The following is a 56,275-nucleotide window of genomic DNA, read 5'->3' as shown; positions in this document are numbered from 1 at the left end:
TTCTGATCATTTACTTACTGTGATTGGTATTATTTCTTTAAGGAGAAACAGCAATGAAAAAGGAAACGTGTGCTTGGGCACTGAATCATCCTTTGGAAAAAGAGTACCACGATGAAGAATGGGGACGTCCTGTCTATGACGATCGCACTCTTTTCGAGTTCATTACATTGGAAGGCGCACAAGCGGGGTTGAGCTGGATTACGATTTTGAAAAAGAGGGAAGGCTATCGTTCTGCTTTTCTAAACTACGACATACAAAAACTTGCCGAGCTAGATGAATCGAATGTAGCAATGATTATTGAACACTATGACGTAGTGAGACATAAAGGAAAAATAGCATCGGTTTACACTAATGCACGCGCCGCAATGAAACTGCAGCAGGAATATGGTTCACTATCAAACGCACTTTGGCAGTTTGTAGAGGGTCAGCCACGGGTTAATGCGTGGACATCTATGGATCAAGTGCCCGCTTTCACAGTAGAATCGACAGCCATGAGCAAATTTCTAAAAAAGCATGGTTTTAAATTTGTAGGCGAAACGATTTGTTATGCATTTATGCAAGCGATGGGAATGGTTAACGATCATCTTATTGATTGCCCTCAATACCACGTAAGCCCATCAGCAGAGTAAGAATAAGTACGAGTGATGGGCCTATTGAATTTAGGTTGCTGATACTATTGGGTTGTCGTAATCACAGCTTGCTTGTAGCGCTCAAGGCCAGATTTTAGATCGTCAATTAAATCATCTACATTTTCAAGGCCTACATGAATACGAATCAAAGTCCCCTCGAAGTTAGGGTTTGCAACGGTTCGTAAACTGTTAAAGCTTCTAGGTTCGTTCGCTAAGATTAGGCTTTCAAATCCACCCCAAGAGTACCCCATGCTGAAATGACTCATTCCGTCGAGCAGTGCTGTGGTCGCCTTCGGGTGAGACTCTTTTAGAACAAAAGAGAACAGTCCGTTTCCACCAGTGAAATCTCTTTCAAAGAACTCATGGCCGGGACAGGAAGCCAGAGCCGGATGGCGGACGTGATCGACATCTGGGTGATTTTCTAACCATTTCGCGATAGTAAGACTATTTTCAGCGTGCTGTCGTAAACGAACATCCAGAGTGCGTATACCTCGTAGTGCCAAGTAGGCGTCGTCGGGTGACACGCATTGGCCCATCAAATAACTTTGCTCTCTAAGCTGAGGCCAGTGCTTTTCATTAGCGACTGCGGTACCTAGCATGACATCGGAATGCCCAACGATGTATTTAGTCGCCGCTTGTATGGAAATATCGACACCGTATTCAAATGGCGAGAAGTTAACACCCGCTGCCCATGTATTATCGAGCATGACGATGATATCGTGCTCGTGTGCAATGCGCGACAACGTTGGTATATCTTGAATTTCCATTGTTACAGAACCCGGGGACTCGGTGAACAATATCTTGGTATTGGGCTTGATAAGGTCGCGAATGCCTTCACCGACAAGGGGATTGTAGTAGGTGGTTTCAACGCCCATTTTTTTCATAATAGTATTACAAAAATCACGCGTCGGTTCGTAGCAAGTGTCGACCATCAAAATGTGATCGCCCGTTTCAACAAAAGACAAAATGGCGTTTGATATTGCGGCAGTTCCACAAGGATAAAGTGCGCACCCTGCACCGCCTTCCAGTTTTGTCATTGCATCTTGGAACGCAAAGTGTGTGTTTGTTCCTCGGCGTCCGTAGAAAAGCGTTTTATTCGCTCGGTTCAATGTTGCAGCATTTTTTTCAGCAACGGTATCAAATACGATGGTTGATGCACGTTGTACCGGAGGGTTAACCACACCATTGGTCCATTTCTTATCTCGCCCAGCGGTGATGAGCTGGGTTTGTTTCCCCTTTGACATATGAGTTCCTTGTCTACGAATTTTTATAACGTTATTTAAAGCATGGAGTGGCTATTGATTTCAACCCCTAGAGCGTTTTTAAAGAAGCGGATTGAATAAAAAGAACGCTCGTTCTAAGAATCGATGGTGAAGTGGGCGTTCTTTCCACTTTTCTTGGTCAACAGGGTAAGACTGCTCAATATATTGCTGTTGAAGCCACGACATTTCTTTAGTAAACGCTGAGTCTTGGACCGCTAAAGTCACTTCAAAATTAAGCCACAAGCTACGCATATCCATGTTGACGGTTCCGACAAGGCAGAAATGGTCATCAATAACGACCGATTTTGTGTGCAACAACCCCCCATGAAACTCATGAATGTTTACACCCGCGTCGAGCAGATCGCCATAAAAGGCGCGCGATGCCCACTTAACCATGATTGAATCATTTTTATGAGGGATGATGATATCAACGGAAACGCCTCGCTGAGCGGTCAGTTTTATGGTCTCAAGTAAATCGTTGCTTGGTACAAAGTACGGGGTCGTGATTTTGACCGAATGATTGGCCTGATGCATAGCAAGAGCGAGAACTTGCATGATTAAGTGCTCTGGCATGCCTGGGCCTGAAGGAACCACCTGAACGGGGTTTTGTTGTTCATTTGGCTTAAGCGTACATTCAGGCTGTTTGGGTAAGTGACGTTGGCCCGTTTCAACTTCCCAGTCCCAACTATGAATGGCGGATAAAACATTAACCGTCGGGCCAGTAATACGGATCATGATATCAATCCATTGACCAACAGCGGCGTTTTGTTTGAAAAAAGCCGGGTCGACAAGATTCATTGAACCTGTATAGGCAATCGTATCATCGATGACAATAATCTTGCGGTGCTGACGAAGATCAAGACGGCGTAAAAACATCCGCCATGGGCTGACCTCTAAAGCTTGAACCACTTGAATACCTGAATCTTTCATCATCTGGTACCAAGGGCTTTTGAAAAAACGTGGGCTTCCAGCAGAATCGAGCATCAGTTTAATTTTAACCCCTCTCTTAGTTGCTTGAATCAGGGCACTGGCAACCGAATCAGCCAACCCTCCTGGATGCCAGATATAAAACACCATACTGATGCTGTGTTGTGCTTTTTCTACATCTTCAATGATGGAATGAAGAATCTCGTCAGGTGAGTTTTGTAAAGACAAAGAATTGCCGACAAGCGCAGGTATGCTCATGCGGTTATTACACAGCTCGTCAATCTTGGAGATATGGCCATCGAGTGACTCTGGAAGGTGCGCTTGGCAGTGGTTCAATTGACGAAACCAATGCTGAAAGGGGGTAAACATCTCTTTGGCTCGTTCCGCACGTTTACGACCTAAATTGAGCTCACCGAAAAGAAAATAGCAGGCTACGCCGACAACAGGAACAATGTAAATGATCATAAGCCAAGCAAGCGAAACACTAACAGCTCGCCTTTTCAGTACAATTCGTAAGGTTACACCAGCCACTAAAAACCAGTAAATGCCAATACTTGCTAGCGTAAGAAAGTGATAAAACTTATCCATATACACACAACATTGAATGAGAGAAGTTTGATAGTAATGGGAATCTGAGAATATAGAAACGTGTAAATGCACTAATATGAAATCAGTAACAGTATAATATTGTTAAATTTTAGTAAAAAATAGAATTAGAAGGATCTTCTTGGCTAAAAATGCAACAGATAAACTGCAAATTGGGATTGTAGGCCGTAATTTATACTTTGTGGGGTTCCAATTTTAATCGCAAACTGGTTTACTTGCTAGGCATGAGCGTCACATAACCTTTGTGAGGTGTATTGTTTGGTTTACACTCTAACTTTACACTCTACCTTTTGGACGCCAAATAAGACAAACACAACTAAAGATTTGGAGATAACGTGGCGACTAATACAACCACAGCACCCCGTGATACCTGGGGGTCGAAACTTGGATTCGTAATGGCAGCAGCAGGTTCAGCTGTAGGCCTAGGTAATATTTGGAAATTTCCGTATACAGCAGGTGAAAGCGGCGGCGGTGCGTTCGTTTTAATTTACCTTCTATTTGTGATCTTTATCGGTTTTAGTGTCATGCTGACGGAATTTGCTGTTGGTCGTAAGACCGGTGTTTCAGCGGTAGGGGCTTTTAAATCGACAGACCGACGTTGGTCATTTGTTGGTGTGCTAGGTGTTGTTAGTGGCTTGTTAATTATGGGCTTTTACCCAGTCGTTGGTGGTTGGGCAATTGCTTATATCTACAAACTGGCAACCGGACTACTAAGTGCGCCTGAAGCGATTGGTGATAGTTTTGGTAACTTTATTTCTAACCCAATTGAGCCGTTGATGTGGATGGGTCTTTACCTACTTCTAAACATCGCTATCGTTGCTCGCGGTATTTCTGGTGGTATCGAAAAAGCAGGCAAAATTCTAATGCCTATGCTATTCATCATCCTAATTATTGTTTCTGTTAAAGGAATGATGCTACCGGGTGCAAGCGCGGGTCTTGAGTTCCTATTCAAACCAGACTTTTCAAAGGTAGACAGTAGCGTAGTGTTGGCTGCTCTAGGGCAAGCGTTTTTCTCTCTAAGCTTAGGTATGGGTTGTATGATCACATACGGTAGCTACCTGAAGAAGAAAGAGAACTTGGTTCAAACGACGGCTATGGTTACGGCTATGGATACCAGTGTTGCTATCCTTGCTGGTGTTGCAATGTTCCCAGCAATGTTTGCATTCGGAATGGCACCATCTGCTGGTCCTGGCTTAGTATTCGTTGTTGTTCCTCAGCTATTTGCTGAAATGGGCGCGATTGGCCTAATGTTTGCTCTGATGTTCTTTGTTGGTTTAAGTGTGGCCGCACTCACATCATCTGTTTCACTACTTGAAGTGGTTGTATCGTACTTAATTGATGAGAAAGGGCTAAAACGTACGACAGCGGTTGGCCTTGCTGCGTCAGTAATGGCTGTGTTGTGTGTGTTCTCTTCAATTTCTCTAGGTGGCTTAGGTCCTCAATTGTTTGGTACAGGTGCATTCGATGTATTTGACCTGCTAACAGACAAAATCTTCCTAGCGGTTGGCGGTATGCTGATATGTATCTTTGCGGGTTGGAGACTTAACCGTGAAGATCTTGAAAAAGAAATCACTAACGACGGTACGATCAAATTCCCTCTATTCGGTCTTTGGTACAACCTAGTGAAGTATGTGATTCCTTTTGCTGTAGCGATTGTTGCTATCGCAGGCATTAAGGCAGGCTTTGATAGTGGTAAAGGTGCAATCATGCTGATTGGCTTAGGCGTTATCATAGTATCTGGCTTCATCTCTAAGAAGTTGTAAGTTCTCCGTAGAGCCAGCGCTTTGTCGCTGGCTTTATTGAATTGAAAAGCGAGAAGCATTTATTTGTTTCTCGCTTTTTGTTTTTTAGCAGTGCATATGGGATAGACAGAGGTGGAACGTCAACTACCACTGGCATCCTACGTGATACTGGGTATACTCCAACTCGAAAATGGAGCTAGCCTGATGTTTGATATACTTTATACCCATACAGATTTTCTTGTTATCAACAAACACCCTAACGTGTCTGTCCACAAAGACGATGGTGATACCATGCTCCTTCAAGAAGTTGGACGCCAAAGTGGCGATGATCAGTTGTATTTAGTACACCGACTGGACAAGATGACATCTGGGATTCTGCTATTAGGGCGAAACAAAGAAAGCGCTAGCTCACTTTCCAGAGCCTTTGCTAATCGAGAAGTCGCGAAGTTTTATCTCGCAATTAGCAGTAAAAAACCCAAGAAGAAACAGGGTCTTATTATTGGGGATATGGAACGTTCTCGTCGATCAAGCTGGAAATTAACTAAGTCTCAAAACAACCCAGCAATTACACAGTTTATGTCGCTGCCTGGTGAGCCTGGTGAGCGCTTATTCTTATGCAAACCCCATACAGGAAAAACGCATCAGATACGTGTTGCTCTTAATTCTGTTGGCTCTAGTATTGTTGGTGATTCGATTTACAATACCAGCAGTCAAGCCGATCGTGGCTACCTCCATGCTTTTGCTCTTAACTTCACATATAAGGCGTTAGAGTTTCAGTTTGTTTGCGATCCCAGAGAGTATTCCACGTTAGGTGAGAAGTGGCATGAGCCGTTGGTGAGTGAAGGCATTTCAACATGGCTAAAGCCCGACTTGTTGGCTTGGCCAAAGCTTAAAAATGGCCCTAAACCAAAATAAGACAAAAAATAACGTAACTAATAATCAAATATTGATAGAGAAGAATATGCAGGTTTCCCAACTACCGATCTTTTTTGCACATATCGAATCTGAACTCGCACAAGCGCCGAATGAATTGCGTCGCCTTTTTCATGGCAGAGGACACAACTGGCAAGGACTTGAGCAGATGACCTGTGACTGGCTGCAGGGTCAGATGATCGTTAGTTTGTTTAAGTCAGTGGATGATGCGTTCCTAATGAGCCTAAAAAATGGTTTGCTAGCGTTTACCCAAACGTCTCCTTGGCTAGAGAAGTCTGGTTCTTGCATCGTTGTTCAACATCGATATACCGACGGTGCGCCCTCTGAAGTTTTAGTTGGCGAGTTAGAGTCTAGGCCTGTCGTGACAGAAAGTGAATTAAAGTATCAGCTGGACATCGGCCGAAACCAGAACTTTGGTTTGTTCTTAGACATGCGCTTAGGTCGTGAATGGGTAAAAGAACGGTCTGAGAAGAAAAATGTGCTTAATCTATTCGCTTACACCTGTGGTTTTTCCGTTGCGGCAATAGAAGGTGGCGCGACCAAAGTTGTGAACGTCGATATGTCGAAATCATCACTGAGCAAGGGTCGTGAAAATCACCGATTGAATGAGCATGACGCGCGGTCAGTCAACTACCTTGGCTATGACATCTTTAAGTCTTGGGGAAAGATCAAGAAGATGGGGCAGTATGATTTAATCATCATTGACCCGCCTTCGTTTCAAAAAGGTAGCTTCGCCTTGACTAAGGATTACAAGAAAATCTTACGCCGACTGCCTGATCTTTTAACGGAAGGTGGTGAAGTTCTTGCGTGCGTTAATTCGCCTGTCGTGAACAGTGAATTCCTTGTCGATAGCATGAAAGAAGAAGCGCCAAGCCTTTCATTCCAGTATCGATTGGACAATCCTCCAGAGTTTATTGATACAGATCCTGAAGCGTGCCTAAAAGCGCTCGTGTTCAGTTAAATCGTGGCTTTGGTAACACATATGATGCATAAAAAAGTAGCGCTCTTTAGCGCTACTTTTTTATTTGGTTTCATTCAGAGTATGGAACCCCGAGTAGATACGGTTTGCGGTCGTAAACCAACACGCAGCTGAATAAATATAAGCGATGAGAGCGAAGTGCATTGGGAACAAACAGAAGGCAATGAAACACGCGATGGTTTCTGTCCCTTCAGTCAACCCGCTCATGTAATACAGCGATTTATGCTTATACACTGGGTTTTCAATTCCTCGCTTGCCTGCCATCACCGCAAAGGCTAAGAAACTTGTTCCCGTCCCGATGAACGAAAAAATCAAAAAAGCACCGGCAATCGCGTTTTGATCAGGGTTGGCTAAGATGAACCCAAATGGGATAAGCGAGTAGAAAATGAAATCTAAACTGATGTCGAGAAACCCGCCTGCATCGCTTATCCCCTGAATGCGTGCGAGTGCGCCATCAAGCCCATCACAAACGCGGTTAGTAACAATCAGAAACAAAGCCAGGTGATATTGCTCTAGAGCCAAAACGGGCAGAGCTAGACAACCAATGACAAATCCGAATAAAGTTGTCTGATTGGCAGTAATGCCGACGCGATTCAGTCCTTTTGCTGCGGTTGCTAACGGCCATCGAATCATTTTGATACTAAGACTATCAAGCATGATGCGTCTCCCAAGGCCAGCTATACACCTTACTGTTTGGTGGCACGTCTTCCTTGTCGTGCGTAACCATCAATGTTGGTATGTTGGCGTTGCTAAGCTCATTAATGACCCAGTCTCTAAATTGACCTCGTAATTCTTTATCTAGCTTACTGAATGGTTCATCGAGCAACGCGAGCTTTGGTTTAGCCAGTAACATGCGAGTTAGGCTTATGCGAGCGCGCTGGCCGCCAGATATTTGATCAGGGAAGGCGTTGGCCAGTTGAGTCAGTGAAATGGCTTCAAGGGCTTCTAGTGCCTGCTTCTTTCGGACTGCGCCTTTTAAGTGATTAGGTAAAGCAAAAGCCAGGTTTTCCCAAACACATAGGTGCGGAAACAACAAATCATCTTGAAATAGAATACCCACGTCACGTCTATGTGCCTCAAGCTGAGATAGATCTTTCCCGTTGAGTGTGACTTGACCGTCATAATCAAATTCATTTGAAAGATGACCCGCAACAAGATCTAACAGGGTCGATTTTCCACAACCACTAGGGCCCATGAGAGTGAGGATCTCACCATTATCGATAGTCATAGTGATAGACGAAAATAGAGGTTCGCCATTTTTTTTAATGATGGAAAGGTTTTTGAGACAAAGACTCATTCGGTAATAGACCTTTATTAGAAAGTTTACGAGAGCGAACGCTAAATCGACTTAATAGAATTGCTGTAGAGAAAAAGAGCAAGGGCAACAGCATTTGCCATAGCGCATAAATTGCAGTGACTCGTCGATCAAAGCCACTCGAAAGAGCAACCGCTTCAGTGGTAATCGTGGTAATTCGACCTGCGCCTAACATTAATGTGGGTAGATATTGAGCCAAACTGACACTGGCACCAATCGCCCAAGCAAAAATCAGGCTGGGAAAGAGAAGAGGCATTTTTATCTTCCACCAAACACTAATAGGGTGTTTTCCAAGGCTTAAAGCCGATTTCGTTAAGTTACTATTATAGCTTCGCCAAGCGCCATCGAGAGACAAATAGACAAAAGGAAAGGCGAAAAACACATGAGACCAAAGAGTCCAAAGGAAGTAACTGCTTTGATTGATATATAAGGTTATGATCTGGATTCCAAATAAAATAGACAGCTGTGGAATCAACATTGGAATGGCGATGAGGTAATCAGACAGTGCCCAACGATGTTTCAGGCGATACTCGTGAGCAATCACGGCAAGGACTAGAGCCATTGAAGCGCAGGCAAGTGCGAGCGTCAGACTTTGTAGAATATTGTCTAAAAGACCAAACCATTCATATTGCCAATAACGAGTCGTAAAGTTGCTAGGCAGTAAATCCGGGAATCGCCATCGCTGAGCGAAGCTCCACACGACCGTCAAAGGAATGATTAATGTCGATAAGGCGAATACCGTGACTAGTGCAGGTTTTCCACCTAACGATTTGCCATACCGACCAGAGAACTGCCAACCTCGAAGCCTCTGAATGAATACCCATTCAAATAAGCGAGCAAACCCCATTAATAAGGACGCTAAGAGAAACAGAACCATGGCGCCCGCGGCTGCACGAGGAAGCAACGTTAAGTCTGGGTCACTAAACCATTGCCAAACCAGTACGGCAAAGGTAGGTGGGTTAGTCGGGCCAATGATCAGAGCAATATCAACAACCGATAAACTGTAAGCAAGCACCGCCAGTAAGGGAAAGCGCATTTTCCTAATCCACTGGGGGAAAATGCACTTCCACCATGTTTGAGACCGGTTATACCCCAACGAAGCGGTCACTTTTTCTAGTTGGGCAACATTCATTTGCTTGAGTATCGACATGCTCATTAGTAATAAGAAAGGAATTTCTTTTAGAGCAAGCATAACCACAAGACCAATGGCATAAGGGTCGTTCACTAACAAAGGAAGATCATTGACCGTTTGCTGATTCACGTCATAGCCAACAGAATTGAACAGCACTCGAGAAATAAGACCTGTTGGAGCGAAAAGAAAAGCAAAGCCAATCGCAAAAGCAACGTGGGGAAGAGCGAGTAGCGGTGATAGTGCTAACTCAATCTTATTCCACAACCGCTTTCCCCAACAAGATAATAAGATTGCAAAAGAAAGCAATGCAGCAAGATAACTACTGGCCAGTGCTGAAAACAAAGAGAGCCCGATGGACTGCCAGACACCTTGCCATTCAAACGCCCACCGAAACCCAAGAAAAGAGAGGGTGTGCATGTTTATCGGCGGTATATAGCTTAAAGACGAAGCGATCACACCGACTACCCCAGGGATAGTCGGAATAAAACAGATCAGGATAATGAAAGGGTACAGCGCTCTCAACATCTAGAATCAGTTTCCGTAGCGTTCAAGCCAAGCTTTTTCAAGAGCTGCTTGCCAACTAGGGTGAGGTTCAGAGACGGACTTAAACTGCTGCGTGTTTTTGGCACTACCTGTTAGGTACTGGCTGCTCAATACGGATGGATCCCCCCATACCGACAAATCCCCTTTTCGAGATTGAGCTTCAGGACTTAGTAAAAAGTTAATCGCGACTTGCGCGCCAGCATTCGCACTTGAGTTCCATGGGATCGCAAGGAAATGGATGTTAGAAAGGGCTCCAGCGTCCATGGCATAGGCTTTGGTCGACATCGCGAGTTTACCGCTAGCTTGAGAAGAAAAGACGGAATTCGGGTTGAAGCTGATCGCTAAATCCAGTTGGCCGTCATCTAACAATTGAATGGTTTCCGTTGTACCCGCTGGAAATTGTCTTCCTCCACGCCAAGCGACAGTGTGTAATTCGTTGAGATAGGACCAAAGAGATTCCGTGACGGCATTAAAATCACTCTCGGAAACCTGTTTTGCTAGCGCAGGATCATTATCGGTCAACTCGATGAGTAGTGCTTTAAGAAAGCTTGTCCCGTGGAATTCAGGTGGGCGAGGATAACTGACCTTATTAGGGAATGCTTTTGCGTAATTGAGCATCTCAGCAAAGGATTTAGGTGGGTTGTTTAATGTCTTGCTGTCATGAATAAAGACCAGCTGACCAACACCCCAAGGGGCTTCCAATCCAAGTGTTGGCTCTGAAAAGTCCACATCAATGGGCAGTGACTTATCGACATATTGCCAATTCGGCAGTGATTGCGTGAAAGGACCAAATAGAAGTTGGTTGTCTTTCATGGATTTGAAGTTCTCTCCATTGATCCAGACAATATCGACACTGCCGCCTTCGTTTTTTCCTGCGGCTTTTTCCGCAATCAGTCGCGTTGTTGTTTCAGCAATATCGGTCACTTTAACGTGTTTCAGTGTAACGTCATATTGTTCGGCAAGCTCTGATCCCGCCCATTGAATATAGCGGTTGATCTCTTGACTTCCACCCCAAGCATGGAAATAGACCGTTTGCCCTTTTGCTTGGGATTCAATCGTTGTCCAATCCGTTGCCAGAGCTTGAGTTGCCAATGTGGCCGTCGTTAGTAACATCGTACTAAGTAGCGTCTTCATAACCTTATCCATGTTAAATAATACCAGTGAAGTTTTTATGTTCCATTAACTAGAAATACTAATCTATCTCATTCATTTATCAATACTATTTACTTAATGATTGTCATAAATGCATCCAGAACAGCCCAGTTAATGAATTAGGGTGTGTAGGCGATGTTTCTAGAGACCCGTAAAGAGCAAAAAAGATTACAGTAAAGATAGAATTAAATGAAAAGTGTGGCCAAGTGCCGGCAAGAACCAGGCATTTTGTTCTGTAATGGCCGCGTCTTTTGTGGTCAATATTTACTTTAAACCTCTTTAAACCATGCAATTGCCTAGGATCGTTCTAATATTGTTGTAGTACAGAGGTATTGAATAGAAAGTGAAGTCAGCTAGTTTAAAAAGAATACCTGTCATTCAGGTATTCTTTTTAAAACAGAGGGATTTCCCTTTTAGCCGTTGCTCTAAAAGGACATAAGGTTAATGAGGATCGAGTTCTGCTCTCATTGGGGTGGTTTTAATGTTTAGAAATATGAAGATTGGAATGCGGCTAGGGCTTGGTTTTGCATCAGTCTTGTTGCTTCTGATGATCACGGCATATCTTGCTTTTAATGCGCTTCAAACCGCTTCATCGGGGTTCGCAGATTATCGTTCACTGGCTAGAAACACCAATAATGCAGGCCGAGTACAAGCTAATTTATTAAGTGTACGTTTAGCGGCGTTAAAATACATTGATAGTTCAGATGAGCTGTTTTTAGATGAGCAGCAAACTCGTTTTGATACATTAACCGGTTTAATGGTCGAAGCTCAGAATGAAGCTTTAACCAAAGAAGATAAGGCCATTTTTGAGCGTGTAGAAAAGCATTTACAGGCTTATGACGTCACCTTCAATCAAATTATCGAGAAAATTGAGCGTCGACATGTTTTAGTGCATGAAACGCTTAACAAACTTGGCCCAGAGATCGAAACATACATCACGGCATTACTCGTTGGCAGTAAAGAAGACGGTAATATGGATGAGGCCTACGATGTTTCGCAATCAATGCGCCATCTTCTGTTGGCTAGGCTGTATGTGAGTCAATTCCTCAATGGTAATGACTCAAAAGATGTCGTTCGGGTGCAAAATGAATTTAAACACTATTTACACACATTCGGTCAAATAACACATCAAACCAATAACCCAAGGCATCGTGCCATCATTGACAAGGCAACGGTACTCAATGGGCAATATATAATCGCTTTTAATGAGCTTGTTTCGGTTATTGAGGAACGAAATCGATTAAAGAGTGAAAAGCTAGATTTGGTAGGAGAACAATCCGCCAAACTCATAGAAGGTTTCAAACTCGCCATTAAAGAGAGGCAAGATTTGCTAGGCCCTCGGTTACAGACCTCAAATGATCAATCGAAAGCATTTGTTATCGCAATTAGCTTCATCGCGGTATTTTTGGGCGCTATTCTTGCCACTATTATTACGAAAATAATTACGGTTCCTGTTCGAAAAGCCGTATTGATTGCTAATCGACTCGCTAAAGGGGATTTAACGTCAAACATTTCAATTGACAGCGAAGATGAGACAGGACAATTGCTCAAAGCGATGAAGCATATGGTACAACAACTCTCAGGCATCATTGGTGAAGTAAGAAGTACATCAAACAGCTTAGCCAGTGCATCAGAAAAGGTGAGCGCAACAGCATACTCGATGAGCCGTTCTTCTGTGACTCAGGCTTCCAGTGTTGAGCAAACGAGAGACTCAATGGAAGACATGACTGCTTTGATTAAATTGAACACTCAAAATGCCAAGGTAACGGATGATATGGCCTCTAAAGCGACCTTTGAAGCGCAAGAGGGGAAAGTCGCGGTTGAGCAAACGGTAATCGCGATGAAAAAAATAGCGGATAGAATAAGCATCATCGATGATATCGCTTACCAAACGAATCTACTGGCATTGAACGCAACGATTGAAGCCGCCAGAGCGGGGGAACATGGTAAAGGGTTTTCGGTCGTGGCAGCAGAAGTGAGAAAGTTAGCTGAACGGAGCCAAAGAGCAGCCCAAGAAATCGGAGACGTTGCATCTGACAGTGTTATTTTGGCTGAAACAGCAGGACGGTTGTTGGAGCAAATTGTCCCTTCGATCAACAAAACATCCGGTTTAGTTCAAGAAATCAATCACGCTTCCGATGAGCAATCAGCAGGGATCGAGCAGATCAACGATGCCATGAAACAACTCACGGTCATTACTGAACAGAATGCTTCAAGCTCAGTTCAGCTTTCTTCCACGTCAAATGAAATGAGTACGCAGGCACAACGATTACAATCAGTGATGGGTTTTTTTAAAGTTCGTGAAAAGCGCTAACGTGCGAAGCGAAAGCGTTACTAAGTAGACTTCTAATACGAAAAAAGAACGGCGAACCGTTCTTTTGTTTGAGCGAGTACATTTATGTATATAAGTCGGGTTTAGTTTACCCAGTCGCGCAGCGTGAACGTTAACGTGTGTGCATCATTTTCAAGTACTAGGCTGTCTTTTGTTAGAGTCATATTGCTCCAGTCGGTAAGCACTTGAGACATGACCATTTCGGTGTTCATTGAAACGTCATCACACATTTTCATTGTCATGCCCATTTTTTCAATACGGAACTGGTTTTCGTTTAATTCAGCTTGTCCAAAGAAATTGTTGCAGCCAGCGTGTCCGTTAGCCGTCATGTTCTCCCCAACTTCTAAGCGCACAGGTCGATTGTCGTTATCTTTAACAATGTTTTGACCATCGATTTGGACAAGTTCCCAGTTGTGGTGCTGTAGATCTTTAGGAGTGATGACTTGTCCTTCCTCGCTGACATTTGTACAGGCAGCCAACAATACTGGAACAGAAATAGCAACAACGAGCGTTTTTAAACTAAGCTTCATAATATAAAACTCCGAACTGAAATATGACCAAGCAATGTGCTATTCGGTCTAAGAATGCAAAAAAGTATAGTTAATAAAACAGTGTTTTTGTCAGAACTAAGTCATAGTTTACTCTGCGTCACAGTTTTGCTAATTTAAAACACGCTCTTAATAATTATTAACTAACATATTGAATTATAGAGACTTAAGGGGGTTGATTTGGAACAATTAGAATTCTTTACTGTACCAAGCCCTTGTGTAAGAGTCTGTCTCACTGATGAAAAAGGGTATTGTCAAGGCTGCATGCGAAATCGCGAGGAGCGTTTTAACTGGTTATCGATGACAACGGCACAGCAGCTTCATGTTATAAAATTGTGTCGACAACGGTACCGACGAAAAATGTCGCAAGGAAAACATGATCAATCACCTGATATTGAAGCAAGTGACCCTCAGCAAGATCTGTTTTAATCGGAATACTTGGTGTTTTGAGGAAAGAATGACAGAAGAGAAGTAACGCCGCACACCATTATTTACAATAACTTGTTTCCAAGCTCTTATTTGTAGAAGCTTGTTTATAACATCCAGGCGGCGTAATAGGATCCCACTTATTTTAGCCCCCAGGTATCACTAACCCATCCCCCGGCACTTTCATCAAAATGACTGCCGCTAAATCGGTGATTCCTTTCGACACACTCTTCATTGTGGGAGCCATCGTTCAGTAGGTGCTGAATATAGTTAGCCATTACGTCGTTGGAAAGTTCACGTTGCTTTCGTGTCGCGACCTCTTTTATGAGTTGTAATCGATATGCAGTGCTTGCTCTTTTCATCCTCAATGACCTCCTAGTTAACAGACTTAATAACAAAATTTAGAAGCTAATCACATGAGCGTCAAACCGATTTCGCCCTAATTCTGAGACTTTTTTCGTGCTTTTAAAAGAATCGAAAAAAACGGTCGTAGAATCAAAAAGTAATAGAGTGGACAAAAATTGAGAAAGTCATTCTATTCGCAAAAATAAAGCGGAACAGATGATAACGGTAGAGCCAACAGATTCATTAATTAGCGCTAGGAAATGTTGAAGCCAACTATTCGGCGTATTTTGGATAGTCTGGGCCCATTATGCTAAAGTTAAACGGTGATAGGTCGAAACCATAGTATAAGAATACTAGATAGATTAATTCATATGTGGATGCATTACTCACATAGTTAGGGATAAGAAGTAGAATGGAGTGGTTGTCATATGAGTGAAAATCCAGAGCAAAAGCGCCAGTATTATCGGCTAAAGTACCCAAAACGAGCGAGGCCGATCATAAGGATTCATGAACGTCTTTTCCATGTGACTGAAGTGTCTGAGAAAGGCATTCGTTTCGTCATTGATGATCCTGTTGCAGTACACCATGGGCTAGATTTATCGGGTACCCTAAACCTACATGATGACAGTGAAATCAGGATTGAAGGCGAAGTACTGCGCCTAGACAAAAACGAAGTGATTATTCTATTGTCCAAAGGCCCTAGCTTTAAAGATATGGTTAGAGAGCAGCGACACATTCGCCAAAATTATCCCGTGCACTTCGCTAAATTAAGAGCATGCACGGCTTAACCACTTATTTATCCCCTGCCTTTTCTTTAAGATCCTCTATCTCGGTTTACTGAAAGTGTTTGATGAAAGCGTTTGATCAAGTAAGTCGGCGATCGTGTCATAACGTGCGGGCAGGTTTCTGTGACGTTTTTGTACCATGTATAACGTTTCATTGACTGGGGACTGGGTCGAAACAATATGCAGCTGTTCTTTTTCTTGAAAACTGTCGATTGCGCCTTGAGGAATAACCGTAAATCCAATCCCTTTAGCTACCGGAAGGAGAATCTGGCTAAGTTGGTTTATATGACCAGAATGTGGAATGTCATCCAGATTCATATTTTCTAGCTCTTTATCGCCGCATAAATCAAAGTAAAGTGATAAGTAGTGATTAGCATCAGGGTGGCTGATGAGTCCACATTCGATCAGTTTTTCTGCGGTTATTCTTTCATTGTCGAATGACCGAGGTAAGACCAGACATAAGGTCTCGTTACCAATGGTTTTACTCTGGAAAAGGCTCCCTGTTGGAATGTGAGTAACGATGCCTAGGTCGATCACGCCCGTTTGTAAATCATTCAAGATCTTGTGATTTGGTGCGGCTTCAAGGTGAATACTCAAGTCGGAGTGCGTCTGCTGCAACGTGATGAGTTCGGGGTATAGACGTAACGCCAGCGAACCCGAACATGCAATCTTACATTGACCTGAAAATGGATTATCAAAGCTCAGGCTTTCAACCAGCATCGCCTCATTATTGGCCAATGTGAGTGCGTATTGATACACCATTCTTCCTTGTTCTGTCAGCTCAAAGCTTTTTCCTTCTCGCTTAATTAACGAGTGTTTACATGCTGACTCAAGCTTTTTGATATGTTGGCTGACACCTGGCTGAGTCATGTGGAGTGTTTCTGCGGTTTGAGTAAAGTGACCGACGTCAATCAGAGTTCGGAAAGTTTTCAACCAGGTTGGATTAAGCATGGTGGCTACCCTTTATAACAAATTGTTATCAAAATAAAGTATGATAATAATTTTCAAGTTAATGTGATTCAACGTTTATTTTATCTAAATATCTTGTTTCCTTTTTCTGAAAGATACTCTGAACATGATGGAGGATTGGGTAAGATATACGTTGTAAATGGGCCATATTGAAGGTTTATGTTGCCGTTTATCAACACCATACCTGCTGGGTGTTTATTGCATGATGAAAATGAGCACGATATATTGATGCTTCTCGAAAACTCGATACAAAGGAATGCCACATGAGTGATTTTTATCAACTGTCGATCAATACCTTGCAAGGCACTGAAATCAAAATGAACGAACTTGAGGGAAAGGTTGTTCTTGTTGTGAATACGGCAAGTCAGTGTGGTTTAACGCCGCAATACGAAGGGCTACAACAGTTGCATATGCAGTATTCAGCGAAAGGATTAGTAATTCTAGGCTGTCCATGCAATCAATTCGGTCAGCAAGAACCAGGCAGCGCAACTGAGATTGAAGGAGGATGCCTGATTAACTACGGTGTCGATTTCATTATTAGTGAAAAAATTGAAGTGAACGGTGACAACACGCACCCAGTATTTGGTTATCTAAAAAAGCAATTACCGGGTCTGTTCGGTGATCGAATAAAATGGAATTTCACCAAGTTTCTTATTGGAAAGGATGGGCAACCCATCAAACGTTTTGCGCCAACAACCAAACCTCAAGCATTAGAGTCTATGATCAGAAAGGCACTAGTTTAATCCTCCCTCCTCGGCAATTCAGGCAGCTAAGTGAAACTTTGGCTTAGCGACTGATATAGCAAGCTATTCGTCGTTGCCGAAGATATCACGAGAATAAACAATATCACTTACGTCGTTCAGTTCATCAGCCATACGGTTGGTAACGATGATATCAGCTCGGTCTTTAAAGCATGCCAGGCTAGGTTCAACGGAGCAGTTATATATATCTTCTTGGTCTAGAAGCGGTTCATAGACAATGACTTCTATTCCTTTTTTAACCAAACGTCTCATGATTCCTTTTATCGAAGAAGCTCTAAAATTATCTGAGTCGGCTTTCATAATTAAGCGATAGATACCAACGGTTTTTGGCTGGCGTTTTAAAATGGCGTTAGTCACAAAATCTTTTCGAGTACTATTCGCATCAACAATCGCCTGAATCAGTTTGTTAGGCACGTCATGGTAGTTAGCGAGAATTTGCTTGGTATCTTTGGGTAAGCAGTAGCCTCCGTAACCAAAAGAGGGGTTGTTGTAGTGCCCCCCAATTCTAGGGTCCAAGCTGACCCCATCAATAATCTGTCGACTATTCAGGTCATGGCTTTCTGCGTAAGAATCCAGTTCATTAAAAAATGCAACACGCATGGCTAAATAAGTGTTAGAAAACAGTTTCACGGCTTCCGCTTCAGTAGAGTTCGTTAATACGATGTCGATGTCTTTTTTCATCGCTGCGGCTTGCATTAATTCTGCGAACGCATGGGCACGCTGGCTTTGCTCACCCACAATAATGCGTGAAGGGTAAAGATTATCGTGAAGGGCTCGACCCTCGCGAAGAAACTCTGGCGAAAAAAGAACACTCGCTACACCAAGTTTATCGGATATTTGCTTGGTAAATCCGACGGGCACGGTGGATTTAACGACAATGGTTGCTGAAGGGTTAATGGTGGTGACTTGCTGAATGACAGACTCGACACTACTGGTATCAAAGGCGTTAGTGGAGACGTCATAATTGGTGGGTGTCGCGACGATGACATAGTTAGCATCACAGTAAGCGTGATAAATATCAGTAGTCGCAGACAGAGAAAGAAAATGATTAGAGAGATGATCTTCTATTTCGGGATCTGCGATTGGACTGATCCCATGTTGAATTTTCTCTATTTTTTCCTCATCAATATCCAGCAACGTAACGAGATTTTTTTTCGCCAGTAGTACCGCATTCGATAGACCGACATAACCCGAGCCAACAACAGTGATTCTCATATCGCCTCAATTCATTTTTCAAAATTGTGATAACCATTTACAAGTCATGCTAATCAGCATTTATTGCAGAATTGGGTTAACCAAATGAATAGGAGGTTACATAGATATTATTTAGCGTTCCTCTGCTGAGTAAAATAAAGCAACAAGCTCGCCGCTGTGTGAACGCGCAGTGTTGGTTATGCTGTTAGTAAAAAATAAACAGCTCAGAGGTATCGAATAATTTAAAGAACGTTATTGTTTTCATGGCAGTACCTAGCTTGAGTTGGATGGAGGCGAGTGAATCACCTTCATTTTATTATTATGAAAGGTTCAGATAACTTCTTTAAACCTAGTAGAGATTCTAAACCTTTACCATAAGCTTCACCCGCTTGAGTGAACTAATCATCTTTAACTTGGTGATCGTAGCGGTCGGTATCACCAAGCATTGATCGCCAACGACTATAGTGAAACGTACCCCCAGATTCCCTTTGAGGTTAATTGGTTATCTGGGGTTAATTGGATATCTGGAGGGGGGGAGGTGGTTGCTTCTGCGATGTGGGCTGAGTCGTTTGTCTAATAAGATATTACCTATTGTGAGCTTTGCAACATTTCGGAGTACCCACCAGCATTGTGAACATGGGTGAACCCTTTTTGTTTCAATTGCTCTAATGCAGCCCCTGAGCGGCGACCACTTCGGCAGTACAAGACAATTGGCGTGTCTTTAGCAATAGACTCAGACCATGACTCTATGTCTTGCAGAGGATGAAGTTGAGCGTTATCTAGGTGGCCTTGTTCATACTCTTCTGGGGTTCGAACATCAATGAGCATAGAACCTTGTTTTATTTTCTCCCAACCTTGGTGTGCTCTTTCTGAAGCCAATGAGGAAAACGTGCTAATAGACAGAAGTAAAGACAGCAGTAATAAATACGTTTTGTTGGTCATAGCTGAGCCTAAAGTAAGTGACAGTAAACTCATTGTAACAACGATTTACCATCAGATGGAGTACTGTGTGCTATTTAATGAGACGCACTCATCCTATAAGTTTTTCCAGTTCTGACTAGGCGTCATAGTTCTTGCCGAGCCTGAAACGATTTTATCTCGAACAAAATTTAACCGCGAAAGATCAACACGCCCTAGTTTACCTTTAACTGTAGCCACTCAGACTGTAACTACTAGGAGAGTACCCACTAAGACGGTTAAATTTCGTCAATTTCTTCTTTGATCCCGTAAACCCGAGCTTTTTCTAACTAACTGCTACACTCAAAGAATGAAATAAATCTCGCTTTATAAAAGAGATATTGAGTAGTTCAGTTGGAATAGGAGGAGAAATGGTTGATTCTCGAAAATTGTTGATCATTGAATCAGACACGGAATTTTGTAATACGATGGTTGAACAGCTAAAAGGCACCTATAGCGTTGAGGTCGCCTTTAACTTTAACCGAGCGCAAGATCTGATTGAAACGTATCAGCCCAATATCGTGCTGCTAGACACACACCTAAATAACGAATCCACGATTGAGTTTTATAACAACCTAAAAAGCCTAAATCATTACGATGATTTTGCCGTTGTATTTATTACTGAAAACACATCAATACAGGAGCGACTCAAAGTCTATCAAGCGGGTGCTACTGAAGTGCTAGTTCGCCCTTTTGCCCATGAGGAGTTGATGGCTAAGCTCCATGTTATTGATAAGTATCTGATAGAGAAAAGACAGCTGTTGTCGGACTATGATGAAGCGAAATCCGCATCGACAGAGTTTATGAAAGAAGCGAGCCAGCATGGTCTGGTTGTCCAGTTTTTTAGAAACCTATCCTATTGTCAGCATATTGAGCAACTGAGCTTTACGGTTTTTCAAACAGCGAGTGCACAAGGTTTACATGCTTCCATGGTGGTTCGAGATGAGCAGGACCATTATTTTGATAATGTCAGTGGTGTAGTGAACCCGATCGAACGCAATATCTTTGACCTTTTACATACTAAAGGTCGGGTTTTCCAATTTGGCAATCGTCTCATATTCAATGACAAAAATTGTGCAATTTTGATAAAAAACCTCCCTGAAGGCGATGAACGTTTTGTCGGGCAAATTCGAGATATCTATGCGTTTGTTATTGAAGGCCTAGAAGCAAAGTACCAAGATATCAGGCGTCAAAACATGATGTTAGATATTGTAAAAGACATCGCTAACACTGCTCAGCAAGTATCAATGCGAATCAACGATTTTGATGCTATATCCGCGGAAAACCTCAGTGAGTCACAGCAAGAGCTCAATAGTAGTTTTCACTTTTTGGGGCTCTCTTATGAGCAGGAAGAAGCGTTGTCAGCATTGTTCGAATCAGGGCTAAAAAGAATGGCGTTTGCAAAAAAAGAGCTGACGAATATGCAAAGTGTATTAGAAGATTTGGTATTAAAAATAGAGAACGCAGATATGCTCACGGTCCCTAGCGAAGAAGCGCCGAGAGAGGATACGGGTGGAGACGTAGAACTGTTTTAAGCTATTTTTGATCACTTTCTTACTGTGATTGGTATTAAAATCGGCTTGGGTAGTGACAATGTGTATTATATGGAAAAAGCCTAATGATGAAGTAAGATCATTAGGCTTTTTTCATTAATGAGTAAATGGCACTACCACATTAAATCATCAGGTACGACGAAATCTGCGTATGGGTCATCTTCTGCTAGTGTTTCTTCATCAGAGGTGTTGTTTTCGATGATCGTTTCTTGATCTCGCAGAGCAATTTTATCAGCAACACCTGCTGGGATCACGGCGTAGCTTTCACTGTAACGAGCAATCGCGAGAATGCCTTTGATGATTTGCTCACGAACTAAAGAGTCAACATAAAGAGACTTAACCAGTGTGCCATCGGTAAAGTTGTATTTGATGTCGCCTTTCAGGTCGAGTTTGTTCATTTCAATCAGCTGCTTCACTTGAGCTTTTAGTTCTTTACTCAATTGTTGCTCTTTGCGCTGTTGATTCAGCTCTTTATCACGCTCTTGCTGTGCAAGTTTATTGGCTTCAACCGCTTCTTTTGCTTCACGCGCTTGAACTCGTGATTTTTTAGCGCCTTTTTTGGCTTTTTTGAGTTTCTTTTCGTTTACTAAGCCTGCTTTTAGCATTTGCTCTTGTAGCGTTAACTTTGCCATGATTTATCCAACTTAATCAAATTGGCGATAGTTTATCGTTTAGGGCAGAGCAAATAAAGCCATTGCAGCGTAATTCAATTTGTCATTGGCGATTCTATGCTAACAAAATCGGATAAATCCACCTTCTACTGCCCTTTAATCGGCGCACGACCTTTGGTGGATCTTCCCAAACCCTTATTTACTTTCAGGCGGCGCAATTAAAGGAATTCTAAGCGTGAATTTGGTTCCTTCTCCCTTAACACTCGTTACCGTGAGTTCACCGCCGAGTAACCCTGTCACAATGTTGTAGGAAATATTAAGTCCCAATCCCGATCCCCCAGCCCCGAGGCGGGTGGTAAAGAAAGGGTCAAAAATCTTGGGTAAGTGCTCTGGTTCAATGCCTTGTCCGTTATCAATCAGTTCAATCATTGCAAAGTGCTCATCAACGAGAGAACAGGTGATGGTGACAAGTTTTGTTGTCTGATTATCAAAAGCATGAGTGATAGCGTTAGATAACAGATTCATCATAACTTGAGTTAAAGGCCCAGGATAGTTGTCCATTACGATGGAGTCAGACAGCTGTTCCTCTAACTGTATTTGCTCGCGTGATAACGTTGGTGTCATTGTAATACGCAACTCATGGAGTATTTCAGCCAAATTGAACTTACGACGTTGATCACTGGTTTGGTCAATGGCGACTTGCTTAAAGCTGGTAATCAGTTCCGCGGCTCGCCGTAGATTATGTTCAATGCTGCTTGCGGATTCAGCACTTTGAGATAGATACTGATCCAATACCGATTTTCTTAATCCTTCTTTGGTTGATTCGATAAAATCGTTATTAAAATCTTTGATAGAGCTGGCGACCAACAGCGCATTACCTATGGGGGTGTTCAATTCATGGGCTATCCCTGCGACCAGAGACCCAAGGCCAGCCAATTTCTCTGAATGAATGAGTTCATCTTGTGTCGATTTTAAAGTCTTGAGGGCTTCTTGTAGTTCAATGGTGCGTTCATTGACTCGTTGCTCTAGGAGCTGTGTCTGTTGTTCAATGGTCGATAGATGCAGCCTACGGTCTGTTTCTGTTCGGGCGACACTTTCAAACCAATGTCTCCATCGGCTAGGAATGTTTGGAATTGAAATATCTTTGGTCTCAGGAATTTCTTCTACAAATTGGGCCAGTCTCAAAGCGGGCTGACTAAAGTTCCAGTGCTGATATAACACAACAAATAGCAGTAGGGCTGCAAACAACATCCCCATGATAAGGTAAGGTAAAATGGCTTTGAGAATATAGCCATTGATATTGGCGTCCGGTATCTCTAGCACGAGATTCCAAGGCGTATGCTCAAGCGAGTAAGAAATCCAATAACCGCCATCCACGTTTTGAATTTGTTCCGCCGGGATTTGATGAGCCTCTCCTATGTTGACCAAAGAAAGTACTTCTCTTTGAGAAACCGCGTCCGTTTTGTCTTTTAAAGCGCCTTGGCTATCTGCGACAACCGTGCCTGTCGCATCAAGCACAACAAACCGGCCGATTTTAGATGGATGGCCATTAAGTATTGTGTCCAGCACTTTTAAGGTAATGTCGGTGCCGACTGCGCCAATAAAGGTGTCGGCCTGATAGACTGGGGCGAGCAAAGAAATCATCATTCCTTTACCCCCCGCATCCATGTAAGGTGGCGTCCATACCTTGTTTCGTTCGAGGTTTTTATCAGGGCTAACCAGTTGCAACGGAAAAGTCCCGCCTGCTTCATAAATAACGTTGAGCGCTTCATCCATGTTTGCGGTGCCCGTAGCAGCGAGGAGATCCTTAAAACTCACCCCTGGAAAAAGCTGAGACAATTTTTTATGGGCGTCATAATAGTAAGTCCACTGAAATTCTTTGTGTTGCTGGTGGGTGGCAACCACCGTAGGCATCATGGTGAGTAACGTGCGTTTGTCGAAAGAAATATCGCCAGCATCAGAAGCGACAAAAACCTGCCCCACTACTTTTTTCAATTCAGCGGGTAGAGAGTCCCATGGGGCGGCATCAGGGGATTTATTGGCTTGTTGTTCTAGGTAGGTCAACGATGCTTGGCTCGGCATCAAGTCGGGGTGTTCACGCGCCGTTTCAACGGAATATCGCATATGATCAATGTGATCGAGTGACACAGAAATAGTTTGAGATAGCGCTTGTAATGTTTGGACGCCCTGGTGGTTCTCTTCATTTAGAATCTGTTGCTTTATCTGTTGACTGAGATAAAGCGCATTACCCAATGTTAGGCCTATAATCAGCAGTAGACCGCCATAAATCATAGAGCGATAGCGTTGTATCAGGACTCTGGAGCTGACCCTTGCGCTAGAGGTTTTGTCAGTGTGATTAGATGAATTGCTCACGTAATACTCCTGTTTTTGGGTACGCGCCCTGCTTCCAGCTTATTGATATGAAAGCTGCTTATTGACAAGAATATTGTCGATGTCAGGTCGTGTTAGGCTTTACTTTGTTTAAGCTCTGAAATGAGTTCTTCTAGAACCATCGCCTTGGCAAATAACCAGCCTTGACCTTCTTCACAACCAAAGGATTTGAGCTTTTCAAATTGCTCATCGGTTTCAATACCTTCAGCGGTGACTTCAAGGCCTAATGTTTGTCCAAGATTCACGATCATTTTGGCAATGCTGTCGTCTTCGTCCATCGCATCAACAAATGCTCTATCGATTTTTAATCGTGTTGCTGGCAATTTGTGCAGAACGCTGAGTGAAGAAAAGCCTGTTCCAAAATCGTCTATTGCGACTTTGCAGCCGAGCTTTCTTACCTCAGTCAGCACGTTGCAAATGTAATCAAAATCATTCGCCGCGACGGTTTCAGTGATTTCTAATTCCAATTGCTGTGGTGAAATCCCAGTACTTTCTAGAGAGTATTGAAGCGAAGAAATGAACCCCGAGTCTTCAAGTTGAGAGGGTGAAATATTAATAGCCATGCTGATGTCTTCAAAACCAGCCTGATTCAACTGCCTTAATTGCTCACACGATCGCTGCATGACAAAAGCACCGATGGTCAGCATCATTCCCGATTGTTCCGCGAGTGGTATGAACTGATCCGGTGGTATGAGATCACCACTGTCCGTTCGCCAACGCAGCAATGCTTCCATGCCCGTTATCGCTTTGGTTTCAAGGTGATACTTCGGCTGATACATAAGAAAGAGCGCATTTTTGGTCAGCGCCAATCTCAGCTGGGTCAATAGCTGTATTCTTTCCCGAGCACATTGCCCCATGTCTTGCGAGAAAGTCATTGCTCCGCCACGTTTATGGACTTTCGCTTGCTTGAGCGCGACCTGCGCATCTTTGAATAAGTCGGTTAGCTCTGTGGTGCGCTCTGCAAGTTTGACCAAACCAACACTGGCACTGAGTTTAAAAGGTTGTTCGTTGACGATGAATTCACTTTCGAATGTGTCAATGATAAGAGATGAGTTCACTTCCGATTCAAGGCCAATAAGCGCAAAGACATCACTGCTTACTCGAGCCAGAAAACATTGAGGAAAGCGGCTTGTTAACCGATTAATGACTTCTTTGAGCACCGAGTCGCCAAATTGATGACCGAAACTGTCGTTGATGGCTGAAAAATCATCGAGATCAATCAAGGCCAATAGAGAGGCTTCAGAATGATCGATTGGGCTGCACAGATATTTAAGTAGGTAATTAAGATTGGGTACCTTGAGTAAAGGGTCTGTATAGGCCTGCTCTTCAAGTTTGTTGTAGAGAAAGACATTATCAAAACCGACAGAGAGGTTGGCACAAAATACTTCGAGTAAATGTTGGTCGACGCTGTTTAATGGACGATCAATATCGACGTAGGCGGCGATTCCTCGCCCTCTGTCGGTAGAGAAGTAAAGGGTGAGCCCATCATCGACTAGGTTCTTTTTTTGTTGTAAGCAGTGTGTGAGCAATTGCTTTATTTTAGGCGATTTCAAACTGTCTAACGGAGCCTGAACCAGGTTACTGTATCGACCTGAAGCGGCAATAACATGAATATTGTCGGAATTGTCATGGGAACCGTCTTGAGCGCAGATTAATCCGTCGGGTTCTATTTGTATTAATGCACTAATTTGCTTAACGGCACCCTCAGCAAACAGCCTCATGCCATGGATATTTGCCATTTTCGTACTGGCACTGACGACATTTTCTAACCCCTGTCGCATGACTTTGTGCTGCCTAATTTGCTTGTAAGCACGTATGGCGCTGGTCAAAATAGTAAAAAGGCGAATGCGAGTTAAGTCAGATTTGGTTCGGTAATCATTGATGTCGTACTTTTTGATGGTTTCCATCTCTGGTGCATAACCGGGTTGTCCAGTACGCAGGACGATACGAACGTCATCTAGCATCAAATCATTGCGGATGGTATCGACCAGATCTAATCCAGAGTGCTCAGACTCCATAACCACATCCAATAACACGACACTGATGTCTTCTTCTACTTTGAGCAATGCCTCGGCTTCGGCGGCTGAGTAGGCGTGCAATAATTCTAGCGTTCGATCCTCGATCACTAAGCTGTTTAATGTAAGGTTAGTAGCAACATGGACATCCTCGTCATCGTCAACCACCAATATTCGCCAGTAATGAGAGTGATCAACCTCTTCAATATCGCCTTGTGTGTCGTCGATAATAGTCAATAACTCATCGTGAGCACTGTTTTCCTTTGGCATCCAATCTCCAGATAAATCTAGCGAGTTAATGTGTAATAAACTCAGTTTATTAGGGCTCAGCTTTACGTTAGCAGGCCCCTTATAACTGAGTAACTAACCTTAAGTAACCAACGTCTTTGAGTATAGAACGGTTTTTGGAGATGTGCCTGAACTGGGATAAAGAAGCGCCTTTAACCTTGTTTAATACAAGGTTATGTATGCATTAGTTTTTTGAGTTCCTGTAGGTGCGCTATTGCCCGTCACGACTTCTAAGTTTTGACGAGCGCTGCTGAAACTGTTTGATGCTTTTTTTGTTGTTGGTTCTGCGGTTCGCTTTCTTATCTCTTGGGGCTCGCTTACTCCCGCTTGACGATGGCTTATCAGTGACTGGAAAATCAGCCAGGGTTTGCGTGATAAGTGGGCGGTGAGTGCATTGGCGAATGGCGTGCAAATAGTCAGCCTCTCCATGGCACACCAATGAGACCGCCAGCCCTTGTTGTCCTGCTCTTGCGGTTCGCCCAACGCGATGAACATACGCCATCGGATCGGAAGGGAGTTCGAAGTTTATGACGACAGGAAGATGATCAATGTGAATTCCTCGGGCTAAAAGATCCGTTGCAATGAGAACTTGTATGGATTTGTTTTTGAATTGCTCAAGTGTGTATTCACGTTCTTGTTGAGTTTTATTACCATGCAGTGCAGCACAATCAATACCCGCTTTCGTGAGTTTTTTTGTCAGCGCATCGGCATTGTCTTTTGCTCCAATAAACACCAAAACTTGTTGCCAACCTTCACTGTGTATCTGTTGAATAAGTGCCTTGGCTTTACTGCCTTTGTTCACCAAGAAAAGCCTTTCTTCTATATTGTCAGCGACCTGGTTGGCCAACGTTACCTGGACATAAGAAGGCTGTTTTAACTGAGTATTAAGGCGCTCTTTGAGCTCATCGGGCAGTGTGGCTGAAAACATCATCGTTTGTCGATTGTTAGGCAGGGCATTGCTAATGGCTTGAATATCTGACCAAAACCCCATATCGAGCAAACGATCCGCTTCGTCAAACACGACGCTATGAATACCACTTACATCGAGGTGACGACTTTGAATCAAATCCAATAAGCGCCCGGGTGTGGCGACGATGATGTGTGGTGACGGTTGCAGTTGCTCTATTTGAATTTCTTTTTCGATGCCCCCACACACTGAGACAATCTTAACGCTCTGGGTTTGATCCAATTGCGCAATGTTGGTGGCAATCAGTTGTAGCTCTGTGGTCACTTGAGCCGCCAGTTCACGGGTAGGCACGACAATAATAGCGCTTGGTAACAATGCGTTGTGAGCATTTATCTCAAGTACTTTTTCTATAATGGGCAGGCCGTAAGCCAGTGTTTTGCCACTTCCTGTCTGAGCGATGGCAAGTAAGTCGCCCCCTTTTAAAGCGATAGGAATCGCCTGTGATTGAATGTCAGTCGGTGCACGAAACGAGCTAGGAAGAGCATGAATAAGAGTCGAACTCAAAGTTAGGCGAGAAAATGGCATTCACAGTACCCAATAAACGATATGGAAATTCTGGCCGCAACCTTACCATAGAGAGAATAGGGGGCCTATTGGTTTTCATTTTGCTCCTTTGCTGAGCGAAATTTATCCAATGAGAGGTCGAAGTCACAAAAATAGTGCCGTTCTAACGGGTATTGCTCTATAATCTTCGGCCTTATTTTTGGTTATGCTGTTTGTGGTCGTAGCCGTCAGATTTTAGGAACACAACAATGTCATTTTCATCTCAGAATTTTGCGCCAGAAATTGTGAAAGCACTGTCGGAGTGCGGCTACGAAAAACTAACACCGGTACAAAAGCAAGCCATTCCCCATGCTCGTCGTGGTCACGATATTCTAGCGAACGCCCAAACGGGAACGGGTAAAACCGCCGCTTTTTCTTTGCCTATCATTCAGCAATTGCTTGATAAGCCCAAAGCAAAGAATCGCCATCAAGCGAGAGCCCTTATTCTTGCGCCAACACGAGAATTGGTTGCTCAAATTGCGCAAAACATTGAAGACTACATTAAGTACACCGATCTTTCTGTTGCTGCGATATACGGCGGGGCGAAAATGTCATCGCAAGTAAAAAGCCTCCAGCAAGGTGTTGATGTATTAGTTGCCACACCGGGTCGATTAATTGAGCATTTAGATGATAACAACGTCTCATTGGTGAACTTAGAGTTCTTGGTGTTTGATGAAGCGGATCGCATGCTCGATATGGGCTTCATCTCCTCTATTGAAACCATTATGGGCGGAATCTCAACTAAGCCTCAAACTATGCTCTTTTCAGCGACGTTCTCGCCACAAATGAATAAATTGGCAGGCGAAATTTTGCGCCAGCCAAAACGCATTTCTGTCGCCAGAGAAAATGTGACAGCAGAGACCATTGCACATGTTGTTTACCCAGTTGATCAAGAGCGAAAACGTGAAATGCTCTCAGAGCTGATTGGTCGTAAAAACTGGAAACAAGTCTTGGTATTTGTTAACTACAAAGAAACTGCCAATATGCTGTTAAAAGAGTTAAAACTCGATGGCATTAAAGCCGTGTTATGCCATGGCGATAAGGCACAAAGTGCCCGTAGAAGAGCCCTGGAAGAATTTAAAGAAGGCAAAGCTCGCGTGATGATTGCAACGGACGTTGCAGCGCGTGGCCTAGATATTAAAGACTTGCCTCACGTAGTGAACTTCGACATGCCATTTTTGGCAGAAGATTACGTTCATCGCATTGGCCGCACCGGTCGTGCTGGTCAAAAAGGGCATGCCATTTCCTTTGTAAGCCGTGAAGAAGAGTTGACACTGCAGCAAGTTGAGTCGTTGATAGGTCATACGATTTATCGAGTAGAGCAAGCAGGTTATGAGCCAAAGAATCGTGATGCGCTGTTGGAAAAAATGCACTCCAAACCGGCGTTTAAAAATCGCAAAACAAGAACAAACAACCCATCTGACTCCAATCAAGGCTCAGCAGAAAAGCGAGCAAGATTGCGCAAGATGATTGTGAACAAAAACAAGCCTGCAAGCCTAAAGAAATAGCGGTTCTACGTTTCAAACCCTATATTTAAAAGCGCTAAGTTCAAATCAAAAACGCCGAAGACTATTATCTTCGGCGTTTTTTTATACTTCTAATTCGGTCATGACTTACAAAATGAGGCTTATACCAATCACAGAAAGAAGGTGATTAGAAATAGCGTAGGAAAAAGTTAAGCAACAAATTACTCATTAATTAGAAATAAGTGTCTGCTTGAACTAAATTAAATAGTAAACAAAACGTGTAGGTGCTTATGAGCGTTTCAAATTGGGCTGAACAGTATTGCTCTGGCTCGTCAGAGTTGCTGGTGCTTTATCATCCTGAACAAAATTATGTATGCCAAAGCAAAGGGCTATTGAAGACACTTTCGCCAGGCGCTTTAGATCAAGGCACTTTAGATCAAGGTGCTTTAGATATCCTGAGGTTTCTTTCAAACCTCACTCCTGAGCAATTAAACTCCCCCGACTTCAGCGGTTTTTCTATGAATCTAGCGGAAGTCACCTGCATCGACGGTCTTTATTTTTACCGCTTAAACATAGTCACACCCACACCTTCAAATGGGCAGAGTATCCAACCCATTCGCAACAAAGAAAACTTGACGTTCAATGAGCAAGCACGACTTCTGGAGAAAGCACAAAAAGAACTTATAGAGTTAGAGAAACTGGCTTCCTTAGGGGCGTTGGTGGCTGGCGTGACTCATGAAGTCAATACACCGATTGGCATAGGGGTCACCGCAGCATCACACTTATTATTGGAAACCAAATCCATTATCGAACGGTATGACAATAAGACGATGAAAAAGTCGCAGCTGGAAGACTTTTTAGAGGGCGCGTTAGAAAGCGGAGAAATCATTCAAGATAACTTGATGAGGGCCAGCGACTTAATTAAGAGCTTCAAGCAAATCGCGGTAGAACAAACTATTGATTCCATATTTGATGTGAATTTGAAAGAGACGGTGACCCACATCAAAAACAGTTTTCATCATAAACTCAAAAATAAGCCCGTCACTTTTGTGAATAATGTTGATAGTGATCTGGTGTTTAGAACATGTTCAGGGAAACTGAATCAAATCATGACGAACCTCGTCAATAACTCGCTTATTCATGGTTTTGATAAAGGCAATAAAGGCAGCATTGAAATTACCGCTAAACGTGAAAACGGACACATACACATTTGCTATTTTGATACAGGTAGCGGGGTAGACGACACGATACTCACTCAATTGTTTGACCCTTTTTTTACCACCAAAAGAGAGGAAGGTGGTACCGGGCTTGGCCTGAATATTGTCTACAATATTATCAAGCAACAAAATGGCCAAGTGGAAGTCAGCCACGTAAAGCCGTCGGGCCTTCAATTTAATATCATTCTGCCAATCGAGGTAAATCAATGAGCGATGATCTGTTTAATGATGATTTTTTTGCCGATGAAGAAGAAGCGCAGGATAAAGTGCCTCAAAAACCCTGGAACGTACTGATTGTCGATGATGATGAAGAGATTCATCGCGTCACCAAGATGGCATTGCGATCCTTTGAATTTGAAAATAGACCGCTGAACTTTATTAGTGCGTATTCCGCCAAAGAAGGAGAAAGCGCTTTTCTAACCAATCATGACATAGCAATGGTGCTGCTTGATGTGGTTATGGAAACGGATCACGCTGGGTTAGAGTTAGCAAAATGGATTCGAGATGAGCACGGTGATCTCAATGTTCGAATCGTGTTGCGAACAGGCCAACCAGGTCAATCGCCAGAGCAATCAGTGATTAAAGACTATGACATTAATGATTACAAAGCCAAAACGGAATTGACAGCGCAGAAACTCTACACCACAACACTTACCGCTTTGCGAGCCTATCAACACATTATGATTCTTGAGCAAAGCAAGATGGGGATGGAGCAAGTGGTCATTGCGACCAAAAATGTGATGGATAAATTGGGTTTTGTCGCGTTTTCAAAAGCTGCGCTCGATCAAATTATTACGCTTATTAATGTCAACGACACCATGCTGATTGACTTAACACCAATGACCAAGGCCCAAGTTTCTGGTACTCAAAATCAAGATGGAAAAAGTAAGGTAGATGTCATTTGTGGGACGGGTCTGTTTCAAAACACGCAGGATAAATACACGTGTTTAGAAGAGCTACCGTTTCAGTGTCTAGTCGCTAAGTCCCGACAAAATAATGGTTCGGTTTTTGATGGTGAAGAAATTCTTATTTACTGTAAAAGTGACAATCATGCGGTGGCTTTTTATATCGCCACGGGACGAGAGTTGGGGCAACTCGATCGTCATTTACTGGAAGTGTTTACCGAGAACTTAGTGGTGGGATTGAAAAATATTGACCTGAATGAGCAAATGAAAAACTCTCAAAGAGAGGTGATTTATCGATTAACCGAAGTGGTAGAAAGCCGTTCGAATGAAACCGGTTATCACGTTAAACGAGTTGCCCGTTATTGTGAATTGTTGGCACAGCTGTATGGTTTGAATGAAGAGCAATGCGAAACCATTTTATTTGCGTCGCCACTGCACGATATTGGTAAAGTGGGCACTCCAGACCGCGTTTTAAATAAACCCGCTAAGTTAAATGCAGAAGAATGGGCGATCATGCAAACTCATGCTGAAATTGGTCAGCAGATGCTACAGGGTTCTGAACTAGAGCTATTGGATGCGGGTGCAATCATAGCGGGTACGCATCATGAACGCTGGGATGGCAATGGCTACCCTAACGGTTTAAGTGGCGAAAACATCCCTATTTATGGAAGGATTTGTGCGCTGGCGGACATTTTTGATGCATTGTGTTCAAAGCGTGTTTACAAAGACGCTTGGTCAATTGAAAAAGTATTTGACTACATTGAATCCGAATCAGGGCTGTTTTTTGATCCAAAACTGGTAGAGTTGTTTTTACATAATAAAGCGCAGTTTTTAAATATAAAAGAAGAGCTTAAAGATCCTGAATGCTAACGCTCGACTATTTTCATTTACCCTCTCCCCTTGATGATAGGTAATGAATAAGAAATGGAATGGTTATTATGACTAAATGGTTGCTGGTTTTACTCACTGTATATTGTTCCGCTCTATTTGCTGCCGAACCCAACGTATTTCGAGTCTATTTAGATGCCGATAGAACAGGGCATATTGAATCAGCGCGATCAATTGAACAGGGGGTTCGTGTCGCGTTTTCGGAAGTTGGCGATCAAATTGGTGGTGTTCCGGTAGAGTTTGTCGTGTTAGATCATCGTGGGAATTCGCTTCGTAGTCTAAAAAATATGGAACGCTTTTCAAAAGACCCTAATGGGTTAGTGTATATCTCAGGAATACATTCACCGCCATTGATTAAATATCGTCAGTTTATCAATGAATCGCAGATGTTAACGCTCGTTCCTTGGGCTGCCGGTGCGCCAATTACTCGCTATCCATCTTCTGAAAACAATTTTGTTTTTCGCCTATCGGTTGATGACTCAAAGGTTGGCCGTATTTTGGTGAAACATGCGTTAGCCAATCAATGTCAGCAACCTCAACTTATGCTAGAGAATACAGCATGGGGAAAATCAAATTATGAAGCCATGAAATCAGCATTGCCTGAAGAACTGAAAGCCAAAGTGCAAGTCACTTGGTTTAATTGGGGGATTTCTGATATTGACGCAAGAATCAAAATTCGAGAATCCATCGACGCGAATGCCGATTGTTTATTATTAGTCAGTAACTCTAGGGAAGGTCGGTTGATTGTTCAGGGGGTGAGTGACCTTAAATTGCACATGCCGGTTTATAGCCATTGGGGAATTACCGGAGGAGATTTCGCGCAAAAAGTATCCCTTGAAATCAGAGACAATGCTCAACTGCATTTCATTCAATCTTGTTTCAATTTTTATAGCCAACAGAATAACGATTTTCAGCAAGATGTCTTCAAACGAGCTCAGGCTTTGTATCCCGACGATTATGCCACACGCAATATCGCTGCGCCTGCAGGCTTCGTGCACAGTTATGATTTGGCGAAGATTTTCCTTCATGCGGCAGACAATACGGGTTTAACCCACGATGCTAAATTGAATCAAAGGAAGCTAAAGGCATCGCTGGAGTCATTGACAGCCCCCATCCAAGGTTTGATTAAACAATACCACCAACCGTTTAGAGTCTTTAGCTCGCAAGACCTCGATGCGCATGAGGCGTTAGGGCCTGATGATTTGTGCATGGCTAAATACGATGAAAATAATGCGGTGAAAATAATTCACTGACTTGGGTATGTTGATTTTTCGAACAAAATTTAACCGCGAAAGAACAACACGCCGTAATGATGTTGCAATGGAATGTTGGAGTAAAACGAGACGCCTATGATTGAGCGTAAAAAGAATAGAGTGGATAAAAACACGTTTGGGTTCGACAAGAAAAATGGTATGCACCTCTTTTCGGCTTTTATCTTGTTGGGTGCTTGCGTGTTTTCAATAGTAAGTTTGTTTTTTGTCCAGAAGCAGGCAGAAGATACCGCACGCTTAATTGTAGATGAAAGTAACGCGGGGCGATTCTCTACGATTGAGAATTACACCAAGGAGTTCCTCAATTCCCATCAACAGACCCTAATAAAAATGGTGGAGCACCCGCTCGTTCGAGCTTCCACATTACAAGGTGTGGCGGATAAAATAGCGTTTGAAGATCAAATCGCTAAACTCAAAGTCACAGAGGTAAGCAGTTATTTTAGTGTCTATGATTTCATCGGTAATGAAATCTATAGCGAATCGATATTACCGGAAAATGTGGTCAATTATATTCAATCTGGCGTGAGTGATGAAAGTTTACTGACTTCTGTATCCTATTCTTTTTTCAAGAAAAATAGCGTTCGCTACATAATGATATCTGCGCCTATTCTTTATAATGGGCTTGCTGAGGGGTTAGGTGTTTATATTTCAACCGTCGATGAAAACAGGCTGAATTTAGGGCTGAGTGATGATGGTAGCTATTGGGTTGGCATAACCCAAGCTCGGTTAGGTTGGAAAATGATCGCTCCCGCAGGTTGGGAAGTCCAAACTTCTGAGATCCCAGAAAAAGCGCTCTCTGTCTCTTTCGCTTTGTCTCCTTCACTTTTTATCCATGCACAACAGTCACTGTTTAACAGTTTGCTTGTCGGTTTGTTGGTCGCCACCACGGTAGCGTTTTCTGCGTTGTTTCTTCTTGGTCGCCGAGTTCTGGTTTCCCCTTATCAGCAGTTGTATCGTTCTGAGCAAGAATTGATCGTTTATTCAGAAGCATTGAAACGTAAAGAAGAAGAATCGGCGCTCCTCGCTAGGGTGGCGAAGCATATGCGAGATGCTGTTATTTTCACGGACACAGAGACCAAGATCACTTGGGTGAATAATGCGTTTGAGAAAATGACAGGTTATGGGTTTGAAGAGGCAGTTGGAAGACGACCAGGAGAGTTGCTGCAAGGTGAAGGCACCGACAGAGAAACGACCCTGAAGATTCGAAAGGCGATCCAGAATCGCGAGTCTGCTTTTTTCGAAGTTATTAATTACACCAAGCAAGGAAAATTGTACTGGGTTGAAGTCGCCTTAACACCTCTTTACAACAAAGCAGGAGAGTTAGAAAGCTTTATGGGGGTTGAAAGAGACGTAACACAACGGGTTAATTTAGAAACGTCACTTAGACAAAAAGTGTTGGAAGCGGAAGCGGCGAATATCGCTAAGTCTCAATTTTTAGCGGCCATGAGCCACGAGTTACGAACGCCAATGAATGGTGTGTTAGGAATGGGCGAGTTGTTAAAATCGACCCAGCTGTCGGTTACTCAACAAGGACATGTTGATACTCTTTTACAGTCTGGCTCACACATGATCTCCGTCCTTAACGATATTCTTGATTACTCCAAAATTGAAGCGGGAAAACTCGATATATCGTCCCACAACTTTTCATTGATGAGTGCAGTGGATAAAGTTATCCATATGTATGAACCTCTTTGTCGCGAGAAAGGGTTGAACTTCGTTCAACAGACGCCTAGCCATAGTGATGAGATCATGGTTTGCAGTGATGAAAAGCGCATTGTTCAGATATTGCAAAACTTGCTGGGGAATGCGTATAAATTCACGTTAAAAGGAGACATCAAATTCGAGCTGAAGATTGTCGATAATGGGGTAAACAATAAAACCTTGTCGATTGCAGTAACGGATACGGGTATTGGTATTGCAAAAGACAAACTGGGTGACGTGTTTGAAGCTTTTGTTCAAGCGGACAGTAATAGCACTCGCAACTTTGGCGGCACAGGCCTTGGGCTAGCGATATGTAAAGAAATTGTCCACGAGATGGGAGGCCATATCCATGTTGACAGTGAATTAGGTATAGGCAGTCGGTTTAGTGTCGACTTACCGGTTACGCTGGTGCAGAGCCAAGGGCATGTCTACATGGCCGAGACCCCTATGTTCACAGGCAGTGGTTTAACGGTGCTCATTGTTGAAGACAATAGAGTTAATACCATCTTGCTCTCTAAGTTGCTTGAGTTACGAGGATTTGAATACGATACCGCGGAAAATGGTCAGATAGCGGTTGAGAAAACCCAGGCAGGTCACTTTGATTGTATCTTTATGGACAACCACATGCCGGTCATGGATGGCATCGAATCGACCACGTTGATTAAAAATCTGAAGCTGGATAAAGAACCTGTGGTATTCGGTTGTACAGCGGATGTATTTGAAGAAACCAGATTAGAAATGATGGCCGCTGGCTGCGTAGAGGTTCTGACTAAACCAATAGGCTTGCAGAAGTTAGATGAAGCTCTTCATCACTGGATGACGCAAAGGCAGTCGACTAACTGTTTATTGTAGTACTCAAGTTATTGCAGTACACGAGGTATTACAGTTTACGAGGTATTACAGTTTACGAGCGGTTCTAAACGACAGAAAGGCGATTTTTCACAAAAAAAGGATAGAGCTGTATAGATTTTTTAACACCCGCTTCACATCGAATTTATTAGTCCTTATCGACATTTTGTGCAATTGAAGCGATCTTAGCGTCCTTAAAAGCCAGAGCTTATGACTGAACTGGCGAAGTGAGTAATTTCAGTGATATTAATAAGGACATTCAAACATGGATAATGAACATTCTCTTCGCGAGAATCTCTTAGCGTTGATTCTGGGCAGTGCGCTTGTGTCACTCGGGGTGATATTTTTTAATCAGGTCGGTCTATTGACAGGTGGCACGGCTGGGCTGTCTATTTTTATCACCAAGATCTCGGATTACTCTTTTGGCCAAGTTTTTTTCGTTCTCAATCTGCCGTTTTATATTTTGTCGGTGACGCGAATGGGCTGGCGTTTTTCTATTAATACATTTGTTGCGGTGAGTATTGTCTCGTTTGCTGTTGATCACTTGTACCATGTGATTCAAATCGCTCATATTCAGCCGTTGTACGCTGCTCTGCTGGGCGGTGGACTGATTGGAATGGGCATGCTCGTCATTTTCCGACATAAAATGAGCTTAGGTGGTTTCAATATCCTCGCGCTCTACTTGCAAGAGCGTTTTGGTATTCGAGCGGGTAAGGTTCAAATGGGGCTTGATTGCTCGATTGTGGTGATGTCGCTGTTTATTGTGAATGTGGAACTGATATTGCTTTCAATCGTAGGGGCTATTGCGACGAACTTGATTTTAGCGATGAATCATAAGCCTGGCCGTTATCAGGCGGTGGTGAATAGTACGCCTTAGCTTTTGATGTGAAGCCTTTGATGTCAAACTTTTACGTAAAGCCTTTAAGGTAACGTTTTTAAGATAAAAAAGTGGTCTAGATAAAATCTAGACCACTTTTTTCGGGTAAGCCTTTTTTCGTTACAAGCCTTGTGCTCAAAAGCCTTACCTTAACACGCGAGTCTTCACAAACCTTGCAACCACTACACCCTGTGGTTTTCTTCTACTGTATTTTCTTCCCTGAGCGCTGCTGTTCTTTTAACGCCAGCTTTGCTTTTTTACGTTGTTCAATCAAATGGGCAGCTTCTCCGCCAACATGGGTTTCGCCACGTAAGTTAGATAATTGAACTTGCTTTTCACGTTCACGGAAGCGTGCTTTTTGCTCATCACTGTGTTTGTCAACGCACTTAGGGCAGCTCACGCCTTTTTCGAAATGCACCGATTCTTTGTCTTCATTAGTGATGGGTAAGCGACAAGCGTTACAAACATCGTAACCACTTTTTTCTAGCTGATGATTAACGGCTACACGTCCGTCGAACACGTAGCAGTCACCTTCCCATAGGCTTTCTTCTTCTGGTACATCTTCCAAATACTTGAGAATGCCGCCTTCCAGGTGGTAAACCTCTTCAAATCCTTGCTCTTTCATGTAAGCGGTTGATTTTTCGCAGCGAATTCCACCGGTACAGAACATGGCCACTTTTTTGTGTTTAGCCGGGTCCAAATTGTCGGCAACGTACTGTGGGAATTCACGGAATGTTTCAGTGTTTGGGTTTACTGCATTTTTGAATGTACCAATGTCGACTTCGTAGTCGTTACGCGTATCCACGAGTAACACATCAGGGTCGGAAATAAGCGCATTCCAATCGCTCGGTTTAACGTACGTACCCACCACATTAAGAGGGTCGATACCTTCAATGCCCATGGTGACGATTTCTTTTTTCAGCTTTACTTTTGTGCGGTTGAAAGGCTGCTCTTCGTTAAACGATTCTTTGTAAACAACATCGGCTAAGCGAGTATCTTGCTTGAACCATTCAAGTAATGTATTGATGGATTCACGTTTACCCGCAACTGTGCCATTGATTCCTTCACTTGCTAGTAACAAGGTACCTCTAATTTTATTGGCTTCAAGGAGTTCGGTGAGCGGTTGGCGAATTTCTTGGTAATCGTCTAGCGTGACAAACTTATAGAGTGCGCATACAACATAGTGAGACATGGTTTTTCCTTCTGCGAGCTGGAACGTAAATCCAGTGCGTGCCTTTTAGGCATATTAAAATCACGCGAAGTATAACCAAGCATCGCTAAGACAAAAACCCACACAAAATAGGGATATTTACCTTTTTCATTGTGGGAGTTAATGTGAGAGTTGTTGTGGGAGTTAATGTGAGAGTTGTTGTGGGAGTCGTTGTGGGAGTTGTTGTGGGAGTTGTTGTAAGAGTTAGTGGGCCAAACAACATGCTCCGACTGGATTGGCTTTGTTTAGGCACTTTTTAAGCAATTTGGTTTAGAAGCTTATTTTAGAAGCTTTAGTTTTGAAGCTTTAGTTTAGAAGCTTTAGTGAGTTCTCTTATCTATCCCAGTGGTGCTGATTAGGATCATTGTTGGCAATCCATTCAGAGTCTTCGCGGGCTTTTAGGTATAACTGCAACCCATTGTACGATGCAAACGCCGTGACACCGCCTAAATGCTCAAAATCATCAAAGAACGCGTCTTCTTGTTCACACAAATCAGAAAGGTTATCTATACCGTTTTCAATGGCCCATCTTATCGCAAACGTAGGAGCGATGGTGCCTGACACAGAAACCTCTTCCATTGAGTCTTGCTCTTGATGCTCTAAAGTCTCCACTTCGTGTTTTTCTGCTTCCTGCTGGTAAATCTCATCAATGATCTGGGTGCGTTGAGAATGGGAAGGGCGTCTATTTAACTTGGCTATTTGGAGCGCGTAGTCAAATCGTTCAGGCGTCAGTATTTGAACAAGTTCAGTGATCAGCTCTTTGTCGATTCCTGTCGCTTCCACGAAATAGTCGATGCATGCACTGAGAGAGGAATAGTGAGTGCCATTAAACTCGAAATAGCTTGTATCGTCATCACAATCGATTGGAAGTTCGTCAACGCAGACTGGCCACCCTTGGAAAGAGACCCGCTGTTTGGCGATGTTATACATTTCCCAGGCACTTCGGCCAAAACCACCTAATATCGCCCCTGAGAAATCGCTATCAATGAGCTCTTGTTCCGTCCAGTTTTCCCCAATCCCCAAATGCTTAGTGTACTTCGAGATAAGCGCTTGTTTGATATGAGCACGTAATGCCCAAATTGAGGTTAAATGGTTAGGATAGCGAATAGAATGACATTCACTGCACGCTGGTATTGCCAGTAAAGGGTGGGTTACATATTGACGAGATCGCGCGTTGCTAGGGAAATTTAGGCAATCAGAAGAGGGCTCACCACAAAACCAGCAGGTGTAACGCAGGTTGAAGGGAATATCGATGGTAGAATACGAATTAAGTGGTGGTTCAATTGGCATATTTTTGAGCTACGGTTTTGGCGGGCTAGGGCAAAATGAATCAGTCTACCTAGACAACCAATAAGTGAGATTTTGTAAAAGGGGATAGTATCAGTAAGTTGAGCATGCCTCCAAGTGCGCAAATCGATCTTGCTAATAATTAATATATGATTGTTTAAACTAGAGGAGACGGAAAACGGTCGCCCAAGAAGAGGGAGATGCACTGTCGACTGTTTAACCTGGTGACGATTCGTGTTTTATCACCAGGTATCAGTGAGAGGTTTCAATCTTTAAACTTAGACTCTAATCTCAAGCTCCACATTTCGGTACAAAAGCAGAGGCTCTAATATTCTCTAGTGCCTAGGGCATGTTACAGTGATGGAGACTTTAGGTATTCATGCAATTGCGTTTCAGTTGGTAGGGCCGTCATTGCACCTTTCGCAGTTGTTGCTAAGGCTCCACATGCATTGGCTTGAGTAATGATAGTGACTAAGTTATCCCATTGTTGCCAATCTTCTGTTGATGAAAGCCCAGCCAACAAACCGCCAACAAACGCATCTCCTGCGCCGGTGGTATCTATTGGAACCAAAGGTTGACCTTTAACCCATTGCCGAGTGTTGTCCGAAATGATGATTGCGCCGTCTTTTCCTTGGGTAATGATGGTCAAAGGGATGGTGTAATGATGTTTTAGCCAGTCAATGGCTGATTCGGTATCGCTCTTTTCGGTTAAATAGAACAGCTCGTCATCTGAAAATTTAGCAACATCTGCCAAAGCGATTGCATCTAAAACGACCGGTTTCATTTCATGTCGGTTCGTCCATACATCGTCACGCAAATTGGGGTCGAATGAAACATAACCGCCTGCGGATTTTATCGCTTTCATGGCATTTAAGGTGGTTGAACGTGATGGTTCATTAGCCAGTGCAATAGAGCAAACATGAAGCCACTCCCCGCGATTGAAGGAAGGGATGTCAGAGGGCTCTAAAAATTGGTCTGCACTGGGAAGAACCATGAAGGTAAAACTGCGTTCTCCATCATCATCGAGATCGACGAGCACGGTCGACGTTCGATGTTTTTCATCAAGTAACATGCTTTGGGTATCCACTCTTTCATTGGTCAATACCTGTTTCATGAATTTACCTAGTGGATCACAACCCACGCGACCAATGAAAGCAGCGTTTCCCCCGAGTCGAGCAATACCCACCGCAACATTCGCAGGGGCCCCACCAGGGCATTTTAAATAGGTATTATCTCCATCTGGAATGAGATCAACAACGGCGTCTCCAGTGACCCATACTTTAGCCATGTTCTTTACCTTTTAGTGTATTTCTAATTTTCAAGTGAAGTGCCAAGTGCAAAAGCCCTACTCGTTACTGTGTGAAGCTTGGCTGCAACACAGAGTCTTTAAGTAGGGCAGTTAGCCGATAGATAATCGATTAAGCGGTTTTTGCTGCCAATCTATTTTGTTTAGCGTGATAGCGCTTACCAAGTAAAATCGTGATAGAGAATGCAACGGCAAACGATATCGCCATACCAACAACATAGACGCCGACTTTATCTGGAGTAATCGAGATAATGCCCGGAAGTCCAGCAGCGCCAAGTGCTTGCGCTTTTACTTTGAAAAGGCTAATAAATGCACTCGCTACGGCAGCTCCGACAATGGCCGCGATAAACGGGTAACGCAATTTTAAGTTGACGCCAAACATTGCTGGCTCGGTAATACCAAGTAAAGCGGTCACGCCAGAGGGCATTGCAACGCCTTTCATTTTGCTGTCTTTTGTTGTCAGACCCACCGCGAGCGCTGAGGCGCCTTGGGCAACATTTGACATTGCAGCGATAGGGAATATAAAACTGCCTCCTGTTACGATGATGTTCGTCAACAGCTGGGTTTCAATCGCAATGAAGCTATGGTGCATTCCTGTGATAACAAAGGGTGCGTAAATAAACCCGAATAACGCGCCGCCAACAAAGCCTGCTGAGTCATATAACCAAGTCAGCCCGTCACCTAATAGGAAACCTAAATCACGTGTAAATGGCCCAACGAGCGTAAAGGTAATCACGCCGGTAATGAAAATCGCCAGCATTGGGGTTAATAAATTATCCAATACGGATGGGATGACTTTACGTAAATTTTGCTCTACTTTTGCCAATATGAAGGCGGAAACTAATACGGGTAATACCGACCCTTGATAACCTACTTTTTGAATTTCAAATCCTAGAATATTCCAAGTAGGAATGTCACCAGTTATCGATGCACCGCCGAATCCCCAGCCGTTTAATAAGTCAGGGTGAACCATCAACATACCGAGGGCTGCGCCTAGATACGGGTTACCACCAAATTGTTTCGATGCTGAAAACGCTAATAAAACGGGAAGGTACACAAAAGGGGCGTTTGCAAAGGTATTAATCATGGCAGCAAGGTCGGCTAAACCAGGATTAGCATCAATAATAGATTGTCCTTCAATGAACAAGCCATTTGCGGTTAAAAGATTAAATACCCCCATTAAAAGTCCGCCAGCGACAATAGCTGGGATAATCGGGACAAAAATATCAGAAAGCCCCTTTACTGCGCGTTGAACAATATTTTGCTTATCAGCACCTGCAGAGGCGACATCCTTCGTCGACATTTCGGTGATGTTTGTTAGTTTTGCCATCTCAGCATAGACTTGGTTAACGATGCCTGAACCAAAAATAATCTGGTACTGACCGGCAACTTTAAATTGCCCTTTGACTCCCTCTAATGCGTCGATTTTCTTTTCATCAATCAGTGAATCATCTTTCAGTGCTAAACGCAGGCGAGTAGCACAATGCGCAAGAGCTTGTATATTTTCTTTACCACCTAAGGCGGAAAGCAATGTTGTAGCAACAGCGGGGTAGTTCATATCCTGCTCCAGTTTGTAGGGTTTAATTTTTTTTGGGAACGTTTGCAATTTAAATATTGAGATAATTCGATAAATAGTCAAAACATTAAGACCAATAGTGTGAAAAAGATCATGTTAATTCTAATATGATCGTTTTTTATGAGAGTGTTATCGGTGATATGCTCTTTCTATGACAATTTTTTCGCAAACCATCCCAATAAAGGAACGAGAATGGCTAGCTTGCATGATGTAGCAAAACTCGCAGGCGTCTCTAAATCGACGGTTTCCAGAGTTATTAATAATGAGTACGGTGTTAAGAAATCCACAAAAATTAAAGTAGAAAAAGCGGTACAGGAGTGTGGTTATGTCGTTAACCAGGTAGCGAAAGATCTAAAGTCGCAAAAAACAAACCTGGTCGGAGTTATCGTGCCTCGTATGGCTTCAAATGCCACAGCACAAGGGGTTGACGGACTGAGCGCTGTTTTTGAACGCAGTAATAAACATGTGTTGTTAGCTAATAGCCAGCGAGAGCATCGAAAAGAAGTCGAGTTTATTCACCTGTTTAACCAGAAACGAGTGGAAGGTATTTTGCTGTATGCGACTCACTTGGATGACGATATTGTCAATGCGATTACTCAATCGCGAGCCCCCGTGGTCTTAGTGGGACAAGATGGTTCGTTGCATAATATCCCCAGCGTTATTCATGATGATTTGAGAGTGGGCTTTGAAGCTGGGACTCGGCTAATTAAAGCGGGTTGCCAGCATGTCGGGTTTATTGGTGTAGACAATAATGATATTGCTGTTGATGGCTTACGTTCTCAAGGGTTAGCTCAAGCGTTAGAGCGAGATGGTAAGTCTGTAGAGTGCCATTATCATGGCGACTTTTCCATCGAGTCTGGTTATCTGCAGATGTGCCGTATGTTAAATGAACATTCTACTGTTGATGGCGTTTTTGCGGCGACCGATCGCATGGCTTTGGGCGCGATTAAAGCAATTCAAGAGTACAATAAAACGGTGGGTAAAGAGATTAAAATATTAGGTGTGGGTAATGATGAACTGGCAAAAATAGCCGTTCCTGGGCTGTCGACATTCAATTATACTTTTGATTATGCAGGAGAAAGTGCAGCCAGCCTCTTGCTGGAGTTGATCGAAGGAAAGAAGAATGTCATGAGCAAGTTGGTATTAGGGTTTCAATTCGTAGAGCGTGAAACTTGCTAGTGATCGTTTGTAATACGCATGGCGATTAGCCCTCTCAATTTGAGGGCTTTTTTGTCGTTTCAATGTCTGACCACCTCAATATTTTGTCCAATATAGCGAGTTTCATTTGTCATTTTTATTTTGATGGATTACGATTGCAAACGTTCCCAATAAAAATCAAAGCGAGATGACGATGTTAGAGCCAATCTTAAAATGTTGCGGTGGTACAAGAAACCTTAATCGTGTGCTAGTGGATGGCGAAAAACTTGTTTTTGAAATCAACAATAAAAATTGGTTGGAACTGGATGGGTTAGAATTGTCATGCAGTGATGTTTTGGGTAAAACGCAGGTGTCGTATGGTTTGCCAACAAGGTTGTCATCTAAAGCTTTACTGAGCATTGGTGAAGACATTCGAAAAAATCAATTGCGCTTATTGAGCGATGTTCAAAAACCGATCCCATGTACCCATCGCCCAGATTGGCACATCTCACCTCCGCAAGGGTTGCTGAATGATCCCAATGGCTTCATTTATCATCAAGGTCAGTATCACCTTTTTTACCAGTGGTCGCCTTTTACTTGCACACACAAAGACAAGTACTGGGCACATCTCACAAGCACCGATTTAATTAACTGGGTTTGGCAACCTGTAGCATTGACCCCTTCTGATTGGTTTGACTCACATGGTGTATTTTCAGGGCATGCGCTCGCTGTTGGAGATGAGTTATGGCTTTATTACACAGGAAACACTCGCATTGGTTCTGAGCGCATTAGGCAAACGACTCAATGCTTGGCCATTTCAACTGACGGCATTCATTTCAATAAGCAGGGTCCAGTGATAGACAAGACTGCTCCGAATGTGACAGAGCATATGAGAGATCCAAAAGTGCTTCGTGACCAAGAGCAAGATCAATGGCTCATGTTGCTGGGTGCTCAGCGCCAAGATAGGCTGGGTAGGTTAGCCGCTTATACCTCAACAGACTTACGTAACTGGCAATTTGATCGGTTGTATGGCGATGAGTTAGGTGATTTTGGGTACATGTGGGAATGCCCTGACATGTTTGAACTTGGCGGTCAGTCATGGGTGATCATTGGCCCCCAAGGCATTGAATCCGAGAGCGAATATCACAATGCTCCTCATCATAACCGAATAGCCAAAACCAGCAATCAGAGTACAAAAGGCTTTTTTCTGGACGAAGCTCAAGCGTTAGACCATGGCTTCGATTTTTATGCCCCACAGACACTACTGACACCAGATGGACGTCGTATCCTATGTGGTTGGATGGGGTTGCCCGATGAAGTCGATCAACCAAGTGAAGGGTGGGTACATCAATTGACTGCGTTAAGACAGCTAACGTTTGAAAATGGACGCTTAAGACAATGGCCAATTGCAGAGCTGAGCAAGCTACACGGGGAGGAACAGCGACTAGAACTCAGTCAAAACGGACTGAATATAGGGACTAAGTCTTTTGATTTATCGTTGACCATGTCATGGGGGCAAACTTTGCATCTCTTCGAGAACTGTACCCAGCACTTAAAAATTGAACTAGATGAGAGCAGTCGTCGACTTTGCCTGGATAGAACTCGAACCTTGATAAAGGAAGGTGACGTTATTCGAGAGTTACCTTTGTCGAGTGAGAAGGTTTCATTGCGCATTCTGGCGGATAACTCATCGATAGAGATCTTTGTGAATGAGGGAGAACAGGTATTATCTTCACGAGTTTTTACGGGTGTCGATGCTACCCAGATATCCCTTCATGGTGGCGCTACAATGGCAATATTCAATTCAATTGCTCAATCAGCTGCGCCATTTGAAAAGGATTAGGGGAAATAGGGGGATAACGGTTCTTCGATTGCCAGACTAGTAGATCGGTAGCTAGATGAGTTGTGCTTTCATAAAAACACCAGCACAACTCATACTCTACTAGGTCACCAAATTCTTGGTAAGTCAGCTTTAAGCAAACAGCTTAGTCTACATAAACCAAACAGCTTAGTCTGCATAACTCCAGTTACGTTAAATGTTCACCAAAGAACGCAATGGTGCGTTCCCATGCTAACTCGGCTTCGGTTTCTGCGTAGCGGCCGGTTGAATCATTATGGAACCCGTGATTGACGCCTTCATAGATATAGGCGGTATAGTCGGCTTTTATCTCTTTCAATTCGGCCTCGTAGTCTGGCCAGGTAGCATTTACTCGCTTGTCTAAGCCTGCAAACTGTATCAGCAGTGGGCCTTTCACGTTCTTTCTCAGTTCCGGTGCAGCAGGGGTGCCATAGAAGGGAACACCTGCATCGAGCTGTTCGGGCATCACTGCAGCCAGCATGTTGATAATATACCCACCAAAGCAGAAGCCGACGGCACCTAACTTACCGCTACTCAGTTCATGTGATTTGATAAAACTCGCCGCCGCGATAAAGTCTTCCTCGATTTTGGTTTTATCCATGCTCTTTTGCATAGCACGACCTTCGTCGTCATTTCCTGGGTATCCACCCAACGGGTAAAGCGCATCGGGTGCAAACGCAATAAAGCCCTTCGCTGCGAGCCTTCTAGCCACATCTTTAATGTACGGGTTTAGCCCGCGGTTTTCATGCACAACGAGCACCACCGGAGCCTTACCTTTTAGTTCTCTTGGCACGACAAGGTAACCTTGTCCTTCACCACTTCCTTTAGGTGAAGGAAACGTTTCATAAGTGGCTTTAATAGATGGGTCGTTAAACGAAACCTGCTCTGCCAATGCGTAATTTGGTATTAAAGCCGAGGTTAACGTGGTCATCGCAAACCCGAGGGCTAACAAGCCAGACAGGCGAGTCATGAACTCCCTGCGGTTGATAAGCCCATGCGCATATTCGTCATACCAATCAAATGCTTCTTGTGGAATGGCTCTGCTATGGTCTTGCTGATCTCTATTCTCTTGAATCATTTTTCTTCCTTGTTGATGTTGGCTGATAAGACAGAAGTCACTATCCGCTTGGTATTTAAACCGTTTGGTATTCAAAGCTTAGTCAGGTTGAAGTGATAAACGCAATTATTTACATTCATTTACAAATAAAGAGGGGGATGAGGAAGTATCCGAAACCGTGAATTTTAGGGGAAGGTGAGTACATAAACTTAGTAAGAAGGAAACGAATCAGGAGAGTATTACTCTGTTTATCGAGCTGAGTTGGATATAAAACGGCAGATTAAAGTGTAGGAAATTAGGTCTACTACTTTTTGTTAGTAGCATCACCCTTTGGTTGTATAACGACCATTAATTACTTGTTTGACATATTCCTTAACATAATTCGAGTATTTAGTAACAAAATTATGCATTTATATGCCTTATGTTTTGACATTGGTTCATAAAAAGTTTGTAATCGCACGTCATGATTTTTATCTCAAATTATCATTTTCTTAACAAAGCCCTTCGGTTAATAAGGATTTTAAGCCAATGGTTGGTCTAGGCATTCAAAACATTTTCCACTTAAACAAAATGGGTAGTTCAGTTCGTGCGATTCTAAGCAGTAAGCAAAGACGAATGAACAAAAAGCAAAAAATTGAGAAAAATACCGCCACTAAGAAGACCATTGTTTTTGAAGCCATGGAGCCTAGGCTGCTGCTTTCTGCTGACACATTAACCACCGCAGATATTAATGCGCTTCATGAGAGCTTGCGAGATCAGTTAGACCAATTTGATGCGTTTTTAGAGCAAATCGAAGGCTTGGAAGCGGTGAATAGTGGTTCTATTCAGCTTCCGTTTATTGATCAAGACAGCGACGGTTTCTTTGGTCAACTTGGCAATGTTCTCGATTACAGCAGTATTGTTAGTGACACACTTGTTGAAAAACTGAAAAATGATTTTGAAGCCCAAGAAATCACTCCTGGCGCCAAATATACTGAGTTCCTCAATGACGTTTTTTCTAGTGCTGATGGTGAAACCACACGAACATCGAACATCACTCTTAATAAGGTCGATGGCTTAATTTCGGTCAACTTTGATTTTTCCCTAGTCGATAATGATGATTTTCAGCTTGATTTAAGTAGTTTAGGAGAAGGTATTAAGCTCACTCATGCTCAAGACGTTAACCTGAGTATTGACCATACGATTAGTTTTGATTTTGTTTTAAATACTCAAAATAGTATGAATCATTTCGATGATTTAAGTGTGAACTCGGATATTGGAGTGAGTGCGGAGCTAACGGGCGCATTAATCAAGTTAGGGCTGTTCGATTTCAAAATTGGCGAAGGCGTTCTGAATGAAGATGGCGATAAAGAGCTAGATTACACATTAACTGTTTCCGTCGGGTTAGACGATCCCGCCCAAGAATTGGTGTTTAACCCTGAGTCGCCCCTTTCAGCACAGGAGTTAATAAAAGCGGATTTCGGCTATGCTGAAAATCAGCAGATTGTTGATTTAAAACTCTCTCTAGATAATGACCAACTTGTGAATGGTTTAGCTCTCCCTGATGAGGCGTCAATCACGGTCACCACTGCGGAAACAAACGAGTTAAGTGATGCTGCCATTGTGATGAATGAGCAGTTATCTGACCTCACACTTTTTGATGCGAATACTCTCTATATCGCATTGGAAAGTTTGGTAGAGCGTATCGACACGATTTTTGACCACGATGCATTTGACCTGGATATTCCATTCTTATCCGATCTTGAGCTGTCGGAGCTATTTTCCTTAAGAGAGTCACTACAGACGAACTTACTGGATGCCTTTGTGCCAGTCTTGGATTTGATTGGCTTTGAGGGGGAGAGTTCCAACGAGTACACATCCACGAACACCGAACTTCTTGGCGCAGAGATACAGGCTGATGGCAGTGGAACATTGCTACAAGCTATTTCAAGTAACTTCAGTTTCGTTATTACGTTGAGTGATGGAACTCGGGAATTGATCGAATGGTACCCGACAGAAGAAGCTCCTGAAATCACAACGATTGATGCTTTAGTTGCGGCACTGCATACCTCTATTCAAAAAAATACTAATTTAAAAGATCGGTTGTCGGTGACTAAAGATAATAACCGCCTAAAATTCACCGATTCAAGTCAAAAAGTCGATGACGAGAAAGTAATAAAAATATCTGATCCTCAACGTCATCTCGCTGTCGATTCTATTGATGATGTGGTTGTCGCGTTTGCAAAAGCTCTAGGCAATGATGTGGCCAACGCTTCTGGTGAAGACATTAAAGCTTGGGCTGAGAGCCTAAACCTGCGTTTTGAAGACAATGCACTCAAGTTTGATTTGAGTTTTTCTCTGCCGAAAGTGTCGGTGGAACAAGATTTCAGTGATGGTTTATCACTTGGTGATTTCACCGGTATTTCTTCAGATGGCACGATCAATATTGAAACCAATGCCGTGTTTGATATGACGCTTGGTTTGGATGTAAACCCAATTGGTGAAGGCGCGGGAGATCTTTTCAACACCGCACTCAAAGACCTGAAAATTTGGAGCGAAGGGATCGAAGCGAGTGGCGATGGCGCTGAACTAACTTTTGTTTCCCCATCCGGCGCGTTAATAGAAGTTCAGGTTTCTGGCGACGACACGATTCAAGATGTCATCAGTAATATTAATATAGCGGCTGATGGTGCTTTCTCAGCCTCGTATGATCCAGAGCTACAGAAAATTGTTATCAGCCAGATTACAAATTCGCTCGATCCCGTCGTTTCTGACGGCCCTATATCTTCAAAACCTGGTACATTTGGGGATGAATACCAATCGGTAGTCAATCTGAAAATCGGTGAAGATGGCTCGCTACAAGCCACTCAAATGGCGGACAGTTGGTCTTCAAGTAGTGCCTCCACGTTTATGCTGCGTATTGGCAGTTTAACACCAGTAGCAATAGCCATAGATGCAAAAGCTGACCGTGATCTCAACGGCTTTATTGACGCATTTAACCAGGCCCTAGATAGCCTTAACCTAGACATCAGTGACCTTGGTCTAGAACAATCAGATCTAAGCGGGTCAGTCAATGCAACGAGTATTCATTGGGGAGACGTTATTTCCGTCTCTAGAGATGCCGACTCAAACGAATTTCGCGTGGTATTTACACCGGATAGTATTTTAAAAGTTGAGAGTGAGAAAGACTCTGCGGGTAACTTACTGAGAGTGTTTACCTCATCTTCGGCTAAAGCTTTTGGTTTGTCTTCAATGACGCTGGGTAATGCAGAGTTTTCTGCGTTGCTCAATGGTGATTCCCTAGTCGCTCAAGTGCTAGGGCTTAATGGTTCCGCAGATGCCAAAGGCAAAATATACAGCGGTGAGTTGCATGGCCAAGATCTTGGTGACCGTGTTTTCTTAGAAGACACGGGCTTTTCTGCTGTTGTGACTGCTGAGCTAAATGATGTCGATATTCAAGCTAATATCGGAATGCTTGGCGTTGAAGCAGATCTTAACGGTTACTTGTCTTTAGGTTCTAGTATCGTGCTGGCCGATGATGACAATCGAGTTAACCTCAACCAGTTGTTAGAGGCGAGCAACCAAGGAACGTCAGAGTCTTTGGTTTCGGTTGATTTCTTCAGCGGCAAAGAAGGCGGCTTACTTGGCGACGTGGTTATTGATAACGTAGTTGCAGTAGGAGATGTTGAGGTTGCTCTGGGGAAGTTAGGGATAAATGCTTCGATTGAACTGCCTCAATGGGAAGATGGGCAATTATCAAATCCAATCGTTAACTACGATTTCCAAGGGCTAGATAGTATCGGTTCACTTTCATCCATGAGCTATAGCGATATGGTTGAAGGGCTGCAAACCATACTTGCTACGTTGGATAGTTTGCTGGGGGCGGGTCTATACGATACCGCACTGCCACTGATTGATCTTAGCCTGAAAGATGTCTTAGATATTACGGGAGATTTAGCCGAGAAAGTCGACCAAGTGAAAGAGAATCCAGATATGGCTCTGGATCTTGTCGAGGCTGAAATTGAAAAGCTACTCTCGATCCCTTCAGACGCTTTTGATATTCGTTATGCCGCAGACTATCAAGGGTCTGGCCCCGTAATTCTACTTGATCTTGACTATGAGCTAGCGGGTTTCAATCAATCCGTTGCGCTAAACGTAGACTTACAGGAACTGCTGAAAGGCGTGGATGATCCTGATGTACGTAAACTATTGGAAGGTGTTGGCAGTTTAGTTGGAATTGGCGCAGATGGCGCGTTGGATTTAACACTCACGAGCAGTTTGACGGCGTTAATGGGTATTAAGCTGACTTCGTCGACCACGCCTGCGAACGGCAATACGTTGCTGAGTGAGCTGAATGATGGACAAGGCTTGCCAACCGATAAAACGGAGCAAGCGGATCTTAAATTTACGCTCAAAAGTGGTGAGCAATTAAGTTTAGATCTCGATTCTCTTAATGTGTCGACAGCGACACTCGATGTTTTGATTGAGGCGATTAATGACCTATCCGATGATTTAGTTGCGAGTTTAGAGAATGGGCAAATTACTCTTACGGATAACAGTGTTGCACCGCAGGTCATTGACGGGCTCGACGCACTTGGCGAAACGCCTCAGGATATTACACTACCGAGCACCTTCAATTTCGATAATCTTCCCAACAGTTTTGACCCAGCAGATGCGATTCAATTCTCTATTAGCGTAGACGGCCAACGTATTGAATTGCAGCTAGCCGCAGATCCAGAACGCAGTCTGTCGCAATGGGTTGAAGATGTGAATCGCGAACTGAATAAAGGGCTATTTAACTACTCTGACGGTACTCAAGGCTCTTCAAACAATGCACACATAATGTGGAGCCAGTTGCTAGAGTTTAGCTTAAGTGACAATGGTGAATTATCACTATCGACTGACGTACAAACTTGGAACAAGTTAGCGTTAGTCAATGGTGCCACTATGAGTATAGCGGACATACAAGCTGAAGAGCCTGCGTTGCTCATTGAGGGAGTGTCAAACACAGATATTCTTCATGCGTTGGGCTTAGTACAGTTAGAAGCCAGCGGTAATCAGTGGAGTTCAGAAACCTTAACCGTTGAAAGTACGGGGGATCAGTTCTTCTTAGATACTGCTGAAACAGGATTAAAGATCAATGCAGAGCTGAATGGCACCGATCTTGACTTTAAAACGTATCTCAGCGCGCTCGAAATCGAAGTCAGAGACGGCACTGCCGTGATATCTGGAGATGATGCTGAAGGTGATAAAGCAAATAGTGAAGATTTCAGCGTCGTTGCTGGCGATGGTAACGATCTAGAGTTCAAGTTTGGTATTACTGACGATAAACCGGATACTGAAGGTGATGAAGATTCGCTGCTCTTTTTTAGTGAGTTTAGTGAAGTCGACACGACCTTTGTCGACACTTCAATCAGTGGTGGAGCGCAAGCCATATTGCCAGTGTATGTTGCCGGAGTGAAAGTAGGTGATGTTGTCATTAATATCAGCGATATTGTTGATGATAACGGAGAGCGTGAAGTTGATATCCAAACGCCTGATTTTGCCTCTATGTTTGCGGAGCTCAATTACCTCAATAACCCTGAAATACTCATCAGCGGTTTAGATACATTTTTTGCATCCCTAGATAAAATTCTAACTGACAGTGTGTTTGGTTTTGAGATCCCGGTTATTGGTAGTGCGTTAGAAGGGGCAGGGGATTTTGTCTCCAACCTGCGTAACGCCATTGTCCCTGCATTATGGCAAGAGTTAGAAGAATTTAAACTCAACTATCCTGGTATACCGCCAACCACTTCAACGCTTATTGCAAGCGTGTTGCAGGAACAATTTGATGAGTTAGGATGGAACGCAACGGTAACGGGTAATGATAATGTAGAATCAAAATCAGTCGACTTTACGATTGATTTTGATTACGAGTTGTTTAATACCGATATCGATTTAGATGCTGACCTAGGCTTTCCAGGGCTAGGTTTAAGTGTTGAAGATGGCACTATAGGTGTGAGTGCGATTGCCAGCATGGCTTTGGGCTTTGGTTTTAGCATCGAAAATGGCTTCTACCTTCACGATGTTAGAGATGTTAACGGTGTATTAGTCGATCACAATGAGCTTGAGCTTAAAATTGTGGCTGATTTTTCCGATATGCCAGAGCTGTCGGCAAGTTTGGGTATTCTTCAAGCATCGATATCAAACAACAAATCAGCGGATGTTCAAACATCACTGACCGGTACCATCGGTATTGATCTTAACGACGGTAACGACGATGGCATGATGACCTTTGATGAAATGAAGGGTCAGAAACATATGGTTGAGGTACTGGCTCAATTTGAGACTGTGCTTAACCTTATGCTTGATGCAGGATTTGAAGATAACTTACCAGTAAGTTTGCCAGCCATTAGTACCAATTTATTCTTTGACCATACTTATTCAAAAGTCCTCTATGGCGAAAAACATGAAGTAATGACGGTTGAGGCATTTGAACTGCGTGATATTACTTTAGATGTGGGCGAGTTCTTAGAAGGATTCTTAAAACCAATTATCGGCTTTGTCGATGATGCACTTGACCCAATTCGTCCAGTTCTTGATTTTATCAACTCTCCGGTTCCAGGCATATCCGATATTCTGGGTCGAACTTCGCTATTAGATATCGGTAAAATGACGTCTGGAGCAAACCCAAGCTTTGATAGCGCGGTCAAATTTATTGATATGGTTAACAAAGTTAATACGCTCATTGAACTGTTAGAAGACAAAACAGATTTGACGATCAACTTTGGTACTTATGACTTTGGCTCAGATACGGATCCGTTTGCGGGTGGAATGAGCGAACATGAGTTTGATTTAGCCAATCTGACGGGGGGCGATTTTAACGCTAACGATCCATACGGAAGCCTTTCTAAAGAGAATCCGGCTCTAGCTGGTGCTCTTTCAGGCAGTGAATCAAGCAGTTCAGACAGTAAATATGGTCTTTCATTGCCTATATTGACCGATCCTATGATGGCGCTGAGACTTCTTTCTGGTGATACCAGCAACATCGATTTGTTCTTGTGGCACTTTCCATCTTTTGCTCTTTCTTTCGAGAAAACCTTAGGAGCCAAGGTTCCTGGTGTACCCAAGGTCGGGTTGAGTGCTGATGTTGAATTTAGCGTTAATCTCGGTTTTGATTTGGCCTTTGGTTACGATACCAGTGGCTTTACCAAAATGATCGAAAGCGGTAATTCTAAATATATTCTTGATGGTTTTTACATTGCGGATTATGAGAACGGCAGAGAAAAGCCAGAAGCATGGTTTAACGCAACCATTGCATTGGATGCCAACGTCAACCTATTCCTCTTCAAAGCTGGCGTTGAAGGCTACTTAAATGCTGATTTTAGTGCTGATTTAACCGACCCAAATGAAGACGGCAAAATTCGCGCCTCTGAATTTATCCAACTTATCACTGAAACGCCAGAGTACCTCTTTGAAATAGATGGAAAAATATCGGCAGGAATAGATGTTTATTTTGATGTCTACTTTAACTATTTATTTGGTAAAGAAAAAATTGGTGGTGACTCTTGGGCCATTCTTCCTAAACAAACCTTAATCGACTTTAGTCATAATTATGAGCCGAAACTCTCGTTAGGTAATGTTGAAAACGGAAAGCTTACTTTAAACATGGGGGACTATGCGGGCGATCGTACCGTTGGTGAGCTTATCGATGGAAATGAAGAGTTCCGTATCGTTCAATCCGGTAACGATATTCTGGTTTATTCTGAGTTTTATAAAGACGGTGATAAAGCACAACGCTTCTCCAATGTTGACGAAATCGTCATCAAATCAGGTGCTGGTGATGATGTATTGAATTTTGAAGGATTCAATGGCGGCGTCTCTATTGATATTGACACCGGTAGTGGCGATGACAAGGTTTTCTTCAATACGACGAACGCTTTTTCTGCCGCAATGGTCACAAGATCCTCATCGTCAAATGTGACGATTCACGGCGGTATTGGTAATGACCAAATCGTTGTTGGTAATGGTAATTACGTGATTTATGGCGGTGATGGGGATGACACCATCACCATTACTGGAAGTGGAAATAACACGGTTCATGGTGAAGCTGGTGATGATGTTATTTCAACGGGAATCGGAAATGACACCATTCATGGCGGTCGAGGCGACGATAGAATCACCACTTTAGGCGGCACTAACACCTTATATGGTGAATCTGGTGATGACATTATTATTGCCGGTCTTGGGTCTGACACGATTTATGGTGGTATGGGTGATGATCGTATTCTCGCAGATGGCGGCACGATTGATCTTAACTCCATGGTATCGAGCAATAGTTCCGGTGGAACGGACACGATTAGAGGTGGTGATGGTGATGATCTCATTATCGCTGGATCGGGCAAGGACACTGTTTTCGGCGAGCACGGTAACGACACCATTGTTGCTGATCTTGGTGAAATAGGCTTTGGTGCGTCGAATATTACCTTTGCAGAAGCAACGGGTAATGTAGGTGGTGATGACAGCATCGATGGTGGTTTTGGACAAGATATTGTTCTAGGTGGTGCAGGCTCAGATACCATTAAAGGTGGGGATGGGCTTGATGTTTTAATTGGTGACAATGGCTACGTAGATGGCGCAGATGGCGGAAAAACACTGGGTGAGTTTATTGCGCAAGCCAATGAATTCACGGGCAGTGTATCCAATACTAGCGACAACATAATGGGTGGTGCTGGTCGCGATATTATTCTAGGTGGAGCTGGTGCAGATACTCTCAATGGCGGCGAAGGCAGTGATGTCATTTTAGGTGACCATGGTGAAGTGATACGTCAAACGACATTCAGTGCTGCTTATACATCGATCAAATCAGTGCATAGCAACCAGGATGGCGACGATATTATTATTGCCGCTGGTGGCAGTAATACTGTGATTGGCGGGTCCGGTTCGGACACCATCACTGCCTCTCCTCAACAAGGCGTCGTCGGTAATAATATTCTTGTTGGAGATCATGCCAATATTCAACCTGCAGGTACGACCGTCGGTATTAATCCAGCTCCAGATATTGTATCAACATACGTTGATAAGGGCGGAAATGACATCATTAAAGGTGAATCGGCTATCGATATTATTATTGGTGGTGCAGGAAATGATGTACTTGAATCCGGTGCAGGAAATGACCTAATAATTGGTGATGTAGGTTCTGTAACTCGCGATGAGACCTTATATGTTCTTGAAGCCAGTTCACTAAATACATCGATTGCAGGTAATGACAACATCACAGCTTCTGCGGGTAACAATCTTATTATTGGCGGCTTAGGTGAGGATGAGGTTACAACTGGCAACGGTCAAGACGTGGTTATTGGTGATTTAGGTGTGATTACCGGAGCAACTGTTGATCGTAACGGTGTTAAATTTTCTTCGAAAGAATCTTCGTTTGGTGGTGACGACACAATTAATACCGGCAGTGGCTCAGATGTGGTTATCGCCGGGAACGGTGATGATGTTATACAGACTGGATCAGGAACAGATATCGTGCTTGGTGATAACGGTGACGTTATCGGAGAAGCCCAGTTCACTTATGACACAGATTTAGATGCACAGATAGTAGAAAATTGGCACTTTGTTGAGGTGAATTCTGGCGCCGACAGCGATGAAGTTCACGGTGGTAATGACACTATTGATGTTGGTGCTGATAACGATATTGTCATCGCCGGGACGGGTGATGATGAAATCATCGGCGGTGCAGGTCACGACGTCTTACTGGGTGACCTAGGTATCGTGGTCCCAGCCAACGGACAAACCGCCGAT

General features: G+C 43.3%; 38 protein-coding genes. 18 read left to right on the top strand and 20 right to left on the bottom strand.

Annotated elements, in window-relative coordinates:
* Positions 1 to 53 precede the first annotated feature (53 nt).
* Positions 54 to 629: a DNA-3-methyladenine glycosylase I gene (locus A1QO_RS03415; protein ID WP_017034597.1), complete on the top strand. Its 576-nt coding sequence runs from the start codon at positions 54 to 56 to the stop codon at positions 627 to 629.
* A 44-nt stretch (positions 630 to 673) separates the two neighbouring features.
* Here A1QO_RS03415 and A1QO_RS03410 read toward each other — a convergent pair whose 3' ends face one another.
* The gene (locus A1QO_RS03410; RefSeq protein WP_017034596.1) at positions 674 to 1,873 is read right to left on the bottom strand and encodes a cystathionine beta-lyase; all 1,200 of its coding nucleotides are present in this window, start codon (positions 1,871 to 1,873) and stop codon (positions 674 to 676) included.
* A 78-nt stretch (positions 1,874 to 1,951) separates the two neighbouring features.
* Positions 1,952 to 3,406: a cardiolipin synthase gene (gene cls, locus A1QO_RS03405; protein WP_017034595.1), complete on the bottom strand. Its 1,455-nt coding sequence runs from the start codon at positions 3,404 to 3,406 to the stop codon at positions 1,952 to 1,954.
* 353 nt (positions 3,407 to 3,759) lie between these two features.
* On the opposite strand from cls, the gene A1QO_RS03400 reads away from it, so the two are divergent.
* The 3 genes from A1QO_RS03400 to A1QO_RS03390 all read left to right on the top strand — a co-directional run bounded on the left by A1QO_RS03400 (position 3,760) and on the right by A1QO_RS03390 (position 7,060).
* Positions 3,760 to 5,187: a sodium-dependent transporter gene (locus A1QO_RS03400; protein ID WP_083188667.1), complete on the top strand. Its 1,428-nt coding sequence runs from the start codon at positions 3,760 to 3,762 to the stop codon at positions 5,185 to 5,187.
* A gap of 183 nt (positions 5,188 to 5,370) precedes the next feature.
* Positions 5,371 to 6,081: a TIGR01621 family pseudouridine synthase gene (locus tag A1QO_RS03395; protein ID WP_017041072.1), complete on the top strand. Its 711-nt coding sequence runs from the start codon at positions 5,371 to 5,373 to the stop codon at positions 6,079 to 6,081.
* Positions 6,082 to 6,127: 46 nt separating this feature from the next.
* Positions 6,128 to 7,060 (top strand): class I SAM-dependent methyltransferase, encoded by a 933-nt coding sequence (locus tag A1QO_RS03390; protein WP_017041071.1) that lies wholly within the window; start codon positions 6,128 to 6,130, stop codon positions 7,058 to 7,060.
* A 60-nt stretch (positions 7,061 to 7,120) separates the two neighbouring features.
* On the opposite strand, the gene A1QO_RS03385 is transcribed toward A1QO_RS03390, so the two are convergent.
* The 4 genes from A1QO_RS03385 to A1QO_RS03370 are packed head-to-tail and all read right to left on the bottom strand — an operon-like array spanning position 7,121 to position 11,181.
* Positions 7,121 to 7,735 (bottom strand): CDP-alcohol phosphatidyltransferase family protein, encoded by a 615-nt coding sequence (locus tag A1QO_RS03385; protein ID WP_017038456.1) that lies wholly within the window; start codon positions 7,733 to 7,735, stop codon positions 7,121 to 7,123.
* Positions 7,728 to 8,375 (bottom strand): ATP-binding cassette domain-containing protein, encoded by a 648-nt coding sequence (locus A1QO_RS03380; RefSeq protein ID WP_017038455.1) that lies wholly within the window; start codon positions 8,373 to 8,375, stop codon positions 7,728 to 7,730. Before A1QO_RS03380 ends, A1QO_RS03385 begins: the two co-directional genes overlap by 8 nt.
* Entirely contained in the window at positions 8,341 to 10,050 is a 1,710-nt protein-coding gene (locus tag A1QO_RS03375) for an ABC transporter permease (RefSeq protein WP_017034589.1), read from the bottom strand. The genes A1QO_RS03380 and A1QO_RS03375 overlap by 35 nt, the downstream gene beginning before the upstream one ends.
* Before the next feature lie 6 nt (positions 10,051 to 10,056).
* Entirely contained in the window at positions 10,057 to 11,181 is a 1,125-nt protein-coding gene (locus A1QO_RS03370) for an ABC transporter substrate-binding protein (protein ID WP_431354862.1), read from the bottom strand.
* Between the two features lie 520 nt (positions 11,182 to 11,701).
* Between A1QO_RS03370 and A1QO_RS03365 the strand changes: the two genes are divergently transcribed.
* Positions 11,702 to 13,534, top strand: coding sequence for a HAMP domain-containing methyl-accepting chemotaxis protein (locus tag A1QO_RS03365; RefSeq protein ID WP_241790392.1), 1,833 nt, complete (start codon positions 11,702 to 11,704; stop codon positions 13,532 to 13,534).
* Positions 13,535 to 13,635: 101 nt separating this feature from the next.
* Here the strand turns inward: A1QO_RS03365 and A1QO_RS03360 are convergent, their stop codons facing one another.
* A complete protein-coding gene (locus A1QO_RS03360; RefSeq protein ID WP_017034586.1) occupies positions 13,636 to 14,082 on the bottom strand; it encodes an META domain-containing protein in 447 nt (148 codons plus the stop codon).
* A gap of 198 nt (positions 14,083 to 14,280) precedes the next feature.
* On the opposite strand from A1QO_RS03360, the gene A1QO_RS03355 reads away from it, so the two are divergent.
* Positions 14,281 to 14,529, top strand: a complete 249-nt coding sequence (locus tag A1QO_RS03355) for a DUF1289 domain-containing protein (RefSeq protein WP_017034585.1) — start codon at positions 14,281 to 14,283, stop codon at positions 14,527 to 14,529.
* Between the two features lie 137 nt (positions 14,530 to 14,666).
* On the opposite strand, the gene A1QO_RS03350 is transcribed toward A1QO_RS03355, so the two are convergent.
* Positions 14,667 to 14,888, bottom strand: coding sequence for a hypothetical protein (locus A1QO_RS03350; protein WP_017038452.1), 222 nt, complete (start codon positions 14,886 to 14,888; stop codon positions 14,667 to 14,669).
* Positions 14,889 to 15,299: 411 nt separating this feature from the next.
* Here A1QO_RS03350 and A1QO_RS03345 point away from each other — a divergent pair, with 411 nt between their 5' ends.
* Entirely contained in the window at positions 15,300 to 15,659 is a 360-nt protein-coding gene (locus A1QO_RS03345; protein WP_017034583.1) for a PilZ domain-containing protein, read from the top strand.
* Between the two features lie 36 nt (positions 15,660 to 15,695).
* On the opposite strand, the gene A1QO_RS03340 is transcribed toward A1QO_RS03345, so the two are convergent.
* Positions 15,696 to 16,607 carry a LysR family transcriptional regulator gene (locus A1QO_RS03340; protein ID WP_017039681.1) on the bottom strand — a complete coding sequence of 304 codons (912 nt, stop codon included), beginning with the start codon at positions 16,605 to 16,607 and terminating at the stop codon, positions 15,696 to 15,698.
* Between the two features lie 281 nt (positions 16,608 to 16,888).
* Here A1QO_RS03340 and A1QO_RS03335 point away from each other — a divergent pair, with 281 nt between their 5' ends.
* Positions 16,889 to 17,368, top strand: a complete 480-nt coding sequence (locus A1QO_RS03335) for a glutathione peroxidase (protein WP_017039682.1) — start codon at positions 16,889 to 16,891, stop codon at positions 17,366 to 17,368.
* A gap of 63 nt (positions 17,369 to 17,431) precedes the next feature.
* Here the strand turns inward: A1QO_RS03335 and A1QO_RS03330 are convergent, their stop codons facing one another.
* Positions 17,432 to 18,601 carry a nucleotide sugar dehydrogenase gene (locus A1QO_RS03330; protein WP_017038451.1) on the bottom strand — a complete coding sequence of 390 codons (1,170 nt, stop codon included), beginning with the start codon at positions 18,599 to 18,601 and terminating at the stop codon, positions 17,432 to 17,434.
* A 567-nt stretch (positions 18,602 to 19,168) separates the two neighbouring features.
* Positions 19,169 to 19,522 (bottom strand): rhodanese-like domain-containing protein, encoded by a 354-nt coding sequence (locus tag A1QO_RS03325; RefSeq protein WP_017034579.1) that lies wholly within the window; start codon positions 19,520 to 19,522, stop codon positions 19,169 to 19,171.
* Positions 19,523 to 19,908: 386 nt separating this feature from the next.
* Here A1QO_RS03325 and A1QO_RS03320 point away from each other — a divergent pair, with 386 nt between their 5' ends.
* On the top strand, positions 19,909 to 21,072 hold the full coding sequence (locus A1QO_RS03320) for a response regulator (protein WP_017038449.1): 1,164 nt from the start codon (positions 19,909 to 19,911) through the stop codon (positions 21,070 to 21,072).
* Positions 21,073 to 21,203: 131 nt separating this feature from the next.
* Here A1QO_RS03320 and A1QO_RS03315 read toward each other — a convergent pair whose 3' ends face one another.
* The 4 genes from A1QO_RS03315 to A1QO_RS03300 all read right to left on the bottom strand — a co-directional run bounded on the left by A1QO_RS03315 (position 21,204) and on the right by A1QO_RS03300 (position 27,887).
* Positions 21,204 to 21,722 (bottom strand): DUF2058 domain-containing protein, encoded by a 519-nt coding sequence (locus A1QO_RS03315; RefSeq protein WP_017034569.1) that lies wholly within the window; start codon positions 21,720 to 21,722, stop codon positions 21,204 to 21,206.
* Between the two features lie 174 nt (positions 21,723 to 21,896).
* Positions 21,897 to 24,074: an ATP-binding protein gene (locus A1QO_RS03310; protein ID WP_241790390.1), complete on the bottom strand. Its 2,178-nt coding sequence runs from the start codon at positions 24,072 to 24,074 to the stop codon at positions 21,897 to 21,899.
* Positions 24,075 to 24,166: 92 nt separating this feature from the next.
* Entirely contained in the window at positions 24,167 to 26,377 is a 2,211-nt protein-coding gene (locus tag A1QO_RS03305) for a GGDEF/EAL domain-containing response regulator (RefSeq protein ID WP_017039684.1), read from the bottom strand.
* A 229-nt stretch (positions 26,378 to 26,606) separates the two neighbouring features.
* Positions 26,607 to 27,887: a DEAD/DEAH box helicase gene (locus A1QO_RS03300; RefSeq protein WP_017041067.1), complete on the bottom strand. Its 1,281-nt coding sequence runs from the start codon at positions 27,885 to 27,887 to the stop codon at positions 26,607 to 26,609.
* A gap of 227 nt (positions 27,888 to 28,114) precedes the next feature.
* On the opposite strand from A1QO_RS03300, the gene A1QO_RS03295 reads away from it, so the two are divergent.
* The 6 genes from A1QO_RS03295 to A1QO_RS03270 all read left to right on the top strand — a co-directional run bounded on the left by A1QO_RS03295 (position 28,115) and on the right by A1QO_RS03270 (position 37,079).
* Positions 28,115 to 29,413, top strand: a complete 1,299-nt coding sequence (locus A1QO_RS03295) for a DEAD/DEAH box helicase (protein WP_017038445.1) — start codon at positions 28,115 to 28,117, stop codon at positions 29,411 to 29,413.
* A gap of 248 nt (positions 29,414 to 29,661) precedes the next feature.
* A complete protein-coding gene (locus A1QO_RS03290; RefSeq protein WP_017041066.1) occupies positions 29,662 to 30,798 on the top strand; it encodes a sensor histidine kinase in 1,137 nt (378 codons plus the stop codon).
* Complete coding sequence (locus tag A1QO_RS03285) at positions 30,795 to 32,363, top strand: response regulator (RefSeq protein WP_017041065.1); 1,569 nt, start codon at positions 30,795 to 30,797, stop codon at positions 32,361 to 32,363. The genes A1QO_RS03290 and A1QO_RS03285 overlap by 4 nt, the downstream gene beginning before the upstream one ends.
* Positions 32,364 to 32,431: 68 nt before the next feature.
* Complete coding sequence (locus A1QO_RS03280; RefSeq protein ID WP_017041064.1) at positions 32,432 to 33,634, top strand: ABC transporter substrate-binding protein; 1,203 nt, start codon at positions 32,432 to 32,434, stop codon at positions 33,632 to 33,634.
* Positions 33,635 to 33,730: 96 nt separating this feature from the next.
* Positions 33,731 to 36,205 (top strand): hybrid sensor histidine kinase/response regulator, encoded by a 2,475-nt coding sequence (locus A1QO_RS03275; protein ID WP_017041063.1) that lies wholly within the window; start codon positions 33,731 to 33,733, stop codon positions 36,203 to 36,205.
* A gap of 262 nt (positions 36,206 to 36,467) precedes the next feature.
* On the top strand, positions 36,468 to 37,079 hold the full coding sequence (locus tag A1QO_RS03270; RefSeq protein ID WP_017034559.1) for a YitT family protein: 612 nt from the start codon (positions 36,468 to 36,470) through the stop codon (positions 37,077 to 37,079).
* Between the two features lie 202 nt (positions 37,080 to 37,281).
* Here the strand turns inward: A1QO_RS03270 and A1QO_RS03265 are convergent, their stop codons facing one another.
* From A1QO_RS03265 to A1QO_RS03250, 4 genes are all read right to left on the bottom strand, one after another.
* Positions 37,282 to 38,271, bottom strand: a complete 990-nt coding sequence (locus tag A1QO_RS03265) for a rhodanese-related sulfurtransferase (RefSeq protein WP_017041062.1) — start codon at positions 38,269 to 38,271, stop codon at positions 37,282 to 37,284.
* Positions 38,272 to 38,622: 351 nt separating this feature from the next.
* Positions 38,623 to 39,579: a hypothetical protein gene (locus tag A1QO_RS03260; protein WP_017040860.1), complete on the bottom strand. Its 957-nt coding sequence runs from the start codon at positions 39,577 to 39,579 to the stop codon at positions 38,623 to 38,625.
* 349 nt (positions 39,580 to 39,928) lie between these two features.
* Positions 39,929 to 40,864 carry an aminoimidazole riboside kinase gene (locus A1QO_RS03255; RefSeq protein ID WP_017041061.1) on the bottom strand — a complete coding sequence of 312 codons (936 nt, stop codon included), beginning with the start codon at positions 40,862 to 40,864 and terminating at the stop codon, positions 39,929 to 39,931.
* Between the two features lie 130 nt (positions 40,865 to 40,994).
* Positions 40,995 to 42,440 carry a sucrose-specific PTS transporter subunit IIBC gene (locus A1QO_RS03250; protein ID WP_017034555.1) on the bottom strand — a complete coding sequence of 482 codons (1,446 nt, stop codon included), beginning with the start codon at positions 42,438 to 42,440 and terminating at the stop codon, positions 40,995 to 40,997.
* A 210-nt stretch (positions 42,441 to 42,650) separates the two neighbouring features.
* Here A1QO_RS03250 and A1QO_RS03245 point away from each other — a divergent pair, with 210 nt between their 5' ends.
* Positions 42,651 to 43,637 (top strand): LacI family DNA-binding transcriptional regulator, encoded by a 987-nt coding sequence (locus tag A1QO_RS03245; RefSeq protein ID WP_017041060.1) that lies wholly within the window; start codon positions 42,651 to 42,653, stop codon positions 43,635 to 43,637.
* A 172-nt stretch (positions 43,638 to 43,809) separates the two neighbouring features.
* A complete protein-coding gene (locus A1QO_RS03240; RefSeq protein WP_017040857.1) occupies positions 43,810 to 45,438 on the top strand; it encodes a glycoside hydrolase family 32 protein in 1,629 nt (542 codons plus the stop codon).
* A gap of 184 nt (positions 45,439 to 45,622) precedes the next feature.
* Here the strand turns inward: A1QO_RS03240 and A1QO_RS03235 are convergent, their stop codons facing one another.
* Positions 45,623 to 46,531 (bottom strand): dienelactone hydrolase family protein, encoded by a 909-nt coding sequence (locus A1QO_RS03235; protein WP_017040856.1) that lies wholly within the window; start codon positions 46,529 to 46,531, stop codon positions 45,623 to 45,625.
* 507 nt (positions 46,532 to 47,038) lie between these two features.
* On the opposite strand from A1QO_RS03235, the gene A1QO_RS03230 reads away from it, so the two are divergent.
* Positions 47,039 to 56,275: LEPR-XLL domain-containing protein (locus A1QO_RS03230; protein WP_038131486.1), on the top strand; the 9,237-nt coding region annotated here is incomplete at its 3' end.

The sequence above is a fragment of the Vibrio genomosp. F10 str. ZF-129 genome, assembly GCF_000287055.2.
In the GTDB taxonomy this organism is placed as follows: Bacteria; Pseudomonadota; Gammaproteobacteria; order Enterobacterales; family Vibrionaceae; genus Vibrio.
This window is presented reverse-complemented; position numbering and strand designations above follow the sequence as displayed.

What these genes read in the sequence shown, in the direction of transcription:
- A1QO_RS03415 (WP_017034597.1), top strand. Translation starts at nt 54, where the DNA reads ATGAAAAAGGAAACGTGTGCTTGGGCACTGAATCATCCTTTGGAAAAA.
- A1QO_RS03410 (WP_017034596.1), bottom strand. Translation starts at nt 1,873, where the DNA reads ATGTCAAAGGGGAAACAAACCCAGCTCATCACCGCTGGGCGAGATAAG.
- cls (WP_017034595.1), bottom strand. Translation starts at nt 3,406, where the DNA reads ATGGATAAGTTTTATCACTTTCTTACGCTAGCAAGTATTGGCATTTAC.
- A1QO_RS03395 (WP_017041072.1), top strand. Translation starts at nt 5,371, where the DNA reads ATGTTTGATATACTTTATACCCATACAGATTTTCTTGTTATCAACAAA.
- A1QO_RS03390 (WP_017041071.1), top strand. Translation starts at nt 6,128, where the DNA reads ATGCAGGTTTCCCAACTACCGATCTTTTTTGCACATATCGAATCTGAA.
- A1QO_RS03385 (WP_017038456.1), bottom strand. Translation starts at nt 7,735, where the DNA reads ATGCTTGATAGTCTTAGTATCAAAATGATTCGATGGCCGTTAGCAACC.
- A1QO_RS03380 (WP_017038455.1), bottom strand. Translation starts at nt 8,375, where the DNA reads ATGAGTCTTTGTCTCAAAAACCTTTCCATCATTAAAAAAAATGGCGAA.
- A1QO_RS03375 (WP_017034589.1), bottom strand. Translation starts at nt 10,050, where the DNA reads ATGTTGAGAGCGCTGTACCCTTTCATTATCCTGATCTGTTTTATTCCG.
- A1QO_RS03370 (WP_431354862.1), bottom strand. Translation starts at nt 11,181, where the DNA reads ATGTTACTAACGACGGCCACATTGGCAACTCAAGCTCTGGCAACGGAT.
- A1QO_RS03365 (WP_241790392.1), top strand. Translation starts at nt 11,702, where the DNA reads ATGTTTAGAAATATGAAGATTGGAATGCGGCTAGGGCTTGGTTTTGCA.
- A1QO_RS03360 (WP_017034586.1), bottom strand. Translation starts at nt 14,082, where the DNA reads ATGAAGCTTAGTTTAAAAACGCTCGTTGTTGCTATTTCTGTTCCAGTA.
- A1QO_RS03350 (WP_017038452.1), bottom strand. Translation starts at nt 14,888, where the DNA reads ATGAAAAGAGCAAGCACTGCATATCGATTACAACTCATAAAAGAGGTC.
- A1QO_RS03345 (WP_017034583.1), top strand. Translation starts at nt 15,300, where the DNA reads ATGAGTGAAAATCCAGAGCAAAAGCGCCAGTATTATCGGCTAAAGTAC.
- A1QO_RS03340 (WP_017039681.1), bottom strand. Translation starts at nt 16,607, where the DNA reads ATGCTTAATCCAACCTGGTTGAAAACTTTCCGAACTCTGATTGACGTC.
- A1QO_RS03335 (WP_017039682.1), top strand. Translation starts at nt 16,889, where the DNA reads ATGAGTGATTTTTATCAACTGTCGATCAATACCTTGCAAGGCACTGAA.
- A1QO_RS03330 (WP_017038451.1), bottom strand. Translation starts at nt 18,601, where the DNA reads ATGAGAATCACTGTTGTTGGCTCGGGTTATGTCGGTCTATCGAATGCG.
- A1QO_RS03325 (WP_017034579.1), bottom strand. Translation starts at nt 19,522, where the DNA reads ATGACCAACAAAACGTATTTATTACTGCTGTCTTTACTTCTGTCTATT.
- A1QO_RS03320 (WP_017038449.1), top strand. Translation starts at nt 19,909, where the DNA reads ATGGTTGATTCTCGAAAATTGTTGATCATTGAATCAGACACGGAATTT.
- A1QO_RS03315 (WP_017034569.1), bottom strand. Translation starts at nt 21,722, where the DNA reads ATGGCAAAGTTAACGCTACAAGAGCAAATGCTAAAAGCAGGCTTAGTA.
- A1QO_RS03305 (WP_017039684.1), bottom strand. Translation starts at nt 26,377, where the DNA reads ATGCCAAAGGAAAACAGTGCTCACGATGAGTTATTGACTATTATCGAC.
- A1QO_RS03300 (WP_017041067.1), bottom strand. Translation starts at nt 27,887, where the DNA reads ATGCCATTTTCTCGCCTAACTTTGAGTTCGACTCTTATTCATGCTCTT.
- A1QO_RS03295 (WP_017038445.1), top strand. Translation starts at nt 28,115, where the DNA reads ATGTCATTTTCATCTCAGAATTTTGCGCCAGAAATTGTGAAAGCACTG.
- A1QO_RS03290 (WP_017041066.1), top strand. Translation starts at nt 29,662, where the DNA reads ATGAGCGTTTCAAATTGGGCTGAACAGTATTGCTCTGGCTCGTCAGAG.
- A1QO_RS03285 (WP_017041065.1), top strand. Translation starts at nt 30,795, where the DNA reads ATGAGCGATGATCTGTTTAATGATGATTTTTTTGCCGATGAAGAAGAA.
- A1QO_RS03280 (WP_017041064.1), top strand. Translation starts at nt 32,432, where the DNA reads ATGACTAAATGGTTGCTGGTTTTACTCACTGTATATTGTTCCGCTCTA.
- A1QO_RS03275 (WP_017041063.1), top strand. Translation starts at nt 33,731, where the DNA reads ATGATTGAGCGTAAAAAGAATAGAGTGGATAAAAACACGTTTGGGTTC.
- A1QO_RS03270 (WP_017034559.1), top strand. Translation starts at nt 36,468, where the DNA reads ATGGATAATGAACATTCTCTTCGCGAGAATCTCTTAGCGTTGATTCTG.
- A1QO_RS03265 (WP_017041062.1), bottom strand. Translation starts at nt 38,271, where the DNA reads ATGTCTCACTATGTTGTATGCGCACTCTATAAGTTTGTCACGCTAGAC.
- A1QO_RS03260 (WP_017040860.1), bottom strand. Translation starts at nt 39,579, where the DNA reads ATGCCAATTGAACCACCACTTAATTCGTATTCTACCATCGATATTCCC.
- A1QO_RS03255 (WP_017041061.1), bottom strand. Translation starts at nt 40,864, where the DNA reads ATGGCTAAAGTATGGGTCACTGGAGACGCCGTTGTTGATCTCATTCCA.
- A1QO_RS03250 (WP_017034555.1), bottom strand. Translation starts at nt 42,440, where the DNA reads ATGAACTACCCCGCTGTTGCTACAACATTGCTTTCCGCCTTAGGTGGT.
- A1QO_RS03245 (WP_017041060.1), top strand. Translation starts at nt 42,651, where the DNA reads ATGGCTAGCTTGCATGATGTAGCAAAACTCGCAGGCGTCTCTAAATCG.
- A1QO_RS03240 (WP_017040857.1), top strand. Translation starts at nt 43,810, where the DNA reads ATGTTAGAGCCAATCTTAAAATGTTGCGGTGGTACAAGAAACCTTAAT.
- A1QO_RS03235 (WP_017040856.1), bottom strand. Translation starts at nt 46,531, where the DNA reads ATGATTCAAGAGAATAGAGATCAGCAAGACCATAGCAGAGCCATTCCA.